The sequence below is a fragment of the Dietzia sp. PP-33 genome (assembly GCF_033790845.1).
Taxonomy (GTDB): Bacteria; Actinomycetota; Actinomycetes; order Mycobacteriales; family Mycobacteriaceae; genus Dietzia.
Window position 1 is genome coordinate 340,175 of record NZ_JAMYEI010000003.1, and the last position, 56,836, is coordinate 397,010.

The 56,836-nt window shown below is 71.2% G+C and carries 53 protein-coding genes, 1 tRNA gene and 1 riboswitch (2 of these 55 cut by a window edge); of the genes, 22 read left to right on the forward strand and 32 right to left on the reverse strand.

Features of this window, described 5'->3' with window-relative positions; genetic code table 11:
• The 7 genes in view from rimI to glmS are tightly spaced (at most 53 nt apart) and all read right to left on the reverse strand, a layout consistent with a single transcriptional unit that may run on beyond the window.
• Positions 1-100: the beginning of a ribosomal protein S18-alanine N-acetyltransferase gene (rimI, locus tag NJE57_RS07800; RefSeq protein ID WP_319027891.1), read on the reverse strand. 353 nt of this gene lie to the left of the window's left edge; 100 of the gene's 453 nt are visible here — the first part of the coding sequence; its start codon is at positions 98-100; its stop codon lies beyond the left edge, outside the window.
• Positions 101-153: 53 nt separating this feature from the next.
• A complete protein-coding gene (gene tsaB, locus NJE57_RS07805) occupies positions 154-897 on the reverse strand; it encodes a tRNA (adenosine(37)-N6)-threonylcarbamoyltransferase complex dimerization subunit type 1 TsaB (protein ID WP_319027817.1) in 744 nt (247 codons plus the stop codon).
• Between the two features lie 5 nt (positions 898-902).
• Positions 903-1,463 (reverse strand): tRNA (adenosine(37)-N6)-threonylcarbamoyltransferase complex ATPase subunit type 1 TsaE, encoded by a 561-nt coding sequence (gene tsaE, locus NJE57_RS07810; protein ID WP_319027818.1) that lies wholly within the window; start codon positions 1,461-1,463, stop codon positions 903-905.
• Positions 1,412-2,641: an alpha/beta hydrolase gene (locus tag NJE57_RS07815; RefSeq protein ID WP_319027819.1), complete on the reverse strand. Its 1,230-nt coding sequence runs from the start codon at positions 2,639-2,641 to the stop codon at positions 1,412-1,414. Before NJE57_RS07815 ends, tsaE begins: the two co-directional genes overlap by 52 nt.
• Complete coding sequence (gene alr / locus NJE57_RS07820) at positions 2,638-3,816, reverse strand: alanine racemase (protein WP_319027820.1); 1,179 nt, start codon at positions 3,814-3,816, stop codon at positions 2,638-2,640. Before alr ends, NJE57_RS07815 begins: the two co-directional genes overlap by 4 nt.
• 38 nt (positions 3,817-3,854) lie before the next feature.
• The gene (locus NJE57_RS07825) at positions 3,855-5,351 is read right to left on the reverse strand and encodes a bifunctional ADP-dependent NAD(P)H-hydrate dehydratase/NAD(P)H-hydrate epimerase (RefSeq protein WP_319027821.1); all 1,497 of its coding nucleotides are present in this window, start codon (positions 5,349-5,351) and stop codon (positions 3,855-3,857) included.
• A gap of 39 nt (positions 5,352-5,390) precedes the next feature.
• The gene (gene glmS, locus NJE57_RS07830; RefSeq protein WP_319027822.1) at positions 5,391-7,247 is read right to left on the reverse strand and encodes a glutamine--fructose-6-phosphate transaminase (isomerizing); all 1,857 of its coding nucleotides are present in this window, start codon (positions 7,245-7,247) and stop codon (positions 5,391-5,393) included.
• A gap of 73 nt (positions 7,248-7,320) precedes the next feature.
• Between glmS and NJE57_RS07835 the strand changes: the two genes are divergently transcribed.
• Entirely contained in the window at positions 7,321-8,193 is an 873-nt protein-coding gene (locus NJE57_RS07835; protein ID WP_319027823.1) for a dienelactone hydrolase family protein, read from the forward strand.
• Positions 8,194-8,209: 16 nt separating this feature from the next.
• Here NJE57_RS07835 and glmM read toward each other — a convergent pair whose 3' ends face one another.
• The 3 genes from glmM to rplM form a co-directional block, all read right to left on the reverse strand.
• Positions 8,210-9,571, reverse strand: coding sequence for a phosphoglucosamine mutase (gene glmM, locus NJE57_RS07840; RefSeq protein ID WP_319027824.1), 1,362 nt, complete (start codon positions 9,569-9,571; stop codon positions 8,210-8,212).
• Positions 9,572-9,728: 157 nt separating this feature from the next.
• Entirely contained in the window at positions 9,729-10,271 is a 543-nt protein-coding gene (gene rpsI, locus NJE57_RS07845; RefSeq protein WP_319027825.1) for a 30S ribosomal protein S9, read from the reverse strand.
• Entirely contained in the window at positions 10,268-10,711 is a 444-nt protein-coding gene (rplM, locus tag NJE57_RS07850; RefSeq protein ID WP_319027826.1) for a 50S ribosomal protein L13, read from the reverse strand. Before rplM ends, rpsI begins: the two co-directional genes overlap by 4 nt.
• A 215-nt stretch (positions 10,712-10,926) precedes the next feature.
• On the opposite strand from rplM, the gene NJE57_RS07855 reads away from it, so the two are divergent.
• A tRNA-Arg gene (locus NJE57_RS07855) sits at positions 10,927-11,002 on the forward strand.
• A 157-nt stretch (positions 11,003-11,159) separates the two neighbouring features.
• Here NJE57_RS07855 and NJE57_RS07860 read toward each other — a convergent pair.
• The 6 genes from NJE57_RS07860 to NJE57_RS07885 form a co-directional block, all read right to left on the reverse strand.
• The gene (locus NJE57_RS07860) at positions 11,160-11,330 is read right to left on the reverse strand and encodes a hypothetical protein (protein ID WP_319027827.1); all 171 of its coding nucleotides are present in this window, start codon (positions 11,328-11,330) and stop codon (positions 11,160-11,162) included.
• A gap of 83 nt (positions 11,331-11,413) precedes the next feature.
• Complete coding sequence (locus tag NJE57_RS07865) at positions 11,414-11,953, reverse strand: hypothetical protein (protein WP_319027828.1); 540 nt, start codon at positions 11,951-11,953, stop codon at positions 11,414-11,416.
• A 146-nt stretch (positions 11,954-12,099) separates the two neighbouring features.
• Positions 12,100-13,722 (reverse strand): cation acetate symporter, encoded by a 1,623-nt coding sequence (locus NJE57_RS07870; protein ID WP_319027829.1) that lies wholly within the window; start codon positions 13,720-13,722, stop codon positions 12,100-12,102.
• The gene (locus tag NJE57_RS07875) at positions 13,722-14,012 is read right to left on the reverse strand and encodes a DUF485 domain-containing protein (protein WP_319027892.1); all 291 of its coding nucleotides are present in this window, start codon (positions 14,010-14,012) and stop codon (positions 13,722-13,724) included. The genes NJE57_RS07870 and NJE57_RS07875 overlap by 1 nt, the downstream gene beginning before the upstream one ends.
• A 280-nt stretch (positions 14,013-14,292) precedes the next feature.
• The gene (locus NJE57_RS07880) at positions 14,293-15,930 is read right to left on the reverse strand and encodes a substrate-binding domain-containing protein (protein ID WP_319027830.1); all 1,638 of its coding nucleotides are present in this window, start codon (positions 15,928-15,930) and stop codon (positions 14,293-14,295) included.
• Between the two features lie 110 nt (positions 15,931-16,040).
• The gene (locus tag NJE57_RS07885; RefSeq protein WP_319027831.1) at positions 16,041-16,787 is read right to left on the reverse strand and encodes an enoyl-CoA hydratase; all 747 of its coding nucleotides are present in this window, start codon (positions 16,785-16,787) and stop codon (positions 16,041-16,043) included.
• A gap of 95 nt (positions 16,788-16,882) precedes the next feature.
• Between NJE57_RS07885 and NJE57_RS07890 the strand changes: the two genes are divergently transcribed.
• Together NJE57_RS07890 and NJE57_RS07895 are read left to right on the forward strand one after the other, a co-directional pair.
• Entirely contained in the window at positions 16,883-18,409 is a 1,527-nt protein-coding gene (locus NJE57_RS07890) for a carboxyl transferase domain-containing protein (RefSeq protein WP_319027832.1), read from the forward strand.
• 63 nt (positions 18,410-18,472) lie between these two features.
• Entirely contained in the window at positions 18,473-20,392 is a 1,920-nt protein-coding gene (locus NJE57_RS07895) for a propionyl-CoA synthetase (RefSeq protein ID WP_319027833.1), read from the forward strand.
• A 150-nt stretch (positions 20,393-20,542) separates the two neighbouring features.
• On the opposite strand, the gene NJE57_RS07900 is transcribed toward NJE57_RS07895, so the two are convergent.
• The 3 genes from NJE57_RS07900 to pdxH all read right to left on the reverse strand — a co-directional run bounded on the left by NJE57_RS07900 (position 20,543) and on the right by pdxH (position 23,034).
• Positions 20,543-20,899, reverse strand: a complete 357-nt coding sequence (locus tag NJE57_RS07900; protein ID WP_319027834.1) for an FKBP-type peptidyl-prolyl cis-trans isomerase — start codon at positions 20,897-20,899, stop codon at positions 20,543-20,545.
• 16 nt (positions 20,900-20,915) lie between these two features.
• Positions 20,916-22,205 (reverse strand): citrate synthase, encoded by a 1,290-nt coding sequence (locus NJE57_RS07905; protein ID WP_319027835.1) that lies wholly within the window; start codon positions 22,203-22,205, stop codon positions 20,916-20,918.
• 163 nt (positions 22,206-22,368) lie between these two features.
• Positions 22,369-23,034 (reverse strand): pyridoxamine 5'-phosphate oxidase, encoded by a 666-nt coding sequence (gene pdxH / locus NJE57_RS07910; RefSeq protein ID WP_319027836.1) that lies wholly within the window; start codon positions 23,032-23,034, stop codon positions 22,369-22,371.
• 88 nt (positions 23,035-23,122) lie between these two features.
• Between pdxH and serC the strand changes: the two genes are divergently transcribed.
• The 4 genes from serC (at position 23,123) to NJE57_RS07930 (ending at position 26,589) form a co-directional block, all read left to right on the forward strand.
• A complete protein-coding gene (serC, locus tag NJE57_RS07915; protein WP_319027893.1) occupies positions 23,123-24,247 on the forward strand; it encodes a phosphoserine transaminase in 1,125 nt (374 codons plus the stop codon).
• A gap of 172 nt (positions 24,248-24,419) precedes the next feature.
• Positions 24,420-25,289, forward strand: coding sequence for a septation protein SepH (gene sepH / locus NJE57_RS07920; protein WP_319027837.1), 870 nt, complete (start codon positions 24,420-24,422; stop codon positions 25,287-25,289).
• A gap of 9 nt (positions 25,290-25,298) precedes the next feature.
• A complete protein-coding gene (locus NJE57_RS07925) occupies positions 25,299-26,201 on the forward strand; it encodes a DUF6928 family protein (RefSeq protein ID WP_319027838.1) in 903 nt (300 codons plus the stop codon).
• 58 nt (positions 26,202-26,259) lie between these two features.
• Positions 26,260-26,589, forward strand: a complete 330-nt coding sequence (locus tag NJE57_RS07930; protein WP_319027839.1) for a YnfA family protein — start codon at positions 26,260-26,262, stop codon at positions 26,587-26,589.
• A gap of 57 nt (positions 26,590-26,646) precedes the next feature.
• On the opposite strand, the gene NJE57_RS07935 is transcribed toward NJE57_RS07930, so the two are convergent.
• A complete protein-coding gene (locus NJE57_RS07935; RefSeq protein ID WP_319027840.1) occupies positions 26,647-27,483 on the reverse strand; it encodes an RNA methyltransferase in 837 nt (278 codons plus the stop codon).
• 14 nt (positions 27,484-27,497) lie between these two features.
• Positions 27,498-28,967: an NCS2 family permease gene (locus NJE57_RS07940; RefSeq protein ID WP_319027841.1), complete on the reverse strand. Its 1,470-nt coding sequence runs from the start codon at positions 28,965-28,967 to the stop codon at positions 27,498-27,500.
• A gap of 75 nt (positions 28,968-29,042) precedes the next feature.
• On the opposite strand from NJE57_RS07940, the gene NJE57_RS07945 reads away from it, so the two are divergent.
• Complete coding sequence (locus tag NJE57_RS07945) at positions 29,043-29,312, forward strand: DUF2530 domain-containing protein (RefSeq protein WP_319027842.1); 270 nt, start codon at positions 29,043-29,045, stop codon at positions 29,310-29,312.
• A gap of 22 nt (positions 29,313-29,334) precedes the next feature.
• On the opposite strand, the gene NJE57_RS07950 is transcribed toward NJE57_RS07945, so the two are convergent.
• Positions 29,335-30,288: a DUF3027 domain-containing protein gene (locus tag NJE57_RS07950; protein WP_319027843.1), complete on the reverse strand. Its 954-nt coding sequence runs from the start codon at positions 30,286-30,288 to the stop codon at positions 29,335-29,337.
• Between the two features lie 57 nt (positions 30,289-30,345).
• Between NJE57_RS07950 and NJE57_RS07955 the strand changes: the two genes are divergently transcribed.
• The 3 genes from NJE57_RS07955 to NJE57_RS07965 are packed head-to-tail and all read left to right on the forward strand — an operon-like array spanning position 30,346 to position 33,138.
• Positions 30,346-31,248 (forward strand): glutaminyl-peptide cyclotransferase, encoded by a 903-nt coding sequence (locus NJE57_RS07955; protein WP_319027844.1) that lies wholly within the window; start codon positions 30,346-30,348, stop codon positions 31,246-31,248.
• Entirely contained in the window at positions 31,241-32,632 is a 1,392-nt protein-coding gene (locus tag NJE57_RS07960; protein ID WP_319027845.1) for an MFS transporter, read from the forward strand. The genes NJE57_RS07955 and NJE57_RS07960 overlap by 8 nt, the downstream gene beginning before the upstream one ends.
• Entirely contained in the window at positions 32,629-33,138 is a 510-nt protein-coding gene (locus tag NJE57_RS07965) for a DUF2771 family protein (protein WP_319027846.1), read from the forward strand. Before NJE57_RS07960 ends, NJE57_RS07965 begins: the two co-directional genes overlap by 4 nt.
• Before the next feature lie 9 nt (positions 33,139-33,147).
• Here NJE57_RS07965 and NJE57_RS07970 read toward each other — a convergent pair whose 3' ends face one another.
• The gene (locus NJE57_RS07970) at positions 33,148-33,549 is read right to left on the reverse strand and encodes a cold-shock protein (RefSeq protein ID WP_319027894.1); all 402 of its coding nucleotides are present in this window, start codon (positions 33,547-33,549) and stop codon (positions 33,148-33,150) included.
• Between the two features lie 119 nt (positions 33,550-33,668).
• Between NJE57_RS07970 and NJE57_RS07975 the strand changes: the two genes are divergently transcribed.
• Entirely contained in the window at positions 33,669-33,950 is a 282-nt protein-coding gene (locus NJE57_RS07975; protein WP_319027847.1) for a hypothetical protein, read from the forward strand.
• Between the two features lie 177 nt (positions 33,951-34,127).
• A riboswitch (cyclic di-AMP (ydaO/yuaA leader) is annotated at positions 34,128-34,284 on the forward strand.
• A gap of 11 nt (positions 34,285-34,295) precedes the next feature.
• On the forward strand, positions 34,296-34,925 hold the full coding sequence (locus tag NJE57_RS07980) for a transglycosylase family protein (protein ID WP_319027848.1): 630 nt from the start codon (positions 34,296-34,298) through the stop codon (positions 34,923-34,925).
• 85 nt (positions 34,926-35,010) lie between these two features.
• Here the strand turns inward: NJE57_RS07980 and NJE57_RS07985 are convergent, their stop codons facing one another.
• A complete protein-coding gene (locus NJE57_RS07985; protein WP_319027849.1) occupies positions 35,011-35,211 on the reverse strand; it encodes a hypothetical protein in 201 nt (66 codons plus the stop codon).
• A gap of 102 nt (positions 35,212-35,313) precedes the next feature.
• Between NJE57_RS07985 and NJE57_RS07990 the strand changes: the two genes are divergently transcribed.
• The 5 genes from NJE57_RS07990 (at position 35,314) to nirD (ending at position 43,350) form a co-directional block, all read left to right on the forward strand.
• Entirely contained in the window at positions 35,314-37,683 is a 2,370-nt protein-coding gene (locus NJE57_RS07990) for a helicase-associated domain-containing protein (protein ID WP_319027850.1), read from the forward strand.
• A 90-nt stretch (positions 37,684-37,773) separates the two neighbouring features.
• Positions 37,774-39,441, forward strand: coding sequence for a DNA repair helicase XPB (locus NJE57_RS07995; protein WP_319027851.1), 1,668 nt, complete (start codon positions 37,774-37,776; stop codon positions 39,439-39,441).
• A gap of 75 nt (positions 39,442-39,516) precedes the next feature.
• The gene (locus NJE57_RS08000) at positions 39,517-40,203 is read left to right on the forward strand and encodes a DUF3239 domain-containing protein (protein WP_319027852.1); all 687 of its coding nucleotides are present in this window, start codon (positions 39,517-39,519) and stop codon (positions 40,201-40,203) included.
• A gap of 210 nt (positions 40,204-40,413) precedes the next feature.
• Positions 40,414-42,939 carry a nitrite reductase large subunit NirB gene (nirB, locus tag NJE57_RS08005; protein ID WP_319027853.1) on the forward strand — a complete coding sequence of 842 codons (2,526 nt, stop codon included), beginning with the start codon at positions 40,414-40,416 and terminating at the stop codon, positions 42,937-42,939.
• A gap of 30 nt (positions 42,940-42,969) precedes the next feature.
• Entirely contained in the window at positions 42,970-43,350 is a 381-nt protein-coding gene (nirD, locus tag NJE57_RS08010) for a nitrite reductase small subunit NirD (protein ID WP_319027854.1), read from the forward strand.
• 89 nt (positions 43,351-43,439) lie between these two features.
• Here nirD and NJE57_RS08015 read toward each other — a convergent pair whose 3' ends face one another.
• The 4 genes from NJE57_RS08015 to NJE57_RS08030 form a co-directional block, all read right to left on the reverse strand.
• A complete protein-coding gene (locus NJE57_RS08015) occupies positions 43,440-44,570 on the reverse strand; it encodes a uroporphyrinogen-III synthase (protein WP_319027855.1) in 1,131 nt (376 codons plus the stop codon).
• Positions 44,571-44,643: 73 nt separating this feature from the next.
• On the reverse strand, positions 44,644-46,104 hold the full coding sequence (locus NJE57_RS08020) for an FAD-dependent oxidoreductase (protein WP_319027856.1): 1,461 nt from the start codon (positions 46,102-46,104) through the stop codon (positions 44,644-44,646).
• On the reverse strand, positions 46,074-48,191 hold the full coding sequence (locus tag NJE57_RS08025; RefSeq protein WP_319027857.1) for a molybdopterin oxidoreductase family protein: 2,118 nt from the start codon (positions 48,189-48,191) through the stop codon (positions 46,074-46,076). The genes NJE57_RS08020 and NJE57_RS08025 overlap by 31 nt, the downstream gene beginning before the upstream one ends.
• Before the next feature lie 29 nt (positions 48,192-48,220).
• Positions 48,221-49,633: a nitrate/nitrite transporter gene (locus tag NJE57_RS08030; RefSeq protein WP_319027895.1), complete on the reverse strand. Its 1,413-nt coding sequence runs from the start codon at positions 49,631-49,633 to the stop codon at positions 48,221-48,223.
• A 195-nt stretch (positions 49,634-49,828) separates the two neighbouring features.
• Here NJE57_RS08030 and NJE57_RS08035 point away from each other — a divergent pair, with 195 nt between their 5' ends.
• Both NJE57_RS08035 and NJE57_RS08040 read left to right on the forward strand, forming a co-directional pair.
• A complete protein-coding gene (locus NJE57_RS08035; RefSeq protein ID WP_319027858.1) occupies positions 49,829-50,362 on the forward strand; it encodes a hypothetical protein in 534 nt (177 codons plus the stop codon).
• A gap of 63 nt (positions 50,363-50,425) precedes the next feature.
• On the forward strand, positions 50,426-51,577 hold the full coding sequence (locus NJE57_RS08040; protein WP_319027859.1) for a MalY/PatB family protein: 1,152 nt from the start codon (positions 50,426-50,428) through the stop codon (positions 51,575-51,577).
• Positions 51,578-51,583: 6 nt separating this feature from the next.
• Here NJE57_RS08040 and NJE57_RS08045 read toward each other — a convergent pair whose 3' ends face one another.
• On the reverse strand, positions 51,584-52,099 hold the full coding sequence (locus NJE57_RS08045) for a MaoC/PaaZ C-terminal domain-containing protein (protein WP_319027860.1): 516 nt from the start codon (positions 52,097-52,099) through the stop codon (positions 51,584-51,586).
• A 133-nt stretch (positions 52,100-52,232) separates the two neighbouring features.
• Between NJE57_RS08045 and NJE57_RS08050 the strand changes: the two genes are divergently transcribed.
• On the forward strand, positions 52,233-52,871 hold the full coding sequence (locus NJE57_RS08050; protein ID WP_319027861.1) for a biliverdin-producing heme oxygenase: 639 nt from the start codon (positions 52,233-52,235) through the stop codon (positions 52,869-52,871).
• Positions 52,872-52,953: 82 nt separating this feature from the next.
• Here the strand turns inward: NJE57_RS08050 and NJE57_RS08055 are convergent, their stop codons facing one another.
• The 3 genes in view from NJE57_RS08055 to NJE57_RS08065 are tightly spaced (at most 1 nt apart) and all read right to left on the reverse strand, a layout consistent with a single transcriptional unit that may run on beyond the window.
• Entirely contained in the window at positions 52,954-54,342 is a 1,389-nt protein-coding gene (locus NJE57_RS08055) for a hypothetical protein (protein WP_319027862.1), read from the reverse strand.
• A 1-nt stretch (position 54,343) separates the two neighbouring features.
• On the reverse strand, positions 54,344-55,825 hold the full coding sequence (locus NJE57_RS08060; protein ID WP_319027863.1) for a hypothetical protein: 1,482 nt from the start codon (positions 55,823-55,825) through the stop codon (positions 54,344-54,346).
• On the reverse strand, positions 55,822-56,836 hold the 3' portion of the coding sequence (locus NJE57_RS08065; protein WP_319027864.1) for a hypothetical protein. It continues 443 nt past the right edge of the window; 1,015 of the gene's 1,458 nt are visible here — the last part of the coding sequence; its start codon lies off the right edge, out of view; its stop codon occupies positions 55,822-55,824. Before NJE57_RS08065 ends, NJE57_RS08060 begins: the two co-directional genes overlap by 4 nt.

The window sequence follows — 56,836 nt, forward strand, 5'->3', positions numbered from 1 at the left end:
GACAGGTGGTGTGCCGGGCACTGATCTCAGAGAGGAATGCCGCCGCCGTCCACGGGCCGTCGTCGCGGAACATGACCAGTTCGAGCTCGGCGCACCGCATCGCGTCGTCGGGGACCAGCACGTCGTGGACCACGTCATCGGGTGCCCGATCGCTCACCGCGGCGGCCCTCCGCCGGTGGAGGGTGCCCGCAACGCCGCCGAGGGCTCCACCCTGCGGGGTGGAACCGCGTCCGGTCGCCGTAGGTACAGGGGCTCGAGCGGGGCGGGGTCCGCTCCCACGAGGAGGTCCGCGGCCGCGGCCATGACCAACCCGGCCGGGTCCGGTGCGGTCACCGGGTCCGGGCCGTCGTCACCGGGCCGGACGCCGGCGTTCCCGGCGGTGAGCTCCCCGAGCCGCACGGGATCCCCCACCACGTGGTCGACACCGTCGACGGGGATCCCGGCCGCGGGACCGACCGCGGGGCCGGAGACCCGGGTGCCGTCGGGTGCGTACCGCGCATGATAGGCCTCGCGGCGCCTGGCGTCCGTGACGACGAGGAGTTCCCCGGCGACCCCCGCGGCACGCGCACGTTCCGCGAGCCCGTCGAGCGAACAGACCCCGTACACGGGGCGGCCGACCGCGTCGGCGAACGCGGCCGCGGTGACCATCCCCACCCGCAGCCCGGTGAACGGGCCCGGGCCCACACCCACCACGACGGCGTCGAGATCGGCCGGGGTGAACCCCGCCTGCGCGAGGCTGTCCAGGATGTGCGGGGTGAGCAGTTCGGCGTGGGCGCGCGCGTCCTCGGTGACCCGCGTGGCCAGGGTCGTGACGACCGGTCCGCCGTCACCGGGGGCGAGCCGGCACACCCCCGCGGTGACGGAGGGGGTCGAGGTGTCTACGGCGAGGACCAGCACGCCGGTCAGGGTACCGCCGGCCCGGTGCCCGGACCGGTCCGGTGCCAGGTGGCCGAGCGCACGTCGGTGTCCGGGCGGCGCTCGAGGGTGACGACCAGCGGGGAGGTGACCAGGGAGTCCACGAACCCGGCGCCCCACTCCACCACCACCACGTCATGGTCCAGCGCGGAGTCCAGGTCGAGTGATTCCAGCTGATCGGCCAGGTCCGCGGAGGAGGGTTGTTCCGCGTCCGGCGTCTGGCCCCCCAGCAGCCGGTAGGCGTCCACGTGGACCAGTCCGGGACCGTCCGGGGACGCCGGGGCGTGCCGGCGGGCGATCACGAAGGTCGGGGAGGTGACCCGGCCCCGGACGCCGAGACCGGCGGCGATTCCGGCGGTGAGCGCCGTCTTGCCGGCGCCGAGCGGCCCGTCGAGCACCACCACGTCCCCGGCCCCCAGCAGAGCCGACAACTCGGCGCCGAGCCCGCGGGTGTCCTCCACCGTGGGCAGCAGGCGCTCCCCCGGCACCCCGATCGTCACGACGCCCTGCTGTGGCCCGTCGATGGTCCACGGGTGCGCGAACGCCATTCGACGATCGCGTCCGCGATGAGGTCGCCGAGGACCTCCGACACGTGCGCCGGCTCCTCGAGCATCACCATGTGGCCGGCGCCCGGGACCACCACGAACTCGGCGTCCGGCAGCGCCTCGGCGATGTCCACAGACCGGTCGAGCGGGGTCAACAGGTCGCGGTCGCCACACAGCACCGTCGTACGCACGTCCCTCAGCACGGGTATGGCGGCGGTCTCGTCGTGCCGGGTGAGGGTCTCGAAGAAGTTCGAGATGGTCAGCACGTCTGTCGACGCGATGAGCTCATCCACGAACCTGGCGACGGTCGGGCTCATCCGGGCCGGGTCCCCGAACGAGCCTCCGTAGATGAACGGCGACATGATCGCGCCGAAGGCCTTCCGTCCGCTGGTGAACACGCCGGGGGTACGACCTGCGAGCCCGGCGACCCGGCTGACGGCCTTGCTCTCGAGCACCGCGCCCAGACCCGACTCGGACAGCTCGGCCATCGCGGTGGCGACCAGTCCCACCCCGAGGACCCGCTCTCGGACGGTCGCCTCGTGACGGGCGGCGTAGCCCATGACCGACATCCCGCCCATCGAGTGACCGATCACCACGATCGGACCTGTGGGCGCGGTCGCCGAGACGACGGTGTCCAGGTCCGCGGCGATCTGCGCGATGGTCGAGTTGGCGCGCGAGCCCTTACCGCTGAGCCCGTGACCGCGCTGGTCGTAGAAGACCATCCGGATCTCGGATCCGAAGCGGTCCTGCAGGTGACGGCGCTGGAAGTGCCACGAGTCCATGGACAGCGTGTATCCGTGGGCGAACACCACGGTCATCGGAGCGTCGGTCGGCCCGGCCTCACGGACCGCGAGCGGGACACCGTCGGAGGCGGCGACCATCGAACCGCGGTCCACCCCGAGCTCCCACATGTCTTCGCCCGCCCACGGGTCCCTGGCCTTCCGTCCCGGCAGGATCGTGGCCACCGATCCGATCGTGGCGGCGCCGAGGGCACTGAGACCCGCGGCGAGTCCACCGGGCGTCCGGATGTGCTCCGCTACGGCCTCGACGTCCTCCGGCGCTCCGCCGACGAGTTCGGGCGGCCTGATCTCGACCGGCTCCTCCGCCGGGGACCGGGAGGGCCGCCGGGGTAGCCGGATCCGCGGAACCGACCTCCGGGGCGACGCGTCCTCTCCGCTCATCGTGAACCCTTCCTCTGACCACCGGGCGCGCGGCGGCCGGTGAGAACGTGGTGTCGGGTCGCCCGACCCCGGACGGCCGTGACCACCTCGTAGTGGATGGTCCCCAGCGTCCGGGCCCACTCGGCGGCGGTGGGGTCTCCGTCGGAGCCCGTGCCGAACAGGACGGCGGTGTCACCCGCCCGTACCGCCTCACCCGGATCCGGGCCCAGGTCGACGACGAACTGGTCCATGCAGACACGGCCGACGTTCGGGTACCGGCGGCCACCGATCGACACGTCGAGCCGACCCGAGAGCAGTCGCCACACCCCGTCCGCGTACCCCGCCGCCACGAGCGCGACGGTGGTGTCCCGCGGGGCGAACCAGGTGTGCCCGTAGCTCACCCCCTGGCCTGCGGCGAGACGCTTGACCATCAGGACCTCGGCGGTGAACGTCATCGCCGGCACCAGGTCCGCGTCGAGCCCCTCGACGGGGTTCAGCCCGTACAGGGCGATCCCGGGGCGGACCATCTCGAAGCCGTCGTCCGGCCGGGTCAGGGTGGCAGCCGAGTTCGCGTGGTGGTTGACCGGGCAGTCCAGGCCACGGGCGCGGGCGTCGGCCACGCAGGCGTGCAACCGGTCCACCTGTTGGTCGATCACCGGGTTGCCCGGATCGTCGGCGTGGGCGAAGTGGGCCATCAACCCGGTGACCTCGACGAGCCCCCGGTCCGACGCGCTCACGAGCCGCTCGAGTAGTGCGGACCACTCGTCCAGGGTGATGCCGGAGCGCGCGAGTCCGGTGTCCAACTTGGGGGTCACCCGGGCGCGGAGACCCGTACGGCGTGCGGCCTCGAGCACGGTGTCGAGGTGGCCGGGGCTGGGGACGGCCAGGTCGACCCCGGCCTCGAGCGCCGCCGTGACGTCGTCGCCGACCCCGTACAGCCAGGCCAGGATCTCTGTGTCGATCCCCGCCGAACGCAGCTCCAGGGCCTCACCGATCGTGGTGACGCCCAGCGCGTCCGCGCCTCCGCGCAGGGCGGCGAGGGACACGGGGACTGCCCCGTGTCCGTAGGCGTCGGCCTTGACCACGGCCATGACCCGCGCCCCGCTCGCGGAGCGGACGAGGACGCGGGAGTTGTGCTCGATCGCGTCCAGGTCTATCTCGGCGCGGCACGGCGACGGGGGGACAATTGGACCCATTTCGTCCATTCTGCCAAACAACGGCCCCCGGCAGCGAGTCACGCACCGCGCAGCGCGGAGATCGCCGACGGCAGGGCTGCCAGCAGATCGCTCGCCCCGATGGGTGCGCCCGCCCCACCCGTACGCAGCGCCGCGATGCGCGAGGCCTCGCCGTGGGCGGTCGCCGCGGCGACCGCCGGCCACGCGGCCGCCCCCCCGGCCCCCATGCCGTTCGCGAGCAACGCCCCGACCATTCCGGACAGCACGTCCCCGGAACCGGCTGTCGCGGCCCAGGAGGAACCGGCGTCGACCGACCAGGTGGTCTCGCCGTCGTCGACGAGCGTCACCCGGCCCTTGAGCAGCACCGTCGCCTCCACACCCCGGTCCCGCAGACCCGCGACGTAGCGACGCAACGCACCGGGACGGTCCGCCCGGTCCCACCCGCCGGTGAGCCGGTCGAACTCGCCGGCGTGGGGGGTGAGCAGCACCGGCGCGGTCGCGCTCCGGAACAGCACGGGATGGGCGGCGAGACAGGTCAGGGCGTCCGCGTCGAGCACCGTGGGCCGACCTGCGGACAGGACCGCGTCGATGTCGGACACCGTGGCGGTCCCGTTCCCGGCGCCGGGACCCACCACCCAGGCCTGGGCCCGGCCCGCGTCGGCGACGGTCGGGTGACACACCACCTCGGGCCGGGCGGCGAGCACGGCGTCCCCTCCCGACCCGACGTACCGCACCATTCCCGACGTCGCGGCCACCGCCGCCGACGCGCACAACACGGCGGCTCCCGGATACCGGTCGGAGCCGGCGCGAATCGCCACCACGCCCTGGGAATACTTGTCGTCGTCGGGACCCGGCACCGGCCACGACCGGCCCACCTCCGGTCGACTCGGTCCGACAAGGGTTCCCGGTCCCGCCGGCTGCCCGGGCAACCCGATGTCCACCACCTCGACGCGGCCGCAGACCGGGGAGGCGAGCAGGTGCGCCCGGCGCAAGAGCCCGAAGGTGACGGTGACAGCGGCCGGGACATGCGGCTCGTGAACGGTTCCGGTGTCGGCGTCGACCCCGCTCGGAAGGTCCACGGCCACCCACGGCACCCCGGCCGTGGCCAGGCTCTCGACGATCCCCGCCGCGGGAGCGCGCAGTGGCCCGGCGCCCGCGAGCCCCACCACGCCGTCGACGGCGACATCGGGAACGGGGACGGGAGAGCCCAGCGCCTCCGCGTGGTGGATCCGCCCGCCGGCGCGGCGAAGGGCGGCCAGACCACGATCGTGCACGCGGTCCGGGGCCAGCACCACGGCGTCCACCCGGCAGCCGCGGCCCCTCAGTACCGCACCGGCGTAGAGCGCGTCGCCACCGTTGTCCCCACTGCCCACGATCAGCAGGACCGAGCGCCCGTAGACCCCACCGGTCCGACTCCGCAGGAGCTCGGCGGTGTGGTGCGCGACCCCCGCGGCCGCGCGACGCATCACGGCGTCCGGGTCCCCGGCCGCCGTCGCCGCCTCGATGAGCGGACGCTCGGCGGCCCGGATCGCCTCGACGTGGTACGCGCGTGACATGACTATCAGCCCCTGATCGGTGTCAGACCCGGGGCCGGGTCACTCCACCGTGACGGACTTGGCGAGGTTGCGGGGCTTGTCCACGTCGTACCCACGCGCGGCGGCGACCTCCGCGGCGAACGCCTGGTACGGGATCGTCGCCAACAGCGGCTGCAGCAGCGTGGTCGAGGCCGGGATGGGGATGAAGTGGTCCGCCAGCGGCCGCACCACCTCGTCGCCCTCCTCGGCGATCACGATGGTCAGCGCTCCCCGGGCCCTGATCTCCTGGATGTTGCTCACCAGCTTGGAGTGCAGGACCCCGCGTCCCTCGACCGGCGGCATCACGATGAAGACCGGCAGACCGTCCTCGATGAGCGCGATCGGCCCGTGCTTGAGCTCGCCCGCCGGGAAGCCCTCGGCGTGCATGTACGCCAGCTCCTTGAGCTTGAGAGCGCCCTCGAGAGCCGTCGGATAGCCGACGTGGCGGCCGAGGAACAGCACCGACTTCGAGTCGGCCAGCTCCCGCGCGATCTGACGGACCGGGTCGAGGGAGTCGACCACCTTCTGGATGTCCTCGGGCATCTTCTCGAGCTGACGGAACTCGGCGGCCACCTCATCGGGGAACTTGGTGCCGCGGGCCTGGGCGAGCGCCAGACCGACCAGATAGTTGGCGGTGATCTGCGCCAGGTACGCCTTGGTGGAGGCCACCCCGATCTCGGGGCCGGCGTGGGTGTACAGGACGGCGTCGGCCTCGCGCGGGATCTGCGAACCGTTCGTGTTGCAGACCGCCAGGACGCGGGCCTTCTGCGTCTTGGCGTGCCGCACCGCCTCCAGGGTGTCGGCGGTCTCGCCGGACTGGGAGATGGCCACCACGAGGGTGGACCGGTCCAGGACAGGGTCGCGGTAGCGGAACTCCGAGGCGATCTCCACCTCGCAGGGCAGGCGGGTCCAGTGCTCGATCGCGTACTTGGCCACCATGCCGGAGTGGTAAGCGCTGCCGCAGGCCACGATGAACACCTTGTCGATGTCCCGAAGGTCCTGGTCGCTCATCCGCTGCTCGTCCAGCACGATGCGACCGTCCTGGAAGTGGCCGAGCAGCGTGTCGGCGACCGCCTGCGGCTGCTCCGCGATCTCCTTGAGCATGAAGTAGTCGTAGCCGCCCTTCTCCGCGGCGGCCAGATCCCAGTCGATGTGGAACGGGCGCCCCTCGGCGGGCTCGCCTGCGAGGTCGGTGATCTCGTAACCGTCGGCCCGCAGCACCACCACGTTGTCCTGGCCGAGCTCCACCGCCTCGCGGGTGTGCTCGATGAAGGCGGCGACATCCGAGCCGAGGAACATCTCGCCCTCTCCCACGCCCAGGACCAACGGGGTGGACCGGCGGGCCGCGACGAGGGTGTCCGGGTGGGCGGCGTGGCTGAACACGAGGGTGAACGCGCCCTCGAGGCGGTTCAACACGGCACGGCACGAGGCGACGAAGTCCCCCTCGTTCGGCCCGGCGGCCATCTCGCACGCGAGCAGGTGCGCGGCGACCTCGGAGTCGGTGTCGGACTCCAATTCGATTCCCGCGGCCTCCAGCTCGGTTCGCAGGGGCGCGAAGTTCTCGATGATCCCGTTGTGGACGATCGCGACGTCGCCCGACACGTGCGGGTGGGCGTTGCGATCGACCGGGCGCCCGTGGGTGGCCCACCGCGTGTGGCCGATACCGGTGGTCCCGGGGAAGCCGTCCCGCCCTGCGGAGTCGAGCGCAGCCTCGAGATTGGCGAGCTTGCCCTCCTTCTTCTCGACGCGGGACGAGCCCGCCCCGTCGAGAACGGCGACACCGGACGAGTCGTACCCGCGGTACTCCATCCGTCGCAGGGCCTCGACCACAACCGGGAGGGCAGCCTGATGCCCCACATAACCGACGATTCCGCACATGGCCGCTAAGTGTAGCCAGGCCGTCCCGACGCCCCGGCACCGTCGGTCCCCCGGAGGCGATACTGTGGCCCCCGTGGCCACCAAGACCAAGGATCTACTCAGCAAGGTGAATCGCCGGGGCCCCTACGGGGTCGACACCGGCGATCTCGGGTTCACCGGGACCCCCGGCGCGGTGTTCGTCCCACGTGACGCGCCGTCGCCCGCGCCCCTGGTGGGCTTCGCCCATGACTGGACCAAGGGGCCGCGCGACTACCTCGACACGTGCAAGCACCTCGCGTCCTGGGGCTTCGTCGTGGTGGTACCGGCGACCGACAGGTCCCCCCGACCGAACCACCAGCACTTCGCCGACCACCTGTCGGCCGCGATCGAGGACGTCCTGCAGGCCACGCTCGGCCGGGGGACCGTCCGCGCGGATCCGCGCCGGATCGGCCTCGCCGGTCACGGCCTCGGCGGCGGGGTCTGCGCCCTGCTCGCCTCCCAGCGCACCGATATCGACGCGGTGGCCATGATCTTCCCCACCGAGACCGTTCCCGACGCCGCCGACCGCGCGATCACCATCGACGCCCCGGCGCTGCTGCTGTCGGCGTCCGGTGGAGTGCACGCCGAGGACGCACGGGCGCTCCACCTGGGCTGGCGCGGCCCGATCGTGCACCGCCGACTGGAGAAGGCCATCGAGACAGGCCTGGTCGAGGCCGCGCCGCTGCTCAAGTACGTCGGCCTCGCGGACCCGGACCGCCGCACACAGCGCGCCGTGCGCCCGCTTCTCGCGGGGTATCTCCTGACCGCGCTCGCGGGTGATGACACCTACTCGGCGTTCGCCGATCCGGAGGAGAAGTTCAAGGACACCGTCACGGTGACCGACCAGGTGCTGGACGAGGAGGACGACGACCTCATGGCCGGCCGCCCGCCGCTACTGAAGCTCGTCAAGCGCTTCACCGGAAGCTGAGCAGGCCCCGGCCTCGTCAGACCGCGGCGACGAGCCCCGCGAGGCGGTCGGCCACCTGACGGGCGAAGTCCGCGTCCTCGGCCTCGACCATCACGCGGACCAGCTGCTCGGTCCCCGACGGGCGCAGGAGCACCCTGCCACCCGATCCGAGTCGCGCCTCCTCGGTGGCCACGGCGTCACCCAGGACCGACGACGCCACGACGGCGGCCTTGTCGTTCACCGGCACGTTGACGAGGACCTGGGGAAGCACCGTCATGACCCCGGCGAGCTCTGCCAGGGACTCACCCGTCTCCGCCATCCGCGCCATGATGCGCAGGCCGGTCAGGACGCCGTCGCCGGTGGTCGCATGTGCTGGCAGGACCAGGTGCCCGGACTGCTCACCGCCGAGGCTGTACCCGCCCTCGCGGAGGCGTTCCAGGACGTACCGGTCCCCCACCTTGGTCTCCGTCACCTCGATCCCCGCGGCCCGCATGGCCACCTTGAGACCCAGGTTGCTCATGATCGTCGCCACGAGGGTGTCCCCGGCGAGCTCCCCGGCGTCCCGCATCGCCAGCGCGAGTATCGCCATGATCTGGTCGCCGTCCACGACCTCGCCCGAGGCGTCGACGGCAAGGCAGCGGTCGGCGTCACCGTCGTGCGCCAGACCGAGGTCGGCGCCGTGTTCGCGCACGGCCGCGCGGACGTCGTCGAGGTGTGTCGATCCGCAACGGTCGTTGATGTTGTAGCCGTCGGGGTCGGCGTGGATCTCGATCACCGTCGCCCCCGCCTCGCGGTAGGCCCGTGGCGCCGCGACGCTGGCCGCGCCGTTCGCGCAGTCGACCACCACGACGAGACCGTCCAGCCGTCCCGGGGTCGCGGCGAGCAGATGCGCGACGTAGCCGTCCACCGCGTCCTCGGACGACGCACGTGAGATCCGGCCGACCGCCGCCCCGGTGGGTCCGGTGATGGCGCCGTCGGTCAGGGCGGCCTCGATCCGGTCCTCCACGTGGTCTCCGAGCTTGTGCCCGCCGGCGGCGAAGAACTTGATCCCGTTGTCGGGCATCGCGTTGTGGGAGGCCGAGATGACCGCACCGAGCTCGGCACCGTGCTGGGCCGTCAGGTGGGCGATGGCCGGGGTCGGCAGTTCCCCCACGCACAGCACGTCCACGCCCTGGCTGGCCAGGCCCGCCGAGAGGGCCGCCTCGAGCATCTCCCCCGACACCCGGGGGTCCCGGCCGATCACGGCCAGGGGGCGGGGCGAACCGGTCCGCGCGCCGGACCCGTCGGTCTCGGCGGCCAGGACGGCGGCCGCAGCCGCACCGAGACGGACCGCGAGGTCCACGGTGAGCGTGCGGTTCGCGAGCCCGCGCACCCCGTCGGTGCCGAACAGTCGGGTCATGGTGCGTGATCCTTCTGGGGTAGTGGGCCGCCGCCGCACCAGGGGTGGGCGTCGTGGACCGGGTAAGGGTACCCCCGGTCGGGAGGTCCCTCGGTAAACGAAGCAGAGCAGGCCCCCGCGACTGCGGGCGCCTGCTCTGGGGTACCGGTCGCGCCGATCAGCGCTTCGAGTACTGCGGCGCCTTACGGGCCTTCTTGAGGCCTGCCTTCTTGCGCTCGACGGCGCGGGCGTCCCGGGTGAGGTAACCGGCCTTCTTGAGAGCCGGGCGATCGTCCGGGGCGTACTCGATGAGCGCCCGGGCGATGGCCAGGCGCAGGGCGCCGGCCTGGCCGGACGGGCCGCCACCGTGCAGCAGGCTCACGATGTCGAACTGCTCCTCGCGCTCCACGAGGACCAGCGGCGACTTGACGAGCTGCTGGTGCACCTTGTTCGGGAAGTACTCCTCGAGGGTGCGGCCGTTGAGGGTGAACTGACCGGAACCCGGCACGAGGCGGACGCGGGCGACGGCCTCCTTGCGACGGCCGACGGCCTGGATCGGACCGGAGGAGACCACCGGCGCCAGCTGGGTCTCGGCGTCGGCGACGTAGTCGGTCCCACCGGCGTAGTCGGCCTCGCTGTAGTCCTCGGCGACCTCGGCGGCGAGATCCGCCACCGTGTCATCGGCGAGCTCGGCCTCGGGGGTGATGTTCTCGTCGGTCACTGGGCCACCTGCTTGATCTCGTAGGGCACGGGCTGCTGGGCGGCGTGCGGGTGATCGGGACCCGCGTACACCTTCAGCTTGGAGGCGACGGCACGGCCCAGCTTGTTGCTCGGGAGCATGCCCTTGACTGCCTTCTCGACGACGCGGTCCGGGCGGGAGTCCATGGCCTTGCCGAGGGACTGCGTCTTGAGCCCACCCGGGAAACCGGAGTGGCGGTGATGGAGGACGCGCTCGCGCTTGTTGGACGAGATCGCGACCTTGTCGGCGTTGATGATGATGACGAAGTCGCCGGTGTCGGCGTTCGGGGCGAACTGCGGCTTGTGCTTGCCACGGAGGATGTTGGCGACCTGTACGGCGAGTCGACCGAGAACCACATCAGTGGCGTCGATGACGTACCAGGCGCGCGTCACGTCCCCGGGCTTGGGGGTGTACGTGGACACAGGCGATACCTCTGTCTGTCTGTTGGGCTGCCGGCCAGTCGGACGCCCTCCCCCTCGCGCGGCGGCCGGTGGTGACCCGCGGAGGCGGTCCGCCGGTCCCCGACTACGAGGACGACACGGACGCCAACCGCCGAGACTACCGCCCGTGGGGTCGACACTCCAACTCGCCGATCACGGGCGACCGGCGTCCATCAGTTAGACTCTCTCCGGTTCCCGCCCTCGTAGCTCAGTGGATAGAGCACGGCTCTCCTAAAGCCGGTGTCGGAGGTTCGATTCCTCTCGGGGGCACCACGGGTGCGTCGGGCCCGTCTGCCGCACCTCCGGAGCGCGATCTCCGCCTCCGCGAAAAACCCCCACCCCCTCTCGCGCCCCTCCCCCGGCGTCCGCATACTCCACGCGCCCGACACCTTGAGCACGACGGCCACCTCCACCGGGAGCACGACGGCCACTACGACGAGTGCACGACCTGTTCGTGCGACAACTGCACCGACAGCTGTGCCGTGTGCACGTGCCCCGACTGCACCTGCGAGACCTGCAACCACAACGTGTGCTCGTGCAGCAACTGCGGGGAGCGCCACGAGTGTGCGAACTGCGTCTGCGACGACTGCAGCTGCTCCACCTGCAACCACGCCGCCTGACTCCCCCCCCGACACGTCTCGAGCCCGCTGACCACACGTCAGCGGGCTCGGGTCATCGCCGGGGTCAGCGTCGCAGGGTGGCGGCGAACGCCCCGGTCAGCGCGAGGATCGGCAGACCGATGAACAGGTGCACGATCGCCGCCGCGAGACCATCGAGGAACGGGACCGTGACCAACAGCGGCAGGGCCACCGCGGCGAGGATCAGCAGACCGACGGTCCAGGAGAAGAACTGCTGCGGGTTCGCCGTTCCCACCAGGAGCAGGTACCAGAGGATCCCGGCCAGGATCGCGGCCACCGCTCCGTACACGGCGTACATGGTGGGGGTGTTGCCCCCGTTCGCCCACTGGTGCCCGAATCGGTTGAACACCGCGTCGACCACCCAGGAGATCAGCCAACCGGCGATCGCGGCCACGAGCGCCGTGGCGGCGACGCTGCCCATGAACTTGCCCACGTCGAGCGCGGGACCGCGGGGCTCACGTCGCTCCGCGTACGCGGGTTCGTTGGCGTAGGGCTCGTCGTAGCCGGGGTCACCGCTCATCTGCGAGTAGGCGCGCGAGTCGTGCTGCCCCATCCGCCGCGTCTCATCGTCTTGTCCGGGATACATCGTGAACCGCCTTCGAATCGCGTGTGATGGTCACCGAGGGTAGTCGCTTTCCGTCGTGCCGACGTCACACCTCGACGACACCGGCCCGCCCGACCGTGACGAACGGTCGGGCGGGCCGGTGTGCAGCTCCTCCGGGGCGGCAGGAGTCAGTGGTTGATCGTCTTCTCCACACCGACGCCGGTGAGAGAGCGGACCTCCATCTCCACGCGCTTCTGCGGGAACTCGTCCTTCTTCCCCATGAAGGTGCCGATGATGCCGAGCAGGAACGCCAGCGGAATCGACACGATGCCGGGATTGGACAGGGGGAACAGGGAGAAGTCGACGCTGGTGATCATCGACTTCTCGCCGCCCGATACCGCCGGCGACAACGCGATCAGCACGAGCGTGCTGATCAGCCCGCCGTACATGGACATCAGCGCACCGGTGGTGTTGAACCGCTTCCAGAACAGCGAGTACAGAATCGTCGGCAGGTTCGCCGAGGCCGCGATCGCGAAGGCGAGGGCGACGAGGAACGCGATGTTCTGCCCCATCGCACCGATGCCCATGACGATGGAGGCGAGGCCGATCACGACCACGGTGATCCGTGAGACGCGCAGCTGGGCCTGTTCGGTGGCCTTACCGTGCTTGATCACGCCGTTGTAGATGTCGTGCGCGAACGATGCCGACGCGGTGATCGCCAGACCCGCGACCACCGCGAGGATCGTCGCGAAGGCCACCGCCGAGATGATGCCGAGGAAGATCTCGCCGCCCAGCGCGAAGGCCAGCAACGGAGCTGCCGAGTTCACGCCCCCGGGTGCCGCCTCGATGACGTCCGACCCGACCATCGCCGCGGCACCGAAGCCGAGGACGAGGGTGAACAGGTAGAAGGAGCCGATGAGCGCGATCGCCCAGGTGACCGAGCGGCGGGCCTCCTTGGCCGTGGGGACCGTGTAGAAGCGCATCAGCACGTGCGGCAGGCCGGCGGTGCCGAAGACCAGGGCGATCGACAAGGAGATGAAGTCGAGCTTGCTGGTCTCGGTGGCGCCGTACTGCAGCCCCGGCTGGAGGAGGTCCCTACCGGAGTTCGTGACCGCCTGCCCGAGGAGCTCCGAGAAGTTGCCCCGCACCGCGACCAGGACGAACAGACACATGATCAGCACGCCGCCGACGAGCAGGACGGCCTTGACCATCTGGACGTACGTGGTGCCCTTCATCCCGCCGACGAGGACGTAGACGATCATCAGGAGTCCGACGGCCGCGACGACGATCGCCTGACCGGTCGAGTCGTTGATGTTGAGCAGCAGGGCGACCAGTCCGCCCGCTCCCGCCATCTGGGCGATGAGGTAGAACAGGCAGACCGCCAGGGTCGCCAGCGCGGCGGCCATGCGGACGGGCCGCTGGTTGAGTCGGAAACTGAGCACATCGGCCATGGTGAACCGACCGGTGTTCCGCATCAGCTCTGCGACGAGCAACAATGCGACCAACCAGGCCACCAGGAAGCCGATGGAGTAGAGGAAGCCGTCATAGCCGTTGATGGCGATGGCGCCGGCGATGCCGAGGAACGAGGCCGCCGAGAGATAGTCGCCGGCGATCGCGAATCCGTTCTGCGGCCCCGTGAAGGTCGACCCACCGGTGTAGAAGTCCTTGGTGGATTTGGTCGACTTGGAGGCGCGCAACACGAGGGTCATGGTGATGACGATGAAGACGCCGAACACGACCATGTTGAGCAGCGTGCTTCCGACCTGCTCCCCCGGTGTGAGTTCGTTGATGTTGATCAGCCAGTCGTCCATCAGGCCACCTCACCTTCCAGCTCGTGGCGGATCGCTTCCGCGCGGGGGTCGATCACGCGGTTGGCGAACCGGATGTACAGGAACGTGATGAGGAACGTGGTGACGAACTGCGCCAGCCCGATGATCAGTCCCCAGGTGATGTTCCCGAAGACCTTGGTCCCCATGAAGTCGGTCGCGTAGACCGCCAGGAGGACGTACAGGAAGTACCAGATGAGGAAGGCGATCGTCATGGGGAAGACGAACGCCCGGAACTTGGTGCGCAAATCCTGGAATTCCGGGCTGGAGTGCATCGCCTCGAAGTCAGCCGCTTCCGGGCTGCGTCGTGACGATCCTCCCACCGGGGGATCAGCTGGTTGGGACACGGAGGTCCTCCGTTTCAGATCTTTCGAGACACACCTCGGTAGTGATGCGCCTCACAGACTAGGACGCCAGAAGTGTGACACGTGACACAGGGGTTTGCAGGTGCGACCATGCCATCCCGGGCTGAGGTGCAGAAAATGGTGGTCGCAGCACCCCCATCCGTGGGCTATCGCTACCTCATCCGGGGGGGATCGGTCGCTCGCCGGCCGGTTACGCGCTGCCCCGCTGTCCGACGGCGGCGGCGAACACCCGGACGATCTCCTCGGACGTACGCGCCACGTGACTGCTGCCCCCGGTCGTCCGTGAGACCTCGGCGAGCGTCTCCGGATCGGCATCGTCGAGCAGTCCGACGGTCACCACGACCACCGGCTCGGACGGGTCGACCATCTCCCGGAGCCTGAGGAGGAAATCTTCCCTGGTCAGGTCCGACACCGTGTCGTTGGCGCCGTCGGAGATCACGATGATGGAGTTGATCATGTCGGGGTCATAACCCGACCGGACCGCGGCGTAGGCGTCGAGCACGGTCCGGTACAGGTCCGTGCCACCGCCCACCAGGCCGGGGAGCGACCCGAGGGCGCCCGCGAGCGAGTCACGGTGGACCCCGTCGGCGGTCGGGGCGTCGAGGCGCTCGAGCGGGGCCACCTCGAGGTACGGACTCTCGCCCCCGCCCGCATCCCCACCGAACGCCCACAGGCCGAGCGCCGCGTCGTCGGGGAACTGCCCGAGGCCCGTCGTCGCGGTCTCGACGAGCGTCCGGATCCGGGTGACGCCGGTGTCCTCCATGGCGAAACCCATGGAGCCCGAGGTGTCCACCAGGACGAGGGACCGGCCGGGCATGGCGAGCAGGCGCCATTTCTGCAGCGTGGCATGCACCCTGTTCGGGTCGCGGACCACGAGCGCATCGACCTCGCCGACCCCTGCCCCTCCGGCCAGTGGTGACCGGTCCGCTGGGCGGAATCCGTCCTCGGCGAGACCGGCGACGAAATCGGACGAGCCGGTGGCGGCACGGAGTTCGGCGGCGGCGTCGGCCACCTCCTCCCTACGGGCGGGGTCCTGGGTGGTCACGGCGAGGGGATACGCGAGGAACACGGCACCGGTGCGCGGAGCCCCCAGGACCAGCTCCGACCCCGGGGAGTCACGGTCGGCCAGTACGGCCTGTTGTTCGGTCACGATCGCCGCCCCGCCCGCACCCCTCACCCGGTCGAGCAGCTCGCGCGCGGTGGGCGACGCGTCCTGGCGGCCCGCCTGCCCCTGTGCGAGCGCGGCCATGGCGGTGCCGAGCGCCTCCGAGGTCGAGCGCATGGTCTCGGTCTCCGAGGTCGCCGCGAGGATCGGCGCGTCCGCGATACCGGAGCGGACCGGGTCCCCCATCGCCAGTCGGGGCGTCGCGAGCACCGCCGTCCACGTGGACATGTCGAGCGCGCCCCCATCCGAGGCGATGATCACCGGGGTGGACGCGAGGGAGTTGAGGACGGTCTCGAAGGGGATCTGCACCTCCTGGGACACCTGCGCGAGCCGGACCGTCGAATCGGGTACCCAGATGTCTGGTGGCTCCTGCCGGGACGCGACCCGGGTCGCCATGTCCGCGGACGTGACCGCCGAGACCTCGTAGGAATAGCACCCCTCCGCCCCGTCCGCGAGGGTCTCCACGTGGGCGACGATGCCGGGCTCGGCGGCCACGGAGACCTCGGCCGCGTCGACGCAGAGCCCGCCCAGCCCAGCCCTGGACAACCCCGAGACGACGAGCCCTACGACGAGGACGGACGCGAGGAGCGCCAGCCCTGCCAGGACGACCCTGCGTGCCGACTGATTCCCACTCCGCGACGACGCACTGTGCCTGGCGGCCATCGGTGGCATTCCCCCTGCTGTCTCCGGTCCCCCCGGGGCGTGTACCGGGCGCCGCGTCGGGCGGATCCGGGCGCTGGAATGTTACCCGGCGGACCTCGCGGACGGGGCGGTCATCTCCCGCGGAACACTGGAGGTCGTCTCTGCTCGCGCGCCGCACGTGCCTCCGCCATGTCCTCGCTGTGCCAGGCCAGTTGTTGGAGCTCGGTGTGCTCGTCACGGGGTAGCAGCCGGGCGTCATCGTCGTTGATCACGGACTTGATGTGCCTCAGGCTCAGCGGGGCGAACCGCGAGATCTCGGCCGCGAGCTCCATCGCCGTGTCGAGTCCACCGATCTCGTTGGCCAGCCCTATCCGGGCCGCCTCCTCCGCCCCGACCGGGCGTGCGGTCATCAGGACCGACCGCGCGTGCCCCCCACCGACGACATTGGCCAGCCGCTTGATGGTCCAGTTGTCCAGGGCCAGGCCCACCTTGACGACCGGAACGGCGAACACCGCTCCGGGCGCCACCACACGCAGGTCCGCGGCCAGGGCCAGCTGGACCCCCGCGCCCACCGCGGGTCCGTTGACCGCCGCGATGACGGGCACCGGCACCGACTCGACCGCACGCAGCATGCCGGCGTGGGCGTCATAGAAGGTCGTGCTGTAGACGCCACCGGACAGATCGGCGCCCGCACAGAAGGCCGTACCGGCCCCGGTCACGACGATGGCGCGGACCGGGTCCTCGGCCTCGGCCGCCTCACCGGCGGACTCGATCGCCTCGCGCAGCGCCGTACAGACCTCGGTGTCGAGGGCGTTGCGGGTGGCGTGCCGGTCGATGGTGACGACGGCGACGGCACCGTCCCTGCGTGTGGCGATCATGGTGGCGGGGCCTCCTCGTACGTCGCGGGGGTACTGCTGACCACCCTGCGTCCGACGATACCCGCTGGTGAGCGTGCCCACCGTACGATGCGGACATGGCGCGAACCGGAGCTCTGCAGATCCTCGACATGGTCCTCGACGACAGCTCGTTCCGGTCCTGGGACGGAGCTCCGCTGCGGTCACCACAGGTCGACTCGGTCCCCGGCTACGAGGCCGCCCTCGAGCGTGCGACGCAGGCCTCCGGGGTGGACGAGTCGGTCATCACCGGAGAGGGGACCCTCCTGGGCAGGCGAGTTGTGTTCATCGCCTGCGAGTTCGACTTCCTGGCCGGATCGATCGGCATCGCGGCGGCCGAGAGGATCGTGTCGGCGATCGAACGCGCCACCGCGGAGCGTCTGCCGATCCTCGCCTCGCCGACCTCCGGTGGCACCCGGATGCAGGAGGGCACGATCGCCTTCCTCCAGATGGTCAAGATCTCCGCGGCGGTCGCCGGCCACAAGTCCGCGGGCCTGCCCTACCTGGTCTATCTGCGACACCCCACCACCGGTGGCGTGTTCGCCTCTTGGGGTTCGTTGGGCCACGTGTCTGTCGCCGAACCGCGGGCGCTCATCGGGTTCCTCGGCCCGCGCGTCTACGAGGCCCTGTACGAGGCCCCCTTCCCCGACGGTGTCCAGGTCTCGGAGAACCTCGCGCGCCGCGGGATGATCGACGGCGTGCTCCCACCGGAGGGGGTCCGGGACCTCACCGCACGGGCCCTGCGCGTGCTCTGTGAGGACCCGCCGTCCGCGGACGAGCCGGCGCCCCCGCCCGGACCCGTCCCCGACCCCGAGACCGATGACGCCGGCCCGCCGGACGCGTGGGACGCCATCACCCGCTCCCGCCGCCGCGACCGCCCCGGTGCGCGCGCATTCCTCGCCCGGGTCGCCCCGGACCGGGTACCGCTGTCCGGGACCGGTCAGGGCGAGGACAGCGGTTCGCTGCAACTCTGCCTGGCACGCTTTCGCGGCCAGTCGGCCGTGGTCCTGGCGCAGGACCGTGACGCCGAGACCGAGACCAGCCCGCTCGGTCCGTCCGCGCTGCGGTCGGCGCGGCGCGGCATGCGGATCGCCGCCGAGGTGGGGGTCCCGTTGGTCCTGCTCATCGACACCCGGGGGGCCGCGTTGTCCCGCGAGGCCGAGGAGGGGGGTCTGGCGGGCGAGATCGCACGCAGCCTGGCGGACCTGGCGACCCTGCCCACCCCGACGGTCTCGGTGATCCTCGGGCAGGGCACCGGAGGCGCCGCGCTGGCCATGCTCCCGGCCGACCGGGTGTTGTGCGCGCGCCACGGCTGGCTCGCCCCACTCCCACCCGAGGGGGCGAGCGCGATCCTGTACCACGAGACCTCGCGGGCACCCGAGGTCGCCCGATCGCAGGGAATCACCTCGGCCGACCTCCTCCGCGCGGGGATCGTGGACGTCGTCGTCCCCGAGCGGCCCGACGCCGCGGATGAGCCGGACGCCTTCTGCGACCGGCTGGCGGACGCCGTCGCCTCGGCCCTGGTCGAGGTCCGGAGGCGTCCCCCCGAGCGGAGGTACGCGGAGCGGATGTCCCGCTATCGGGACCTCGGCCTGAGACTAGAGTGAAACACGTCACAGGCCACCGGCGCTGATCGGGGGCTTCACTCCCGCACGAGAGGGGCTCACCCGATGTCGGACTCCACGACCTCGTCGACCTACGCCGAGGCCCACCGGCTCTCGATCACCGATCCCGACGCCTTCTGGCTGGAGGCGGCCGGGGCGATCGACTGGACCACGCCCCCCACCACGGCCGTCGACTCCTCGCGCCCGCCCTTCTACCGTTGGTTCCCCGACGGGGAGCTCAACACCTCCTACAACTGCCTCGACCGCCACGTCGAGGCGGGACGCGGGGGTCAGGCCGCGTTCATCTACGACTCGGCGGTCACCGGGGTCAAGGAGACCATCACCTATGCCCAGCTGCTCGACCAGGTCGAGGCCTTCGCCGGTGCGCTCGCGGCCGAGGGTGTGGGCCGCGGGGACCGGGTCGTCATCTACATGCCGATGGTGCCCCGCGCCGCGGTGGCCATGCTCGCGTGCGCCCGGCTCGGGGCGGTGCACTCCGTGGTCTTCGGCGGTTTCGCGGCCCCGGAGTTGGCCATCCGGATCGACGATGCCAGGCCGAAGGTGGTCGTCACCTCGCCCGGCGGCATCGAACCCACCCGGAAGGTCCCGTACTTCCCGATGGTCACCAAGGCACTCGACCTCACCCGACACGCCCCGGGCGCGGTGATCGTGGCGGGCCGCCCGGACCAGTTCCCGGACGCGACCTTCCCCGAGACCCCCGGAACCACGTGGACCGACTGGGACGCGGCGGTCGCAGACTCGGAGCCCGCCGCCCCGGTTCCCGTCGCGGCGACCGACCCGCTGTACATCCTCTACACCTCGGGCACCACGGGCCTGCCCAAGGGTGTGGTCCGCGACAACGGCGGCCACGCGGTCGCGCTGGCGTGGTCGATGTGGAACGTCTACGGGGTACGGCCGGGCGACGTCTGGTGGACCGCCTCGGACGTCGGCTGGGTGGTCGGCCACTCCTACATCGTCTACGCGCCACTGCTGGTGGGGGCGACGTCGATCATCTACGAGGGCAAACCCGTCGGCACCCCGGACGCCGGCGCCTTCTGGCGGGTCCTGTCCGAGCACAGGGCCACCGCCCTGTTCACCGCTCCCACCGCTGTCCGCGCCATCCGCAAGGAGGACCCGGAGGGCGTGGAGATCGGCAGATACGACCTGTCCGCCCTGCGCACCCTGTTCTGCGCGGGGGAGCGCCTGGACCCGGACACCTACCAGTGGGCGACGGACAAACTGGGCACCCCCGTCGTGGACAACTGGTGGCAGACCGAGACCGGCTGGCCCATCGCCTCAAATCTGCGCGGCCTCGAACCCATGCCCATCAAGGCCGGCTCCCCCACGGTCCCGGTGCCCGGGTATGACCTGCACGTCCTGGACGCCGAGGGCATCCCCCTGCCCGCGGGTCGGGAGGGGAACCTCGCCATCAAGCTGCCCATGGCGCCGGGGACCCTCACGGGATTGTGGGACGACGACGAGAGGTTCGTCTCCTCGTACATGTCCGTGTTCGAGGGGTACTACTCGACCGGGGACGGCGGGTACGTGGACTCCGACGGGTACGTCTACGTGATGGGCCGGACCGACGACGTCATCAACGTGGCCGGACACCGCCTGTCGACGGGTTCGATGGAGGCGGTGATCGCCACTCACCCCGCCGTGGCCGAGGCCGCGGTGATCGGGGTGAGGGACGAGCTCAAGGGCCAGCGCCCGGTCGGCTATGTGGTCCTCAAATCCGGGCAGGTCCGGGACCCGGAGGAATTGCGGGCCGAGCTGGTCGCGATGGTCCGCGAGGAGATCGGCGCGGTGGCCACGTTCCGGGACTGCACCGTGGTCCAGGGTCTGCCCAAGACCAGGTCGGGCAAGATCCTGCGCAAGACCATGAGGCAGATCGCCGATGGTCAGGAGGACGTCCGGGTCCCGTCGACGATCGAGGATCCCGGGGTGCTCGACGCCCTGACTCCCTTCCTGCGGCAGCAGGGGTAGAGCTCGAGCCTGCGGCAGCAGGGGTAGGGCTCGAGCCTGCGGCAGCAGGGGTAGGGCTCGAGCCTGTGGCAGCTGGACGGTTCCAGACGACGCACGCCCCGACCTCCCTGGTGGGTGGTCGGGGCGTGCGCGCGTCGTGCGACTAACTGGTCAGGCGTCGAGCAGGTCGATCACAAAGACGAGGGTCTTCCCGCCGAGCGGATGCAGGGCCGCGGAGGTGCCGTAGGCCTTGTCCGGCGGGATGACCAACTGGCGGCGACCGCCGACCTTCATGCCCGGGATCCCCTCCTGCCAGCCCTGGATGAGCCCGTTGAGCGGGAAGGTGATGGACTCGCCACGGTCCCACGAGGAGTCGAACTGCTCGCCGGTCTCGTAGTCGACGCCGACGTAGTGGACGGTGACGTTGCCACCGGCCACCGCCTCTGCGCCGTCCCCCACCGTGAGGTCCTCGGTGACGAGGTCCGTGGGCGCGGGGCCCGTCGGCCTGTCGATCTCGGGCTTGTCCATGGTCTCTCCTAGGTGGTCAACGCTGACCGATCGGCGTGAACGTCCGCTCGGCCGGGCCGGTGTAGACCTGGCGCGGGCGGTTGATCTTGGTGGACGGATCCTCGCGCATCTCGCGCCAGTGTGCGATCCAACCGGGCATCCGGCCGAGCGCGAACAGCACGGTGAACATCTCGGTCGGGAAGCCCATCGCGCGGTAGATGAGACCGGTGTAGAAGTCCACGTTGGGGTAGAGCTTGCGCTCGACGAAGTAGTCGTCGGCCAGTGCTGTCTCCTCGAGCTTGAGCGCGATCTCCAGGAGCGGATCGTTGCTCTGCGACAGCAGCGCGTGCGCGTGCTTCTTGGCGATCTGGGCGCGCGGGTCGTAGCTCTTGTAGACGCGGTGGCCGAAGCCCATGAGCTTGACGCCGTCGACCTTGTTCTTGACGCGGTCCATGTAGTCGGTCGCGTCGCCGCCCTCGGCGTCGATCCGCTCGAGCATCTCCAGCACAGCCTGATTCGCGCCGCCGTGCAGTGGCCCGTACAGCGCGTTGATGCCGCCGGTGATGGAGGCGTACAGCGGGGCCTCGGAGGAGCCGACCATGCGGACGGTCGAGGTGGAGCAGTTCTGCTCGTGATCGGCGTGGAGCACCAGCAACATGTCGAGTGCGTCGGCGACCTCGTCGGTGACCTCGTAGTCCGGCCCGAACGTCATCCGGAGGAAGTTGCGGACGTAACCGAGAGAGGGATCCGGGTCGACGGCGTCGTGGCCCGAGCGGATGCGCTCGATGGCACCGGCGAGCGTCGGGCCGCGGCCCAGCAGCCTGGCGGTCGCCAGGTCGACGGCCTTGGGGTCGTCGATGTCCAGGTCGTCGCCATGCGTACCGAACAGGCTCACGCCGGCGGAGAAGACCGGCATGGGGTGGGTGTCCCGCGGGAAGGCCTGCAGCAGCGGCATCATCTGGCCGGGCAACGTGGTCTCGCCGAGCACCTTGTCGGTGAACTCGGCGAGCTGCGCCTCGGTGGGGTCCTCACCGTAGATGAGCAGATAGGAGACCTCGAGGAACGAGGCGCCTGCCGCGAGTTGGTCGATCGGGTACCCGCGGTGACGCAGGATCCCCTCGCCACCGTCGATGTAGGTGATCGAGGAGGTGCACGCGGAGGTGTTGACGAACCCCACGTCGAGCGTGGTCATCCCCGTCTTGGCCAACAGCGGACCGAGCTGCACCGCATCGCTCCCGACGCTGGCGTCGACGACGTCTAGTTCGAGTTCACCGCCGGGGTAGGACAGTGTTGCCTTGCGGTCCGAACCGTTCGAGCCTGCGGTCACGCGATTCCCTCTCCGACGACTGGTCCCGGCGGCCAAGTCCCGCCACGAATGTGCTGTGCCACACCCTACCGTGAGGCCTGCCGTGGTTCCGAAGCGTGCTCCGGCCCACTCCCCCCGGGCCCGTATCCACGGGCGGACCACCACCGGGCGGTGACGACGCTCATCAGGGCTGCAGTCGCCGAACCGTCCACCCGTCCTCCCGGCGGAGGCACTCGACCCGGTCGTGGAAGCGGTCCCGGCCCCCCTGCCAGAACTCCACTCGGTCCGGGCGGAGCCTGTAGCCACCCCACCGGTCGGGCATCGGGACCTCGTCGACGTCCGCCAGCCTCTCCTGCGCCACCGCGTAGAGCGACTCCAACTCCTCGACCGTCGCCGCCGGCTGGGACTGTTCCGAGGCCCAGGCCGCCACCTGCGAGCCCCTGGGGCGCGTGCGCCAGTACGCGAGGCTGTCCGCCCGGTCCAGCGGATGGCAGGGGCCCTCCACGTGGACCTGCCGCTCCACCACCAACCAGGGAAAGGTGGCGGATGCGTAGCCGGACTCGGCCAGCTGGGTGCCCTTGCGCGAGCTCGTCGTCGTGAAGAAGGTCAGGCCCTGCTCGTCGGCACCCTTGCACAGCACCGTCCGGGTCGACGGCCGACGGTCGGTACCGACGGTGCCGAGCACCATCGCGTTGGGCTCACGCACCCCCCGACGCCCGGCCTCGTCGAGCCACGCCGCGAACAGCGGCAACCAGTCGCCCTGCAGATCGGCCACATCCAACCGGGGGTGCAGGCCGTAGCCGACCCGCATCGTGTCGAAGTCGGCCGGTTCGAGTACTGGATCCTCCATGTCCCAGACGCTACTCCGGGCCCGGGACGGCCCGGACTACGATGGAGACGATCCGACATCCCACGACAAGGAACGGCACCCCAAGAGCATGAGCGATCAGCTGCCCACCATCCCCGCCGACCTCAAGCCCGCCGACGGACGGTTCGGGTGCGGCCCGTCCAAGGTCCGTCCCGAGCAGATCGCGGCCGTGTCCGACGCCGCCACCACCGTGATGGGCACGAGCCACCGGCAGGCGCCGGTCAAGAACGTGGTCGGCCGGGTGCGCGAGGGCCTGTCGTCCCTGTTCTCCCTGCCCGAGGGATACGAAGTGGTGCTGGGCAACGGCGGGACCACGGCGTTCTGGGACGCCGCGGCGTTCGGCCTGGTCAGGGAGAAGTCCCTGCACCTGACCTACGGGGAGTTCTCGTCCAAGTTCGCCAAGGTCACCGGTGGCGCGCCGTTCCTGCAGGACCCCGTCGTCATCTCCGCCGAGCCCGGGTCGGCCCCGGAACCGACCTCGGACCCGTCCGTGGACCTGATCGGCTGGGCCCACAACGAGACCTCCACCGGGGTGATGGTCCCCGTGTCCCGCCCGGCGGGTTCGGAGAACGCCCTGGTCGCCATCGACGCCACGTCCGGCGCGGGCGGCCTCCCGGTCGACATGAACGACGCCGACGTCTACTACTTCGCGCCGCAGAAGTGCTTCGCCTCCGACGGCGGCATCTGGGTGTCCATCATGAGCCCGGCCGCCCTCGAGCGGGTCGCCGAGATCGCGGCCACCGATCGTTGGTGCCCGGACTTCCTGTCGCTGCCCACCGCGGTGGACAACTCGGCCAAGAACCAGACCTACAACACGCCGGCGGTGGCGACCCTGCTGATGTTCGCCGACCAGATCGAGTGGATGAACACCCAGGGCGGCCTGGACTGGTGCGTGGCCCGGACCAGGGACTCGTCGTCGCGGCTCTACGACTGGGCCGAGGCCAGCGAGTACGCCACGCCGTTCGTCACGGAGCCCGGGCACCGCTCGCAGGTGGTCGGCACGATCGACCTCGACGAGAAGATCGACGCGGCCACGGTGGCCAAGGCGCTGCGCGCGGGCGGCATCCTCGACACCGAGCCCTACCGCAAGCTCGGCCGCAACCAGTTGCGCGTGGGCATGTTCCCGGCCATCGACCCCGAGGACGTCACGCGGCTGACCCGCTGCATCGACCACGTGGTGGGCCAGCTCGCCTGACCCGACGTCCCCGCGTCGCCCACGGACGCACCCGCACGGTTTTTCCGCAGCCCACCCGGCCCGTCACCGCGCCGGGTGGGCTGCGCTGCCCTACCATGTGCAGCAGCGCCCAGGACCCGGGTGCGCGCCACATCGAGCCGCCCACGGGACCACGAGGAGTTCAGGAGGCGGCATGCGGAAGCTGAGGATCATCGGGGTGGATGCCGACTCGTCGGTGGTCGAGTGTGAGGCCCCGGACTCCGATGAGAAGTTCACCCTCCCCCTCGACGACCGGTTCCGCGCCGCCGCGCGAGGCGAGGCGGTGCCCTCGGTCGACGCCCGGCGCGTGCCCGTCACCGGCACACTGCGCCCGCGCGAGATCCAGGACCGTATCCGGCACGGCGCGGCACCCGAGGACGTCGCCGCCGACGCCGGGGTGCCGATGTCCCGGATCGAGGGGTTCGCCGTCCCGGTCCTGCTCGAACGTGCGAACGCCGCCGACCTGGCCCGCTCGTCGCATCCGGTGCTGCCGGACGGACCCGCGCTCGACACCCTCGCCGAACGGGTCGAGTCCGCTCTCGACCACCGCGGCATCGATCCCGACGTCGTCGCCTGGGACGCCTGGCGCGACCGGGCCGGCGGGTGGATCGTGCGTACCTCCTGGCCCGCCGGGTTGTCCGACGACGCCTCCGCCACCTGGTCCTTCGTCCCCGACTCCCACGGGGGCTCGGCCCGGGCGCTCGACGGCGAGGCCGAGCACATCCTCGACCCCTCCCGGGCCACCGCCCTGCGCACCGTCTCCTCCCCTCCCCCTCTCCCGCCGGGCCCCCCGCCGATCCGTGCGGTGCCCGCGCCCGGCGCCTCCCCGCGGCGGGAGCCCGCGGCCGATCCGGAGGAGCAGTCCCGGCCCGCCGCCGAGCACTCCCCCGGGTCGACGACGCCCGTCGACGACCACTTCCTGCAGCACCCGCCGGCCGAACCCGAGCGTCGCACCACCCGTCGGCACCCCACCATGCCGTCGTGGGAGGACGTCCTGCTCGGGGTCCGCGGTAAGGACGACTGAGTCACCGTCATGAGCCACCACGTCGCGACCTTCTGGTACCTGGGCACGGACGACCCCGCCGCGCCCATCAGGTCGGGCCACCCCTCGGACCCCGGGTTCGCCCGGCGACTGCTCTCCCGCCTCTTCCCGACCGTCACCGTCGCCTCGCTGGGGGCGTTCCCGCTCAACCGTTCGGCCTCGACCGGACCCGGGGAGGTCTACGTGGGGTCGTTTCCCGGGCTGACCGTCCTCCAGATCCAGCTCGAGGAGGCAGGGCCGCCGTCGGCGACCGAGGACAGGTGGTTGAGCCTCGTCGAGGCCCCCACCGTCCTGCTGTTCTCGCACGACCCCGACACCGGGGTGAGCGGGTTCGCGCGCTGGGAGTCGGGCCGGCTCGTCCGCTCGTTCGCCGGGGCCGATGACCGGATCGTCGAGGACGAGGGCATGCCCCTGCCGTTCGAACGGCCGTACTGGGCGGGTGAGTTCCCGCTGGAGGGGGCCGACCACACCCCGCTCGCGCTGCCCTTCTCGCCGTCGTCGCTACTCCACGCAGCACACCGCGCCTGGCTGGGTTTCGACCTCGACCCGGGCGGCCTCGACGTCCCCGTGCACGGGTTCGCCACCGACGGCCGCCGCGAGGTCCGCCAACGCGCCGCGCCGACCGGGGCCGCACTGCACGTCGTGGGTGCGCCCGGACGCGCCGAACTCCATGCCGCCAACCAGAGGGGCGGCCGCGGGGACGACGCCGCGGCCGGCGGGAACCCGTCCACCCCGTACGCCGACGACGACTACGAGCAGGCACCGTTCACCCGGGCGGTGGCCCGGGTGTCGAATCCGGCCGGCGGAGCCGCCCGCAGAGCCGCCGGGCTGCTCGGGGGCACCGTGCGCGGACTGGCGGCCGCGGTGTCCCGCACGCTCTCGAACCGGCGGTAGCCCAGGTGCCGGTCCCCCGGGTCGACGCGAGGCGAGCGGTGGCCGCCCGGTGGTCCCCATGATCGTCGCGAAATCGGTACTGCTCTTCGGCCTGGCGGCACTGTTGGAGATCGGCGGTGCGTGGCTGGTGTGGCAGGGCGTCCGCGAGCACCGCGGGTGGCTCTGGATGGGCCTGGGCGTGGCGGCCCTCGGCGCGTACGGGTTCGTCGCCACCCTCCAACCCGATGCCCACTTCGGCCGGATCCTGGCCGCCTACGGCGGGGTCTTCGTCGCCGGTTCGCTCCTCTGGGGGATGGCGGTGGACGGCTTCCGCCCGGACCGCTGGGACGTCACCGGGGCGCTGTTGTGCCTGGCCGGGGTCGGGATCATCATGTACACCCCGCGCTGACCGACCCGGGCGACCGTCCTCACGAGCCCGCGCGGGATGCCGGGTCAATGCTCGCGATCAGTGCTCCCGCGAGCGCTCGTAGAACGCCACCGCCGCGGCCGTCGCCACGTTGAGCGAGTCCGTCCCCGCCGCCATGGGGATCGAGGCCCTGACGTCACACGCCCGCATGGCGTGCTCGGTGAGTCCGGGCCCCTCCGCCCCCAGGACGAACGCCACCTTGTCGGCCGCGACCGCGCGCGCGAGGGGAATATCGGCCGAGGGGGTCAGTGCCACGCTCCGGAAGCCCCGCGCGCGCAGGTCGTCGAGGGAGTGCTGCCACGTGGTGGGGGTCCCCGGCAGGTGCGCGAACGGCAACCGCAGGACGTGTCCCATGGACACGCGCACGACCCGCCGGTAGAGCGGGTCCCCGGTCGAGGCGCCGAAGAGCACCCCGTCGACCCCCAGTGCAGCGCAGTTGCGGAAGATGGCCCCGAGGTTCTCCGGGTCGTTGACGCCCTCGAGCACCACGAGGGTGCGGGCGCCGTCCACCACGGAGCCGACCCCCAGTGGTGCCGGTCGTTCGGCCGCCGCCAGGATGTCGCGGCTGGACCGGAACCCGATCACCTCACTCAGCACGTCCTTGGTGGTGCGGAGGTAGACGGCGCCGGAGGCCCGCTCGTCGGCGTCCCACCCCTCCGCCGCGGCCTCGCGCCGCAGTTGCTGCAGGCGCGTGTCCGTGCCGAGCAGGACGTGTGGCCGGAACCGCGACACCAGCATGCGGCCCACCACGTAGGTGCCCTCCGCGATCACCAGACCCCGGCCACCGGGCAGATCGGGTCGGCGGTCGGAGTGGTTGAGGTCGCGGAGATCGTCCAACCGGGGATCGGCGGGATCGGAGACGTCGACGACGAGCACGGGGCGGGACCCGGTCAGTTCAGCGCGTCGGTGATGGGCCCGATGCCGAAGTAGACGACGAACGCGACCGCGACGATCCACAGGATCGGGTGCACGGTGCGCCCCCTGCCGGTGGCGGTGGCCATGACGACCCAGGCGATGAACCCGATGCCGATGCCGTTGGCGATGGAGTAGGTGAACGGCATCGCCACGATCGTGAGGAACGCCGGCAGCGCGACCGCGAAGTTGCTGAGGTCGATGGCCCTGATCTGGGCGATCATCAGCGCACCGACGATCACCAGGGCGGGCGCCGCGGCCTCCACCGGGACGACCTCGTACAGCGGCGTGAAGAACATCGCCAACAGGAACAGGCCACCGGTGACGATATTGGCCAGGCCGGTCCGGGCACCCTCCGCGATGCCGGAGGCCGACTCGAGGAACACCGTGTTCGACGACGACGAGGTCAGACCGCCGGCGACGGCACCGAACCCCTCGACCACCAGAGCGGCCTTCATGTTGGGCAGGTTGCCCTTGGCGTCCATGAGCTCGGCTTCCTTGCCGAGGCCGGTGAAGGTGCCCATGGCGTCGAAGAAGTTGGCGAGCAGCAGGGTGAAGACGAACAGTCCAGCGGCCAGCGGCCCGATGCGGATGAACGCGCCGATGAGGTCGACCTGTCCGATCAGGGACAGGTTGGGCAGTCCGCCGAGTGAGTCGGGGATGCCGGGCACCGCGAGACCCCACCCGGTCGGGTTGGGCTCACCGTCGACGAAGGAGGGCCCGGCGTTCGTGATCGCCTCGACGATGACCGAGAAGATCGCGGTGACCACGATGCCGATGAACAGACCGCCCCGGACCTGACGCGCCACGAGGACGCCACAGAGCAGGAGGCCGACCACGAAGACGAAGGTCGGCCACGAGGCGATCGATCCCTCGATGCCCAGTCCGACCGGGACCGTGGTGCCGGCGGCGTCGGGGATGCGCCGCACGAAGCCCGAGTCGACCACACCGACCATGGCGATGAACAGGCCGATACCGACGGCGATGGCCGCCTTGAGTTCCGCGGGCACCGCGTTGAACACGGCGGTGCGGAAACCGGTCACCGCCAGGATGACGATGATGACGCCCTCGATGACCACCAGACCCATCGCCTCGGCCCAGGTGACCTGCTGGGCGATGGTGACGGCGACCAGCGAGTTGATGCCGAGGCCGGTGGCGAAGGCGAACGGGTACCGGGCGATCGCACCGAACGCGACGGTCATCACGCCGGCGGTGAACGCCGTGACCGCGGCGATCTCGACGATCGACAGTTGGTTGCCCTCGACGTCGACACCCGAGCCGAGGATCAGCGGGTTGAGGATGATGATGTAGGCCATCGCGAAGAAGCTGACGAGCCCGCCGCGCACCTCGCGAGCGACCGTCGAGCCGCGCTCGCTGATCTTGAAGTACCGGTCGACCGCCCCGAGCCGGGCTGGGGGCTGCGACGGGGCCTCGGTGCTCTGCGACATCTGGAGACCTTCCTGGCGGTGGGTGAGGAACCGTCATAGAGTAACCGGCCCCCCGCCTGCGGTAGCGTCGCGGTCATGACGGACCAGTCGACCGACCCGCGGGTGCCGGGGATCCCGGCCTACCTGCTGGATCCGCGGCCCGTCGTCATCATCGGGACACTCGCGTGGACCATCGCCCTCCTGGCCGCGATGCTCGTGGACGAGGTCGACATGCGGACGGTCGTCCTGTGCGCGGTGGGCGTGGGCGTGGGCGCGCTCGGCACCCTCGTCTACGCCCTCCAGCGACGCGCGGTCCTCCGGGGCAGCGCGGGCGCACAGAGCGGTCTCGACTTCGACCAGGTCTGAGGGCCCGGCCCGGTTCCCGGGGTCAGGTCCGGTCGGCCCCGTCAGACCCGGCGCCACTGTCCGGCCGGCCGGTCTCTCCCGCGTCGTCCTGGTCCGCGTCGCCCTGCGCGGCGGTGTCCTGTCCCGCTGTGTCCTGTCCGATGTCGCCCCGCGCTCGTGCGGCGGAGGCCGCCAGTTGCTGGGGCAGGACCACCACGTCCACGGCGGCGTCGTCGTACGCCTCGGCCACCGGGGCCGCGGAGTCCGCACTCACCTGCACCTCGCTGTGGGCACCGCAGCCGTACTCGAGGTGGACCACCTGTCCGTCAGCCGAGTACTCGTTGGCACACACACCGAACATCGCCCCCAGCGCTCCGGCGACGGGGACCAGGAAACCGCACGTGCCGCAGTGGTGCTTGGCGCCCCGCGCGATCTCGGTGTCCGGCCCGCGCTCGGCGGCCCACCGGGCGGCGGCCGCCGATCGGCCCTCCCTGCTCAGGTGCCGGGGCCGACCGAGTCCCACGGGTCCCGCGACCTCGTCGACGTCGACGTCTCCGGTGAGGAACTGACCGGGGACCAGCCGCTCGTCGTCCTCCGCGGGCGGCAGGAGATCGCCCGCGCCGAGATCACCCGGGCGGATCCTCTTCTCCCACGGCACCCACTCGGGGGCCACCACGGAGTCGGGACCGGGCAGGAGCGAGATCTCGTCGACCGTCAACTCGCCTCCGGGGACCAGGGCGAGCACACAGGCCCAGTACCACCCGCGGTACCCGGCGAGGTCCGAGGCGAACCGGTGGGTGGTGGTGAAGGGCGCCTCGACGACGATCCCGAGGTGGCCTCCCACCCCGTCGGCGGCGAATTCCTCGACAGCCGCCCGTGCCACGTCGACGCCCGAGGCCAGACGGGCACGCAGTGCCTCGTCGAAGCCGGACGCCTGATCGGTGCTCACGGGGACCGCCTCCTGATCCGTGCCTACCTCGGTGTTCACCCGACCCATTATGCGCATGATGGCGTCGACGTCGCGGCCCGGCCCGTCGTACGGCATCCTTGGGGCATGCGCAGCGTCTCCGGCCCCGTCGGCCCTCTCGCCGTCTCACTCCTCCTCGTCGGCGCCGTCGCGGCCTGCTCCGCGACCGGTTCCGACGACGCCGGCGGAACGACGTCCACCGGCGCCTCACTCGCGTCGTCGAGCCTTCCGGTCGATTCCGGCTCCGGTTCCGGCGGCTCGGCCCGCGCGCAGGTCCCGGTGGGCCCGTCGGACCCCCGGCCCGCACGGGGTTCCGTCGAGGTCGTCCGGACCCTGGAGCACGATCCCCGGTTGTTCACCCAGGGCCTGCAGGTGGTGGACGACCGGGTCTACGAGTCGACGGGCCGGCTCGGGGGCTCGGTGGTGCAGCGCCGCCCCCTCGACGGTGAGGGGCCCGTCGTGACCGTGCCGATGGCCGACGACGAGTTCGGAGAGGGCCTGGCCGTCACGCCGGACACCCTCTGGACCCTGACCTGGACCAACGGGACCGCACACAACCGCGACCCGGAGACACTGGAGGTCCGCTCCGAGGCGTCGTACGAGGGCGAGGGATGGGGCCTGTGCAGTGACGGCTCGCGGCTGATCATGAGTGACGGTTCCGACGAACTGACCTTCCGGGACCCCGTCACCTTCGAGCCCACCGGGTCGGTCAGGGTGACGTCCGGCGGGACACCCGTGGAGCGCATCAACGAGCTCGAGTGCGCGGACGGCACCGTTCTCGCCAACGTGTGGATGACCGACGAGATCATCCGCATCGACCCGGCCACCGGAGCGGTCACCTCCATCTACGACGCCTCCGGACTCGAGCAGCCCCGACCAGCCGACCCGGACGGGGTGCTCAACGGGATCGCCGCGCTGCCCGGGTCCGAGAACGTCCTGCTCACCGGGAAGCTCTGGACGTCGATGTACGAGGTGCGCCTCATTGGGTGACCGTTCCCCCGGGCCGGCACGACGGGCCGCCGCCACGACGGGTCGGGGTGTGCGGCGGGTCTTTCACGCCGACGGAGCGGACCGCTCGGGGCTCTCGCAGCTCAGCTACGTCACCGTCGCCAACTTCGCGTGCGACGCCATCCTCGCCGTCGCCCTGGCCAACACACTGTTCTTCTCCGCCGCCACCGCCGAGTCCCGCGGCAACGTGGCCCTCTACCTCCTGGTGACGGTGGCGCCGTTCGCACTGATCGCCCCGGTGATCGGGCCGGCTCTGGACCGCCTGCGCGGAGGGCGGCGCCTCACCGTGTCGCTGACGTTCACCCTCCGGGCGGTGCTCGCGGTGGTCCTCGCGCTCAACTTCGACTCCTGGCTGCTGTACCCGTTGGCGCTGGGGATGCTCGTGTTGTCCAAGACGTTCGGCGTGGTCAAGGCATCGATCACCCCTCACGTCCTGCCACCCGCTCTCGACCTGGTCAGGACGAACTCCCGCCTGACGGTGCTCGGTCACATCTGCGGGTCGCTGATCGCCGGCGGCGTGGCCGGGGCCGTGGCGTGGGTGTGGGACTCCCACGCCGCCCTGTGGTTGCTCGCGGGGGTCGCGCTCGTGGCGGCGTACGTCGCGATGACCATCCCCGCGCACGCCGAGGCCTCCCTGGACGAGGAGTCCGCGACCTTGCGCGTGGACGGCGGCCATCCCCTCACCAGCGGACTCAAGGCTGTCCTCACCAGGCCCCTCGGCCGGAACGTGCTCGCCGACCTGTGGGCCGTGTCCATGGTCCGTTTCATGACCGGTTTCCTCACCCTGTTCCTGGCCTTCGTGGCCAAGGCCCAGGAGAACGCCTCGGCCGCGGAGCAGGCCGGGATCCTCGCGATCGCGGGAGCGGCCGGCGGACTCGGTACCTTCGCGGGCAACGCGGTGGGCGCCCGCCTCCCCCTGGGCCGACCGGGCCGGATCACCTCGACCGCGGCGGGGGCGGCACTGGCGGCGGCGGTGGTCGCCGCGCTGCTCGGCACGATCTGGGCGGCCGCGGGTCTCGCGCTGATCGCGGCGGTGTGCAGCGCCCTCGGCAAGGTGGCCCTCGACGCGTCGATCCAGACCGACATCCCGGACTCCGCACGCTCCTCGGCGTTCGGACGCTCCGAGACGGCCCTGCAGTTGGCCTGGGTCTCCGGGGGCGCCCTCGGCGTCCTGCTGCCGCCGGACTTCGCGATCGGGTTCTCCGCGATAGCGGCCGTGGGCGCCCTGCTGTTCGGTCAGTCGCTGCTCACCGCGCACGGGTCCACCCTGGTCCCCGGTCTCGGCGGCAACCGACCGAGGTTCCCGGGTGTCCCACGCGACCCCCGTGCGTTGGGCGCCCGACTGCTCGGCAGAATGGAGGAGTGAGCTCCCCCAGCGATGCCCCCTCTTCCGGCCCCCGCGTCCGTCCCGTCACCTGGGCGATCCTGGCGTGGATGATCATCATGGTCGCCGCGATCGTCGGTGCGTGGCAGGGATCCGTCTCCCGCCACGGGGCGCTGCCCGCGATCACCGTCGCCACCGATCGCGACCACGTCGAGGTGCTCCCGTTCACCGCCACGGACCTCGACGGCACCAGCTACAGCAACCCGGTGGGCGAGTTCACCGTACGGGGTGAACACACCCTCACCGTCCGGCTCCCGGTGGAATTGCGCCGGGCCACCCTCGACGTCTACGAGATCCGCGCCGACGGGGTGCGCGAGTACACCGTCGGACCGGACGGGCCGGGCGAGCTCCTCATCCCGGTCACCCTCCCTGACGAGGGCCGGATCGAGGGCCTGGCGATCCGCGCGGTCGCGATCGTCTACGCGGCCGACGGCTCCGAGACCATCCTCAACGGCGAGTGGTCGGTCGGCGTCACCTACGAGGGGTGAGCAGGCCGGTCACGCGTCCAGTTCGCGGGCGACCGCACGGAGCACGGACGCCACGCGCCCCGACACCTTGTGGTCGGGACGGTGGCCGCGACGCAGCTCCGGCTGGACGGTCGTCTCGAGCACCTTGATCATGTCCTCGACCATCCCGTGCAGCTCGTCGGCCGAGTGCCTGGGGCCGCCACGAGGCGCGCGGTCCTGGACGACGGAGGGCTCCTCGTGGACGACCACGCGCAGGGCCTGCGGGCCGCGCCGGCCCGAGACCATGTCGAACTCCACGCGCTGGCGGGGCCGGAGGGTGTCCACCCCTTCCGGGAGCACGTCCGAGCGGACGTAGACGTCCTCCCCGCCCTCGTGGGACAGGAAGCCGAAGCCCTTCTCCGCGTCGTACCACTTGACCCTGCCACTGGGCACCGCGAACCACCTCTCCACACGGGCGTGCGCACGCACGCCCGGCAACCTCGACCAACCTCAGAGACTACCCTCGCCCACGCGTTGGTCCGCCGCCCCCGCGGGGCCGGTAGCCTCCCCGTGTGACCTCAGACGCTCGACGACCCGCCGACGACCCCGATCCCTGGGCACCCCGCACGGCCGAGCCCGCCCCGACCCGCCCGCGACGCCGCGGCCTGTTCGTCGCGGCGCTGGCCATCTTCGCGGTCGGAGTGGTGTTCACGGTTCTCGCCGCGGCCACCCCGCTCGTCCTCGGTCGGGACGCACCCACCGTCCTCTACGTGGGTGCGATGGTCTTCACCCCGGTCGGATTCCTCCTGGGCCTGCTGTACGCGATCCTGGGCTCGCGGCCTCCCAGGGTGTGACCAGACCCACCACTTCTCGAACTCGCTGGTAACGAGCAGATAACGCCGAGGCCGTCGACCTCTGCGACCTGGTTTTATCTCAGAATGGTGACGATCCGGCATCAAGCCGCTACAGTTCGATGCAGACTCGTCAGCGAGTTGGCATCGGACGCACCACCTAACCCCGCCCTGCGGCCGATGCGACACTGACCGTTACCGGGCGGGGACGGGGGACCCGATCAGGGCCCACCACGGGCCGGCGACCTCAGGTCGCCTGGGGGTGAAGCCGCCGCAGGCGGCCGGGCGCACTCGTCCGAACCCGACAGCTCACCCCGTAGGCACAGAGTGAAAAGGACTGACGCGTATATGACCTCGAACACCGGACGCCACCGCGCTGCCACCCCCGCCTCCGCGCCCAGGACGGCGGTGAAGGTCGTCCTCGCGGGCACCGCGTTCTCCGCCGCCGGGCTCGCCCTCGCACCGGCCGCGAGCGCCGCCCCGGACTCCGACTGGGACCGTCTGGCCCAGTGTGAGGCCGGCGGCAACTGGGGCATCAACACCGGCAACGGCTACCACGGTGGCCTGCAGTTCTCGCCGAGCACCTGGGCGGCCTACGGCGGCACGCAGTACGCGCCGACCGCCAACCAGGCCACCCGCGAGCAGCAGATCGCGATCGCCGAGAAGACCCTCGCCGGCCAGGGCTGGGGAGCGTGGCCCGCCTGCTCGGCCAAGCTCGGACTGAACTCCGCCCCGACGCCCCGTGACGTCGCCCAGGCGGCCCCCGCCCCCGCTCCCGCGGCCCCGGCCGCCCCCGCGGCACCGGAGGCCGTCACCGCCGCCGACCATGTGGCGACGCTCTCCGCGTTCGCCGAGGGGCGCGGCATCGCGCTCCCGATCACGGACGGTTACCAGGCCAACAAGGATCTCGTGGACGCCGCGTACGCCGACAACCAGTCGGCCGTGGACGGCTTCTTCTCCACTTACCTGGCCAACTGATACCGCTCGACCAGACCGCGACGACAGGGCCGCCACTCCCTACGGGGAGGGCGGCCCTGTCGTCGTGTCCCGCGCGTGCCGGGGGTCAGCGGGGCTGGTACACGGTCCTGTGGACCACGGGGTCCGGGTGGACGTAGTCCAGGCGCCGCTGCGGCAACGGGAAGATCTCCTGTCCGAAGGGGGACAGTCCCCCCGCCACGAGCGCAGCTAGTTCGGTCACGGGGTGCTCGCCGAACGAGTCGTCGGGCCATCCCGGGTTGTCGTAGGTCAGTTTCTTGGCAGCCACGTGTTCATTCTCTCACCTCGGGCCCGATCCGTCAGCAACCGGGTCTGATCCCACCGTCACCGGTACTCGCCGGCCGCCGGACCTCACTAGGCTGGTGCGGACATGTCCCCCTCGCGCGTCACGACCCGACACCCCACCAGCGGCGAACCCGATTTTCCCGCCTGGTTGGCCGGCCTGTCCGATGACACCCTCGTCCGCCTGTGCGAGCTGCGCGCGGACGTGGCCACCCCTCCCCCGGCCTCGCTCGACGTGCTCGCCTCCCGGCTGCGGCTGCCGGCGTCGACGGCGCGCGCGATGAACACCCTGACGTGGCCCGAGCTACTGGTGCTGTCCACCGCTGCGGCGCTCGGCGCCGATTCCGGCCCCGTTCCACTCGGCGCGGTGTCGGGACGGCTGGGTGTCGACGACGACGAGCCGGCTCTCCGCGCGGCAGTGGGCACCCTCCGGGATCTCGCGCTGTTCTGGGGCGACCCGGCGCACGCCCGGATCGTCCCCGTCACCGGCGCGGCGGTCGAGGCGGCTCCGGTGGCCGCTCCCCGTCCCGGAGAGCCAGTCGGGGCCGGGCTCGACACCGCGTGGAGCGGCCTGTCGGACCGGGCACTGGGAGTTCTCGAGGCCATCGCCCGCGGCCGGACACCGGTCGGGGCCCTCGGTCCGGGCGCCTCGGACGCGGTCCGCGCCGCGGCGGCCGAACTCGCCGATGCCGGACTCGCCGAGCTCACCGGAACCGAGGACGGCGAGGTTGTCGTACCCCGGGCCCACTCACTGGACCGGGCCCGGCACGGAGCCCGCCCCGGCGGCTCCTCGCTGCTCGACGTGCCCGCCTGGGCGGGGCCCGACACGAGGAACGGCGGCACCGCGAAGACCGGGTCCACCAGGAAGAGCACCTCCGCCACCAGGGTCGACGCCTCCGGGGGCGTGGCCGCCCTCGACCTCCTGCACCGATGCGACGCTCTCCTCGCGACGCTGTCCGTCCACCCGGCCGCCACCCTGAAGGCCGGAGGAGTGGGTGTCCGCGAGCTCCGCCGTGTCGCCCGGGCCGCCGGGGTCACCGAACACGAGCTCCCCCTGCTGCTCGAGGTCCTCGCGGCCGCCGGCCTCATCGGGGTGGGCGACGCCGACGTCGGCGACACCGCCTTCGACTCGGTGTGGGCGCCCACGGAGGCCGCTGATATCTGGGCCGCCCGGGATCGCGCGCGGCGCTGGGCGGAGCTCGTCCTGGCCTGGTGGTCGATGCCGCGCGCGGCGTGGCGGGTCGGTGCCGAGCTCGAGGGAGGGGGCACGGTCCCTGCGCTCGGCGACCCGATCGGCCCGCCCGCGGCGGGCGAACGAGAGAGGGTCCTGCGCGCGCTCTCCCGGCTCGACCCGGCGTCCGACCCGGGCGACGCCCTGCTGCCGGAGGTGGTGCGCTGGTTCTCGCCGGTGTGGTTCTCGAGAGCCGGGTCCCGGCCGTGCACGCAGACGGTCGCCGAGGCGAGACGGCTCGGCCTCGTCGTCGGGACCACCGCCACCAGCGCGGCCAGGCTCCTGGTCGCCGGTTCCACCACCCCCGACAGCCCGACGGTCGAGGACCTCGAGCCCGTCCTGACGGCCGCACTCCCCGACCCCGTTTCCGAGGTGATCGTCCAGGCCGACCTCACCATCCTCGCCCCCGGACCGCTGGTCCCGGAGCTCGCCGCGGACTTCGCGCTGCTCGCCGACGTCGAGTCCGCGGGGGCGGCCACCACCTACCGGGTGACCGAGGCCTCGATGCGCAGGGCCCTCGACTCGGGCCGTACGGCCGCCGGGATCCGCGACCTGTTGGAACGGACCTCGATCACCCCGGTGCCCCAGTCCCTGGACTACCTCATCGAGGACGTGGCCCGCAGACACGGCCGACTCCGGGTCGGGGCCGCGCTGTCGTTCATCCGCTGTGACGATCCGACGCTCGTGGCCCAGGTCCTGGTGTCACCGGTGGCCGAGAGCTGCGCACTGCGGTCGGTCGCCCCGACCGTGCTCATCTCCCAGGCACGTCCCCTGGATCTCGTGGAGGCTCTCCGCGACCACGGATACGCACCGGTCGTCGAGGACACCTCCGGCGCCGTCGTCGCCCTCACCCGTCCGGCCGCCCGCGTGCGCGCCACCCCCTCTCCCCGCGCTCCCCGCGTCCCGACGCGGACCGCGACCCCCACCGAGCTCCGCGCCGCGATCACGGCGATGCGCTCGGCGGACCGCGTGCGTTCGGCCCGGGGCGGCACGGGGAGCGGGTACACGGGTGAAGCCGCGATCGCCCGTCTGCACGAGGCCGCGGGCTCCGGCACCGCGGTGACGGTGTCCGTCGTCGACGCACAGGGCCGCTCGACGTCGCGACTCGTCATCCCCGCCTCCGTCACCGGGGGCCGGATCGAGGGGATCGAGCCCGATTCCGCCGAGGCCGTGACACTGCCGTTGCACCGCGTCATCTCGGTGGCCGACCTGGACCCCACCCGCTGACCCCACCCGCCGACCCGACCCGCTGAGGAGATTTCCGGGACACTGGAGGGTCGGGTCCGGGCGGACCCGCGAGAACCGAGGAGAACCGTAGTGAGTGGTGGACCGCTGATCGTCCAGTCGGACAAGACAGTACTGCTGGAGATCGACCACGCGCAGGCGGGCGACGCCCGCCAGGCGCTGGCCCCGTTCGCCGAGCTCGAGCGCGCTCCCGAACACGTCCACACCTACCGGGTCACCCCGCTGGCACTGTGGAACGCACGGGCCGCCGGCCACGACGCCGAGCAGGTCGTGGACGTCCTGGTGACCTACTCCCGATTCCCCGTCCCCCAGCCGTTGTTGGTCGACATCGCCGACACGATGGCCCGGTACGGTCGGCTCCAACTGGTCAAGAGCCCGGTCCACGGACTGGTCCTGGTCTCGTTGGACGCCGCCGTGCTCGCCGAGGTCAAGCGTCACAAGAAGATCGCCCCGATGCTCGGGGCCGAGATCGACGCCGACACGGTGATCGTCCACGCCTCCGAGCGCGGCCGGCTCAAGCAGGAGTTGTTGAAGGTGGGCTGGCCCGCCGAGGACCTGGCGGGCTACGTCGACGGCGAGGCCCACGAGATCGCCCTGTCCTCGGAGGAGGAGCCGTGGGAACTTCGCGACTATCAGCAGATGGCCGCGGACTCCTTCTGGGCGGGCGGGTCCGGCGTGGTGGTGCTGCCCTGTGGGGCCGGCAAGACCATGGTCGGAGCCGCCGCGATGGCGCGCGCCAAGGCCACCACGCTCATCCTCGTCACCAACACCGTCGCCGGGCGGCAGTGGAAGCGCGAACTCCTCGCCCGCACCACGCTCACCGAGGACGAGATCGGGGAGTACTCCGGCGAACGCAAGGAGATCCGCCCGGTCACCATCGCCACCTATCAGGTCGTCACCCGCAAGACGAAGGGCGTGCACCGGGCACTGGAGTTGTTCGACTCCCGCGACTGGGGACTGATGATCTACGACGAGGTGCACCTGCTCCCGGCACCGGTGTTCCGGATGACCGCGGACCTGCAGTCCCGTCGCCGTCTCGGGCTCACCGCCACGCTGGTCCGTGAGGACGGCCGGGAGGGCGACGTCTTCTCCCTCATCGGCCCCAAGCGCTACGACGCCCCGTGGAAGGACATCGAGGCGCAGGGGTGGATCGCCCCGGCCGACTGCGTGGAGGTCCGCGTGACCCTCACCGAGAACGAGCGGATGATCTACGCGACCGCCGAGGCGGAGGACAAGTACAAGCTGTGCTCGACCGCCCGGACCAAGATCGCGGTGGTCAAGAGCATCCTCGCCCGGCACGCCGGCGCCCCGACGCTGGTGATCGGCGCCTACCTGGACCAGCTGGAGGAGCTGGGGGACGAGCTCGATGCGCCGGTGATCCAGGGTTCCACCTCCAACAAGGAGCGCGAGAAGCTCTTCGACGCCTTCCGTTCGGGGGAGATCTCCACGCTCGTCGTGTCGAAGGTGGCCAACTTCTCCATCGACCTGCCCGAGGCGAGTGTGGCCGTCCAGGTCTCGGGGACGTTCGGTTCCCGACAGGAGGAGGCCCAGCGGCTCGGACGCCTGCTGCGGCCCAAGCAGGACGGCGGACAGGCGCACTTCTACTCCGTGGTCTCCCGGGACACCCTCGACGCCGAGTACGCGGCCCACCGCCAGCGGTTCCTCGCCGAGCAGGGGTACGCCTACCGGATCATGGACGCCGACGACCTGCTCGGCCCGGAGCTCCCCGAGGTCGGCTGAGCGCACACGCGCCCCGGACGACACCGGCCGCCCGGGACGTACCACCCACACCAGGGGGCCTGGGATACTGGGGTCATGGCCACCGATCGCACGCCCCGAGCACCGCACGAGCAGTACCGCCTCGCCGACGTCCCCGTGGACGACGCCTGGGTGCGCAAGAACAACGAGAGCCTGGCCGAGGTACGTCGCCTGCAGTGGTCCGCCGGGATCCTCGGCGCCGTCGTACTCGCCGCCGGGATCGGTGTACTCCTGTACTCGGACCTCGCCGCCTGGGGGTGGTTCGTCGCCGGAATGGCCGGCGTCTTCGCAGTCGGTTGCCTCGCGATGATCGGGTACATCCCGCGCAAGATGGGGTCCATGGCGCACACCTACGCCACCTCGGAACTGGTGCCGGCGATCGTGGCCGAGGTACGTCCGCGCGGGCTCACGCTCCTGGCGCTGGTCGACCGCGCCGTCGACCGCTCCGCCGGCTCGCTCCCGACCCTGGCGGTCCGCAGCTGCGAGAAGATCCCGGGGCACGACGTCCGCGTCGGTGAACGTGTCCCCTGCGTCGCGGTGGTGGGCAACCGCAGCGCCCGTGGCGGGGACAACCTCTACCAGTTCATCTCCCCCATGCCCGTCGCCTGGGCCACCCCGGACACCGACGTCCTCCGTCGCCTGGTCAAGGAGATCCCCGCCGGCGAGTGGGAGACGCTGCGCCAGAACCGCGACCGAGTCGAGGAGGTCTCGACGTCGCCGGCGAACCTCCTGCCCCTGGACTGAGGCCGCCCAGCCCGGGTCGATCCGCCACACCACCCGATCGACACCCGTCCTTTCCGACGACTCCTCCCTCCACGCCCGCGCCCGGGCCGGTACCTCACCCTGCCGTCCCACGCCTGTGAGCGAGGTGTCACGGAGCCGTGATCCACCGCCACGAGGGCGCAACACGCGCGCCCTAGCGTGGTCGGCATCGGCTCGAAGGAAGGACCCCACATGACCGAGCACATCGTCGTCGTCGGACACGGAATGGTCGCGCACCGGTTCGTCTCCACCCTCGGTACCCGTTGGGCCACTGCCGACCTCGCCGTCACGGTGATCGGTGAGGAGACGGACCCGGCATACGACCGCGTCGGACTCTCCTCCTACGTGGGTGCGTGGGACCGCGAGTCGCTCCACCTCGAGGACGCGCTGCACGGCGCCGACCCGCGCGTGACCGTCCGGTCGGGCCACCTCGTCACCGGGATCGACCGCGAAGCCAAGGAGGTCGAACTCTCGTCGGGCGAGCGGATCTCCTACGACACGCTGGTCCTCGCGACCGGCTCGCGGGCGTTCGTGCCCCCGGTCCCCGGGCATGATCTCCCGGGATGCCACGTCTACCGCACGCTCGACGACCTCGACGGGATCCGTACGGCCGCCGAGAGTGCCGGGTCGGGCGCCCACGGTGTCGTCATCGGCGGCGGGCTCCTCGGGCTCGAGGCCGCCAATGCGGTGAGCCTGCTCGGGCTCACTCCGCACGTGGTCGAGCGCAACGAACGACTCATGCCGCTCCAGGTCGACTCCGGCGGTGGCCACGTCCTCGCCTCGCTCATCCGTGAGCTCGGGATCGACATCCACCTCTCGGTGACCGGCACCGAGATCGTCCAGACGGAGGACGGCCTCACCGTCCGACTCACCGACGACGCCGGCGAGACGACGGTCATCGACTCGGCGTTCGTGGTGTTCTCCGCGGGAGTGCGACCGAGGGACGAGCTAGCGAAGCTCTCCGGTCTGGACACCGCCGAGCGGGGCGGCATCCTGACCGACCTCGGGTGCCAGACCTCCGACCCGGACATCTACGCCATCGGGGAATGCGCGGCCATCGACGGCACCTGCTACGGCCTCGTCGGCCCCGGGTACACCTCCGCCGAGGTCGCGGCGGCCAAGATCCTCAGCGGCGAGGGCGAGTTCACCGGAGCCGACCTGTCCACCAAGCTCAAGCTCCTCGGGGTGGACATGGCGAGCTTCGGTGACGCGCACGGCGTCACTCCCGGTTGCCTCGAGGTCGTGGTCAACGATCCCGTCGCCGGAACGTATTCGAAACTGGTCATGAGCGATGACGCCAAGACCCTCCTGGGTGGCGTGTTCGTGGGCGATTCCGAGCCGTACTCACTGCTCAAACCCCTCGTCGGCCGCACACTGCCGTCGGACGACCCGATCTCACTGATCTCTCGCTCCTCCAGCGGCGACAGCGGGGTCGGGGTGGAGGCGCTCCCCGATGAGGCGCAGATCTGTTCGTGCAACGCGGTCTCCAAGGGCGACCTCCGCGAGGCGATCTGCGGGGGCGCGTGCGACGTGGCCGAACTCAAGTCGTGCACCCGGGCCGGCACCTCGTGTGGCTCGTGTATCCCCCTGCTCAAGCAGGTTCTCGAGGCCGAGGGCGTCGAGCAGTCGACGGCGCTGTGCGAGCACTTCGACCAGTCCCGGTCGGAGCTGTTCGAGATCGTCACGGTCTCCGACATCCGGACGTTCTCCGGGCTGATCGAGCGCTTCGGCCGTGGGAGCGGTTGCGACATCTGCAAGCCCACGGTCGCGTCCATCCTCGCCTCCACCAGCTCCGACCACGTCCTCGACGGTGAACAGGCGGCGTTGCAGGACACCAACGACCACTTCCTCGCCAACATCCAGAAGAACGGCACCTACTCGGTGGTGCCGCGGATGGCCGGTGGGGAGGTGACGGCGGAGCAACTCATCGTGATCGGCGAGATCGCCCGCGATCACGACCTCTACGTCAAGGTGACCGGGGGCCAACGCATCGACATGTTCGGCGCACGGGTCGAGGAGCTGCCGAAGATCTGGAAACGGCTCGTCGACGCCGGTATGGAGTCCGGTCACGCCTACGGCAAGTCACTGCGGACCGTCAAGAGCTGCGTGGGCACCTCGTGGTGCCGCTACGGCCAGCAGGATTCGGTCGGGATGGCCGTGCAGATGGAGAACCGGTACCGCGGACTGCGCGCGCCGCACAAGATCAAGATGGCGGTCTCCGGCTGCGCTCGCGAATGCGCCGAGGCCCGCGGCAAGGACGTCGGCGTGATCGCCACCGAGACCGGGTGGAACCTGTACGTCGGCGGCAACGGCGGCGCCACACCCCGGCACGCCCAGCTCCTCATCGGTGACCTCACGGACGAGCAGCTGATCCGCTACGTCGACCGCACGGTGATGTTCTACGTCCGTACCGCCGAACGGCTGCAGCGCATGGCGCCGTGGCTCGAGGAACTCGATGGCGGGATCGACCACCTCCGTGAGGTGGTGATCGACGACTCGCTGGGGCTGGCCGCCGAGCTCGAGAGCCGCATGGAGACCCACGTGGCCGGCTATGTGGACGAGTGGTCCGCCGTCCTGGACGATCCCGACAAGCTCGCCCGTTTCGTCTCCTTCGTCAACGCCCCCGAGGCCCCGGACCCGACCGTCGAGTTCGAGGAGCAGGACGGCCGCAAGGTCCCCGTCCTCCTCGGCTCTCCCGAGATGCCCGCACGAGTCTGAATCACCAGCCCTCCCCGAAAGGACACCGTCATGACCGCAACACTGTCCCCCGCCGAGATCGTCGTCTGCCCACTCGACCGCCTCATCCCGGGGCGGGGCGTCGCCGCCCTGTTGCCCGATGGCCGGCAGATCGCCGTCTACCTCCTCGCCGACGGCAGCGTCCACGCCCTGTGCAACATCGACCCGATCGCCCGGGCGGCGGTGATGAGCCGCGGCCTCGTCGGCGACCGCGCAGGAGTGCCCGTGGCGATCTCCCCCATCGGCAAACAGGCCTACTCGCTGGAGGACGGGCGCGGGATCGACGACGACACGCACGGGCTCTCCGTCTTCCCGGCCCGGGTCGTCGACGGCACCGTCCTGGTCTCCACCGAGGCCGCGATCCGCCACCAGCGTCGCCAGGTCGCCGCGTAGCGCGGCGCTCCCCCGCTCGGACGGGGGATACACAGTCAGGCGCCACCGCGGGTATCCGCGCGGTGGCGCCTGCCTTTCGTGACGTGCGCCTACACCGAGAGCCGATACCCCCGCTTGACCACTGTGGTGATCAGACCGGGGTCGCCGAGCGAACGCCGAAGCCGGCCCATGGCCGTCTCCACGGCGTGTGCGTCGGCGCCGTCGCCGGGCAGCACCGCGAGGAGCTCCTCGCGGCTCACGCACTTGCCGGGCCGGTCCGCCATCGCGCGCAGGAGTGCCAGCGGCGCCGGCGAAAGTTCGATGGGCCGACCGTCCATCAGGACGCCGGCCGCACAGACCGTGAGCTCGTGTCCGCTCACCACGACGGGCCGGGACCGGGCGGACAGTTCCTCGGTGACGTGCCTCATGAGCGCGCCCAGTCTCATCCGGTCGGGCATGGTCACGGGCACCCCGAGTTCGACGAGTGGCTCCGCGGTCACCGGCCCCACGCAGAGCGCGGCGACCGGACCGGACAGGGCATCCACGACGTCGTCGTAGATCCCCAACACATCGGCGCGCTCGAGCATCGACATCACCGCCGGCGCGGCGGTGAACGTCACTCCGTCGACTCCCGCGCGGGCGATGGTGCGCACGAGGTCATCGAATGCCTCCAGGTCCTCGGGCAGCTCCCATCGGTAGATGGGCACGACGATCACCTCGGCTCCCGCCTGGCGGAGGCCCTCCACCAGGGGGGCCATGGGATTCCAGTCGGAGCTCGCCCCCTGGAGCTGCACGGCCACGGTGAGACCGTCGACCCCTCGCTCCAGCAGCATCTCCAGCAGTTCGGGGGTCGCCTCGCTCGCCGCCGACGCGTGTTCGCGCAGCCCGGCGGCCCGGAGCGCCCCGGTGACCTTGGGTCCGCGCGAATACAGCGGTACCCGATCCATGAGTGCGTGCAGGTCCCGGGAGAGACCCCACTCCTCGCACACTTGTGTCCACCACCGGACGCCGGTCGCCGTGGTGAGCACCATCAGGTCCGCGGGAGCAGAGAGCACCTGGTCGGTGGCCGACCGGACGAGTTCGTCCTCGGCCACGGGGATCATCCGGATCGCCGGTGCGTGGATGACCGTCGCGCCACGACGTTCGAGCAGAACCTTCTGCTCCGACGCCCGGCGTGCAGCGGTCACCGCGACCGTGCGGCCCAGAAGAGGGAAATCCTCGGTGGTGGTCACAGTATCCATCCTGCCGCAGTCGTGTGTCGTTCGTGTTTCCCCGCCCTCATCGCAGGGCGCTCGGGATGTGGGGACCGGGCCGTCACGCGCATTCACGCAGCCATCCGCAGATCCCGTCCACCGCCGCCGCGCAGCCCCCGCAGCCGGTACCAGCGCGGGTGCGGGAGGCCATCGCCGCGGCGTCCCGGTCACCCTCGGACCACGCATGGACGAGGTCTGCCTTGCTCACCCCGTTGCAGCGGCACACCACGGCCGCGGCGGGCATGGTCGACGGGGTGTCGGTGGTCGCGGCGGACGCCCGCCCGAGCACCACGGACAGCACGTCGTCGGGCACGGGAAGTGCGTGTTCGTAGAGCTGGGTGAGAAAGCCGACGGGTTCGGGATGGCCGACGAGAACGGCACCGGTCACCCGAGCGTCCACCACGTCCACCCGCGCATACCGGCCGCGGGAGGGCTCGCACACCACGGTCACCTCCACCTCCGGGTCGTGGACATCCCCCGCGAGTTCACCGAGGGAGACCACGTCGACCCCGAACGCTTTCAACCTGGTGACCGCGACGCCCCCGGGGTAGCGCGCCCCGGGGTCCGCGCCCGTGATCCGCGCCGACACCACCCCGGCCTGGTCCCAGGCGGGTCCGACCAGGCCGGTCACGCACCCGCGGTGTTCGGCGCAGTCGCCGATCGCGCTGATGGCCGGGTCGCTGGTCGCGAGCGTGTCGTCGACGACGACCCCCCGGCCGACCTCCAGTCCCGCGGACTCCGCCACCGACGTGCGCGGGCGGGTGCCCGCCGAGAGCACGACGGTCCGGCACCCGATCTCGGTCCCGTCTTCCAGTCCCAGCGCCGTGCCGTCCCACCGCGCGGCGCGCGCGCCGGTGACGACCCGGACGCCGAGTTCGTCCAGCGCACGGATGAGCACGCGCCCGCCGCCGGAGTCCAGGTGCGAGTCCATGGGCCACGCGCGAGGGTGGACGACGACGACGTCGCGCCCCGACTTCGCCAGTGCGCAGGCCACCTCGAGACCGATGAACCCGCCTCCCACCAGTGCGACCCGACCGGGGTTCTCCTCGAGGTGGCCGGTGAGCCCTCGGCAGTCGGCCGCGTCCCGCAGCGGGAACACACCCGCGGCGAGCGTCCCGTCCGGTCCACGGACCCCGTCGATCGGCGGGATGGTGGGCTCCGATCCGGTCGCCAGCACCAGGTGGTCGTAGGGCACGCGCTCCCCGTCGGCGAGCTCCACCTCCCGGGTCGCGCGGTCGATCCCCCGCACTGAGGCGTCCGTGCGCATCTCGATGCCGTTGCGTCCCCACCACCCGGAGGGTTTGAGCCGGGTGGCACTCGGGTCGCCCATCCCGCCCGCCACGACGTGCGAGAGCATGATCCGGTTGTACGGTGCCTCCGGTTCGGCGCCGAGGACGGTCACCGCCACCCGCTCGGGATCCGGCTCGGCGCGCCGAAGCTCCTCGGCGAGGCGCGCACCGGACATTCCGGCCCCCACCACCACGACCCGCATCACGCCGCCGACTCCAGCCGGACGGCGCACGCCTTGAACTGCGGCATGCGGCTGTAGGGGTCGAGCTCGGGCAGGGTCATCAGATTCGCGCGGGCGGCCCCGGCGTAGTGGAACGGCAGGAAGAGTGTGTCGGTCCGCATGTCCTCGTCGCATCGCACGAGCGCCTCGACGGCGCCCCTGCGGGACACGACCCGGGCACGCGCACCGTCGTCGAGTCCCGCGGCCCTCGCCACCACCGGGTGGACCTGGACCCACATCTCGGGATCGGCGGCGGCCAGCTCCGGAACGCGTCGGGTCTGCGCGCCGGACTGGTAGTGCGAGAGCACGCGGCCGGTGGTGCCCACCAGCGGGTAGTCCGCACAGGTGTCCTCCGCGGGTGGGTCCACGGCGGCGACGGCGAAGCGGGCGCGACCGTCCCCGGTCGCGAAGCCGTCGAGGAACATGCGCGGCGTCCCCGTGGGCGAATCCGCGCCGCACGGCCAGTACAGCGCCTCTCCGGCGTCGAGGCGGTCCCAGTCCACAGCCGAGTAGTCCGCCTTGCCCCCGGCGGACGCGCGGGCCAACTCGTCGAAGACCACGCGAGGGTCGGTGGGGAAACGCTCCGGACCGCGACCGAGCCGGCGTGCGAGCTCGTTCCAGATCCATAGTTCGTCGCGGGCGCCGTCCGGCGGAGTCACCGAGCGGCGACGGCGCAGCACCCGGCCCTCCAGGTTGGTCAGGGTGCCCTCCTCCTCGGCCCACTGCGGGACCGGGAGCACCACGTCGGCGATCTCCGCCGTCTCGGAGAGCACGAAGTCCGCCACCACGAGCGTGTCCAGCGATCGGAGCCGGGCCGTGACCCGGTCAGCGTCGGGCGCGGACACGACGGGGTTCGACGCGTGGAGCAGCATCGCCGAGGGTCCGCCGGGCTCTCCGAGTGCGTCCAGGAGCTCGAAGGCGGAGAGCCCGGGGCCGGGGATCTCCTCGGGATCCACGCCCCAGACCGAGGCCACGTGCGCGCGGGCGGCCGGATCCGTGATCATCCGGTACCCGGGCAGCTGGTCGGCCTTCTGCCCGTGCTCCCGGCCGCCCTGGCCGTTGCCCTGGCCGGTGAGAGTGCCGTAGCCGGTGCCGCGACGGCCGGGCAGTCCCAGCGCGAGGGCGAGCGCGATCACGGCCCCGACGGTGTCCGTGCCCCGTGAGTGCTGCTCGGCGCCGCGGGCAGTGAGGATGTAGGCGCCGGTCCCCGCGTCGCGCGAGCGCGCGAGCAGTTCCACGGTGCGTTCGAGTTGCGCGGCGGAGACCCCCGTGACCCGTTCGGTGCGGTCGGGCATCCAGTCCGCCGCGATCGCCCACGCGTCGTCGAAACCCGATGTGCGGGCGGCCACGTAGTCGGTGTCCAGATGCCCGCTCACCACGGCCACGTGGAGCAGTCCCAGCGCCAGCGCCGCGTCGGTGCCCGGCCGGAGCCGGAGGTGGATCCCGCCACCGTCGACGGCCCGGTGCGCGGTGGCACTCAGTCGCGGATCCGCCACCACCATGCCGCCGACCGCCGCGGCCGTGTCGAGGTGCTGGACGAACGGCGGCATGGTGTCGGACGGGTTCGCACCGATCAGCAGCACCGCGCGGGCGTCGTCGAGATCGGTCACGGGGAAGGGCAGGCCCCGGTCCAGACCGAAGCTGCGGTTCGCACCGGCCGCCGCACTCGACATGCACCAGCGTCCGTTGTAGTCCACGAGCCTGCTCCCCAGCGCGAGCCTGGTGAACTTTCCCAGCGTGTAGGCCTTCTCGTTGGTCAGGCCGCCCCCGCCGAACACCGCGACGGCGTCGGGGCCCCCCGATTCCTGTGCACGCAGGATCCCCTCGGTGACCCGGGTCAGCGCCGTGTCCCAGTCGGTCGGACGCAGCTGCCCGTCCACCCGGATCAGCGGCGTGGTGATCCGATCCGGGTGGTCGAGCAACGCCGCCGACGTCCAGCCCTTCCGGCACAGCCCGCCCCGGTTGGTGGGGAACTGCTCCGGGGTGATCGTCGCCGGTGCCTCGCCGGCGGACGGGGTCACCGTCATCGCGCACTGGAGTGCGCAGTACGGGCAGTGGGTGTGTGTCTGGGAGCCGATCGTCGGCGACGCGTGCACCATATGTCCTCTTCGTCGTCTGGCGTGCTCGGTCAGGTCCTGGTGCCCACGGGCACCCGGGGCTCGGGGGGAGTCGCGGCGACGGCGTCGACACCCGCGGTCGCCCGCATGTAGACGACGCGGGTGACGAGTGCGGCCACCACGTAGAACACCATGAACACCACGAACGCCGATGTCGCCGAACCCGACGACTGGTACGAGGTGCGCAGGGTCATGTTGATGAGGAAACCGCCGAACGCGCCGACCGCACCGGCGACCCCGATGAGTGCTCCCGCGTGGGCACGCGACCACGACATCCGCGCGGCCTCTCCGAGCCCGAGATCGTGGCTGCGAGCCTCGAAGACCGACGGGATCATCTTGTACACCGAGGCGTTGCCCACCCCGGTGAGGCCGAAGAGCGTCAGGAAGGCCACGAAGAACAGGACGAGCGCGCCACCTGCGAGCCGCCCGTCGTTCGTCGCCTGGATGTTCGAGGTGACCACGAGGGCCACCGTGGTGACCGCCATCGCACAGAACGTCACAAAGGTGACCCGGGCGCCCCCGAAGCGGTCCGAGACCCGACCACCCACCATGCGGGTGAGCGAGCCCAGCAGCGGACCGAGGAACGTGATCTGGGCGGCGTGCAGCGCCGCCTGGGCGGGCTCCTGCCCATTTCCGGTGAAGGTCATGGTGAGCATCTGACCGAACGCGAAACTGAAGCCGATGAACGAACCGAAGGTACCGATGTAGAGCAGTGAGAGCACCCACCCGTCCTTGTCGCGGACCATGTCCTTCATGCTCTGCACGTCCACCGTCTGGTGGGCGAGGTTGTCCATCTTCAGAGCCGCGCCGATCCCCGCGACGACGAGCAACACGATGTACACGCCGATCACCCAGTGCGGCGAGCGGTTGCCCGCGAGGGCGATGACGACCAGACCCACCACCTGGATCGTGGCCACGCCGAGGTTGCCCCCACCTGCGTTGAGGCCCAGGGCCCACCCCTTCTCACGCTGCGGGAAGAAGGCGTTGATGTTGGTCATCGAGGACGCGAAGTTGGCGCCACCGAGGCCGGCGATCGCTCCCACGATCAGGTACATCCACAGCGGCTGACCCGGGTTCGCCATGATCCACAGCATCGCCACCGCCGGGATGAGCAGGACGAACGCCGAGAACATGGTCCAGTTCCGGCCGCCGAAGGTGGCGGTGGCCATGGTGTACGGGACCCGCAGGAACGCGCCCGTGAGCGTGACCACCGCGGAGACGAGGAACTTGTCGGGCGCGTCCAGTCCGTAGACGTCCTGGGGCATGAACAGCACCATGACGGCGAACAGCGTCCACACCGAGAAACCGACGTGTTCCGCGAAGACGGACCAGTAGAGATTGCGCATGGCGGTCTTTCTCCCGCCTGATTCCCACTGCGCGTCATCCTCCGGATCCCAGTTCTCTATGACGTGTGAGCGTGGCATGAGGTCGACCCCCTCTGATGACGTGGGCACCCCCTCGGTGCTCCTGCGGACCGACCGTAGGCAGGCCCTGTTTCCCCGGCGCTACTTGGGATGACGTGGCGGTCACGGTGTCCTCACGTCAGCGCGTTCCGGCCGTGAGGGGTCGGCCGGCATGGTGGGATGACTCCCATGTCACACCTGTTCTCATCTCGCCGAGTGGCCACCGCACTGTCCGCTCTGGCTCTCGTCGCAGGGCTGGCGCCCTCGGCATCCGCACAGCCCGCCGAAACGTGGCGGGCCCCATTTCCGCCCCCGGCACCGATCCCGGCCGATGCGTGGTTCGTCGACTCACAGTCCACGAAAGGCCCCGGCGAGCCCGGGTTCTGGGAGCCTGGTCCGAATGCGCTACGGGTCATCTCGCAGGCCCCCGTCGACTCCCCCACCTGGTGCGACGGGTATTGGAACCGAGCCGGAGTGCGGTGCTGGCAGGTCGGCCCGGGAGGAGGGGTCGCCGAACTCCGGAGGATCTCTCTTCTCAGTGACCTGTGGAACGGCTCCTCGGCGCCCTGGGGCCAGGCCGCTTACCGGGGTGGATACCGCATAGCGGTGGATATGGGCTGGGACTTCAACTCGGGCGGGATCTTCATCCCCACCGGATCCGGGACCACGTACTCCACCATGATGCCCCTGGGTTCAGACTCCCCGGACGCGAACGTATGGGTGGCCCCGGGGGCTCTCCCCGGAAGCTGACGCGGTTGACGGCGCGAACTAGCCTGAGGGTCCAGCTCGCCCCGGTCGAAAGGATCCCCCGCCGTGCCGTTTCCCCTGGATGTCCCCGAATGCGACCTGCGTAGGCGCCACAGCCAGAAGTGGGTGGCCTACCCGGAGGACGTCCTGCCACTGTTCGTCGCGGAGACCGACGTCCTGCTGGCCCCGGCGATCCGGGAGCGTCTCGCCGCCGCCGTGGCCGACGGCGACACCGGGTACTTCGCCGAGATCGAGCGACTCGCCAGCGTGTGCGCCCGCTACTACTCCCGGTTCGGCTACTACGTCCCCGACGGATCGGTGGTGCCGGTCAACGACGTCGGCGTGGGCGTGCGCGAATCGCTCGCTCGGGTCCTGCCGGCCGGCAGCGGCGTGGTCTACACACCGCCGGTGTACATGCCGTTCGCCCCGTGGATCCGGCGCGTGGGGATGTCGCCGGTCGCGGTGCCGCTGGTCGACCACGACGGCGAGGACCCGCGCCTGGACCTGGCGGGCGTCGAGCGCGCGCTCGTCGACGGAGCGCGTGGCGTGCTCCTCAGCCACCCGCACAATCCCACCGGTGTACTGCACTCCGACGAGGATCTGGCCGCGCTCGCCGACCTGGCCGCGCGGTACGACGCCGTGGTGGTCTCCGACGAGATCTGGGCGCCCCTGACCATGCCGGGGGTCGGGTTCCGGTCCTTCCTCGCCGTCTCCGAGACCGCCCGCGAGGTGGGGCTTGCCATCTCGTCGGCCTCCAAGGCCTTCAATCTGGCCGGCCTCAAGTGCGCGTTCGTCGTCAACGGCAACCCGCAGCGGTTCGAGGTCCGGCGCTCCGCGCTGTCGGGGGCGGTGGGGCACTTCGGCGCACTCGCTGCCGAGGCCGCACTGACGGAGTCCCTCGACTGGTTGGACGAGCTCCGCGCCGCCCTGGCCTCCAATCTCGACCTGATGGAGCGGCTCATGGCCGAGCACCTGCCCCGCGCGCGCTGGCGCCGCCCCGACGCCGGTTTCGTGGCGTGGCTCGACCTGCGCGCGTACCCGGGTCTCGGGGAGGATCCCGCCGCGGCGTTCCTGGAGCACGGCCGGGTCGCCCTGAGCAACGGGCCCGCCTTCGGCTCCCAGGGAAAGGGGTTCGCGCGCGTGAACTTCGCGTGCTCGGAGGAACTCCTGACAGAGGCGTTCACCCGGATGGGGAGGGTCGCCGCCGCCGGGGGCTGACCGCCTTCACACCGGTCCACCCGTCCCGCTCCCGTCCCCGGCGGCCGTCCGGGCGGCGGGGACGGTGGGAGCGGCGGGGCCGTGGCCGCGGCGCCACAAATACACGGTCATGGAGGCCGTGAGTACCGTCCCGCCGTCACGGCACCGCATCTCCATCTCCAGCTGCACCCGGCCCCTGGTCTCGTCGAGGCTCACGTCGGAGATCTGCACCGAGCCGGTCAGGGTGTCCCCCGGACGCACCGGTGCGGTGAAGCGCAGCCGGTCGAAACCGCGACCCGCGATCACCGCCCACCTCGTGTAGATCGCCTCCACGCAGAGTCGCTGGAGCACGGCCAGTGTGTGGATCCCGCTGGCGATCACGCCACCGTGGTGCCCGCCCGCGGCGGCCACCGGATCGGTGTGGAACCACTGTGGGTCCCACTGTTCGGCGAACCGGACGATCTCCTCCTCCGTCAGCGTGAGGAATCCGAGTTCGACGCGGTGGCCCGGAGACAATTCGTCAGCGGTGACGAGATCATTCATTCCGCGTTCCCTCCGCTATGTTCCGCCTTCGTTGTCGGCCTTTCGGGACTCCGTGAATTGTTGCCCTCGGTATGGCTATCCCTTAATGGTTGCCGTACTCTCATTAGGCAACCCTAACTAGCCCGGAGGATCAATGGAGACGACCATTTCCGCCCCTCTGTCGAGAGCATTACACGACTCGACGATGGTGGCGCACGAACAGGCCGAGAACGCCCCGTTCATCACCCGCCTGATGTCCGGCGAGGGCACCCCGGACGGTCTCGTCGCCCTTCTCCGGCAGTCCCTTCCCGTCTACGAGGCACTCGAGGACGCGTGCCGCCGGGTCGGTTCGGACCCACGCCTGGCAGCGATCCTCGACCCGCGGCTGGAGCGGACCGCCGCCCTGCACGCCGACCTCGAGGCGCACCGCGTGCAGGGTCGCTCCTGCGACGTCCTGGTCCCCGCCGCCGAGATGTACGCGGCGGAGCTCCGCGCGTGCGCCTCGGACCCCGCGGCCCTCATCGGTCACCATTACGTCCGTTACCTGGGCGATCTCTCCGGCGGGCAGATCATCAAGACCATGGTGCGCCGCCACTACGGTCTCGAGGAGGGCTTGAGCTTCTACGAGTTCGACATCGCCAAGCCGAAGGTCTACAAGGACGGCTACCGGGCCGCGCTCGACGCGCTCGCGCTGAGCGAGGCCGACCGCGCGTCCGCCCTCGCTGCCGCCACCCGGGCTTTCGAGCTGAACCACCGGATCTTCGTCGACCTGGAGGCCGCGGGCATCCGCTGACCGACGCCCTGAACTGCCACGACGGGGACGGCCCCGACGCCCGTGAGGGGCGTCGGGGCCGTCCCCGTGAGTCGCGCGGTTGCTACATGAGGCTTCCGAACAGGTTCGTCATGCCGGCGAGCGACCCGCCACCGATGGTGCCGGAGTCGTCGTCATCATCATCGCCGTCGTCGGTCGGCGTGAAGGTGATCGGAACGGACTGCTCATACGAGGCCTTGGTGGCGCCACCGGCCGGGTACGTGTAGATGCCGTAGTTGCCCACCGCGTCCGCCTGGGCCTTCGAAACCGTCAGGACAGCGGTGAAGCTGCCGTCGGCGGCGATCTCGATGTAGGGCAGCTCGCCCCCCTGCGCCGTGAAGCTCGGCTCGGGCAGGGCCCAGCGCTGATCGATCACCTTTCGAGCGGTCGACGCCGCGCCGGCCGAGGGCTTCCACTGGTCGGCGAACTTGCCGAAGACCACGTACGCGCCGGACGGCTGGCCTGCAAGCGGCGGGCGCGTGCCCACGACGGACGGGTCGTTGAACCCGGTGCCGGTGACGGTCACCTGGTGCTCCCCATCCTCCGGGAGGGTCGTCTGCGAGACCTGGATCTGCGGGTCGCCGATCGGGTTCTGGGTCTCGTCCTCGGTCAGGTCATAGGCGATCTGCACAGGCAGTGGCGCCTTGGCGTTGTTCAGGCCACCGCAGCCGGTGCTGTAGTAGTGCGGACGAACCGACTGGCCGATGGCGCTGATGAACTCGGAGGGCCATGCGCCCCACACGTCCGGAGCGGCGCAGTCGCGCGCCTGCCCGCCATCACCGTCGTACTCGACTCCCGCGTACTGCGGCGCGAGGGTGACGGTGCCGTCCTCGGCGACACTCGCCGCCCCCTGGCCGAACGTCACGACGTTCTTGCGGCCGGCGTTGACCTCCGGCGTCGGGTTGCCGTCCATGTCCTGGGCCGCGCCGATGATGACCTCGAACGCGAGGGATCCGGAACCGTCGGCGTTGACGGTCAGCGTCGGGTCCGAGAGCTTCTCGTCGGGTGCGTTGAAACTCGCCGGGTACCCGTTGAACGTGAAGTCACCGTCCCAGTCGATGGTGACGGTGCCGCTCTCATCACGTGCACCCTCCCCGTCGGTGAACTTGACCGCGTTCGGGGTCTTCCCGTTCAGACTCGTCGGTAGCGAGGTCGCCGGGAAGGGTGCGGGCGCATATTCGGTCTGCGTACCGCCGGACACGGAACCCTGGAGGACCTCCGCGTCTCCGACCGCGTCGAAGATGCGCCACGGTCCGAAGAACGAGGTGGCGCCGACCTGGGCGTATCCGCTGATCCCCCACACCAGCGAGGCGTCGGAGACGGTTGCCGTCGGGGTGGTGGGTTCAGCGTGGGCCGCCGGGGCGGCGACGACTCCGGCGAGCAGCGCGATCGCTGCCCCCATCACCGTGCCCCGTCGACCGGCGAGCGCGAGCCGGGATCGAGATGACTTCACATCAGTCCTTTCGTCGAACTGTCTGGTAGAACAGCACTGCCGCGAGCGCGAGCAATGCGGCCCCCACCCACCACTGCCATTGGTGGGTGGGGTTTCCCGCCTCTCGGGAGGCGGAAGTCTGTGCGTAGACCACGTCGGAGCCCTGGAGCGGCGCGTTCGCCGCCACCGGGATCGTCGACTGGTCCGAGAGCGGGGCGGGTGCCGGGGCCCCGGACCCGGAACCACCTGGGGAGGAACCGCCTGGCGCCGTACCGGTGGACATCGCCGGGATCGATGCGACCGTCCCACCGACGGTGCCGGCCGTCATCGGCGCACCCGCTGTGTAGGACTCGGCGTGGTGCTGGCCGAACACCTCGTCGACCTGTCCACCGGCGGAGGAGTCGGGAGCGGGCGCCCGGTCGGGGACCGCCGCGTCCCGGGACGCCTGCCCAGCACCGGGCTGGGCGGGTTTCCACGCCTCGTCCATCCACGCTGCGGCGGTATCGCTGATGTCGGTGCCCGCCGCCCGGAGGATGTCCTCGACGGTCCGGTCGATGACCTGACCGAGCATTCCCTGTGAATTCCCGGAATCCGGCATCTCCTCGGGTTCGGAGGAATTCCAACTCACCGCAATCGGGAGGGCCGGCTTCGACTCATCGGATGTACCGGTGGAATACCAGAAAGCTCCGGAGCCGGCGTCCGTGGCAAAGTCCACGAATTCTTCGGGGAATGATCCCCAGTGAGTGCCATTCCTGGCCTGAGGGGTTTCGCCGGCTTCGGCGGAGTATGACACCCCGAGGTATTCCGGGGTCACGGAGAACCCCTTTTCCCCATCCAACTCGACGCTATCGCGGGGCAGGTTCGCGATGACAGCCGTGTGGGACGGGATCGGAACCGACACCTCCGGGTTGTCCTGCGAGCTCCGGTGCCCGCCCAGGGTCGCGGTGACGACCGCCCTCGTGGGCGTGACGGTGAGGACGGGGTCGGTGATGCTGAGGAAGACCAGACCCGAGTAGTACAGGACCGAAACGGTCCCCTCCCACTCGATCTCGGCGGTCCCCGCCTCGGCGTCGACGGTTCCGGTGCCCTCGTCGAAGACCGCCTCGAGACCGCTGTACCTGCTGGACGAGGCGTCGCGGATCGGCCTGCCGGACTGGTCGGTCTGCGTGCCCGCCCAGGTGGCGGTCGTCGCGGCGCCCCCGGCCGATCGCTTCTCGATCGTCACGTCGCCCGACGTGGCATTCCAGGTCTGCTCGGTGATCGTCGCCCCGGATCCGGCGAGCGCCGACGAGCTGTCCCCTGCCGAGAGGAAGTTCAGCCCGGGACCGTGGCTGGGCCCGGAGCTCTGCTTGGTGAGCCCCCACCGGAACTGGGCGTCGGTCAGCTCGAGGACCGAGCCCTGCGCACGAGCCGCGGGAGCACCCATCAGCGCCGCCAGCACGAGGGCGAGCACCAGGGCCAATGCCGTAACCGGGCGGGAGGTCGGGTACAACTGCCTGTTCATCGGGGGTCCCTCTGCTCGAGAACGGTCGTGGTCTGATCGGAGTGCCCGGCCATGGCCGGGTGGGGGTACGGCGTGAGCGGGTGGTCGTCCCGCTCGGTCGGGCCGAGGGGATCCCCCTCCCCGGCCTCGGCGGTGTCGGCCTCCGCTGTATCGCCCTCCGCGGCACCGGCGTCCGCTGTGTCGGCTTCCGCGGTGACGCGCTCACCCGACTTCGCGAGGATCCGGCGATTCACCGCGACCGCGGCGACGGCGAGCAGCGCCAGGGCGGCGAGGGCGAGGAAGACCCACCCCGCGGAGCGACTGAGACCAGAGGACCCGGCGGTCGGGGAGATATCCGTCCGCACCGCGAACCTCTCGGTCGCCTCCAGGCCGGAACCGGCACCGGCAGCCCGGATCTCGTGGGTGCCCGGCTCCATCTCCCCGGGCAGCGAGAGCACCCCGGCCACCTCGCCGTCGACTCCCGCGAGCACCGGGCCCACGGCCGCGTCCCCGTCGCCGAGCACCACGTACACCTGCTCACCCGGCCAGAACCCCGCTGCAGCGAAGCCCATCGCGCCACCCGGCCGGGCGGCCTTCCTGTCGACCTCGATCACCGCGGACGTGGTCCCCCCGGGCGCCGCGGCGGGGACGCCGTCGGTCGTGGCACCGTCTGCGGCGTTCCCGCCTCCCGTCCCGGTGTCCGCGCCGCCCACCCCGGCCTCGGAACCGGCCTGCTGCTGCGGGGATCCCGCGCCGGGAGCCGAGGCGGCCTGCGCCGGAGCGCCGGCGCGGGAGCGGACGGCGGCACGACCGGCGGTGGCGGGACGCCCCGCCGGCGCGTTCGCTTCCGGCGCCTCGGCAGCCGGGGTCTCGGCTGCCGGCGTCGACGCACCGCCGCGGAAGGTGACGGGGGTGAAGGTCTCGTTCGCGCCGTTCCGCACGCCGTGCGCGCCCCAGGTGAGGAATCCGCAGGTGACCTCGGTGCAGTCGATGCTCTTTCCGCCCGCTCCGGTGAACGTGGGGCCGGGGACG

Excerpts from the sequence above, each read along its gene's own strand:
- tsaE (WP_319027818.1), bottom strand. The coding sequence starts at position 1,463 with ATGGCGTTCGCGCACCCGTGGACCATCGACGGGCCACAGCAGGGCGTC.
- NJE57_RS07815 (WP_319027819.1), bottom strand. The coding sequence starts at position 2,641 with ATGAGCGGAGAGGACGCGTCGCCCCGGAGGTCGGTTCCGCGGATCCGG.
- alr (WP_319027820.1), bottom strand. The coding sequence starts at position 3,816 with ATGGGTCCAATTGTCCCCCCGTCGCCGTGCCGCGCCGAGATAGACCTG.
- NJE57_RS07825 (WP_319027821.1), bottom strand. The coding sequence starts at position 5,351 with ATGTCACGCGCGTACCACGTCGAGGCGATCCGGGCCGCCGAGCGTCCG.
- glmS (WP_319027822.1), bottom strand. The coding sequence starts at position 7,247 with ATGTGCGGAATCGTCGGTTATGTGGGGCATCAGGCTGCCCTCCCGGTT.
- glmM (WP_319027824.1), bottom strand. The coding sequence starts at position 9,571 with ATGACCCGACTGTTCGGCACCGACGGGGTGCGCGGGCTCGCGAACCGC.
- NJE57_RS07865 (WP_319027828.1), bottom strand. The coding sequence starts at position 11,953 with ATGTATCCCGGACAAGACGATGAGACGCGGCGGATGGGGCAGCACGAC.
- NJE57_RS07870 (WP_319027829.1), bottom strand. The coding sequence starts at position 13,722 with ATGGACGACTGGCTGATCAACATCAACGAACTCACACCGGGGGAGCAG.
- NJE57_RS07875 (WP_319027892.1), bottom strand. The coding sequence starts at position 14,012 with ATGCACTCCAGCCCGGAATTCCAGGATTTGCGCACCAAGTTCCGGGCG.
- NJE57_RS07880 (WP_319027830.1), bottom strand. The coding sequence starts at position 15,930 with ATGGCCGCCAGGCACAGTGCGTCGTCGCGGAGTGGGAATCAGTCGGCA.
- NJE57_RS07885 (WP_319027831.1), bottom strand. The coding sequence starts at position 16,787 with ATGATCGCCACACGCAGGGACGGTGCCGTCGCCGTCGTCACCATCGAC.
- NJE57_RS07890 (WP_319027832.1), top strand. The coding sequence starts at position 16,883 with ATGGCGCGAACCGGAGCTCTGCAGATCCTCGACATGGTCCTCGACGAC.
- NJE57_RS07895 (WP_319027833.1), top strand. The coding sequence starts at position 18,473 with ATGTCGGACTCCACGACCTCGTCGACCTACGCCGAGGCCCACCGGCTC.
- NJE57_RS07900 (WP_319027834.1), bottom strand. The coding sequence starts at position 20,899 with ATGGACAAGCCCGAGATCGACAGGCCGACGGGCCCCGCGCCCACGGAC.
- pdxH (WP_319027836.1), bottom strand. The coding sequence starts at position 23,034 with ATGGAGGATCCAGTACTCGAACCGGCCGACTTCGACACGATGCGGGTC.
- serC (WP_319027893.1), top strand. The coding sequence starts at position 23,123 with ATGAGCGATCAGCTGCCCACCATCCCCGCCGACCTCAAGCCCGCCGAC.
- sepH (WP_319027837.1), top strand. The coding sequence starts at position 24,420 with ATGCGGAAGCTGAGGATCATCGGGGTGGATGCCGACTCGTCGGTGGTC.
- NJE57_RS07925 (WP_319027838.1), top strand. The coding sequence starts at position 25,299 with ATGAGCCACCACGTCGCGACCTTCTGGTACCTGGGCACGGACGACCCC.
- NJE57_RS07930 (WP_319027839.1), top strand. The coding sequence starts at position 26,260 with ATGATCGTCGCGAAATCGGTACTGCTCTTCGGCCTGGCGGCACTGTTG.
- NJE57_RS07940 (WP_319027841.1), bottom strand. The coding sequence starts at position 28,967 with ATGTCGCAGAGCACCGAGGCCCCGTCGCAGCCCCCAGCCCGGCTCGGG.
- NJE57_RS07945 (WP_319027842.1), top strand. The coding sequence starts at position 29,043 with ATGACGGACCAGTCGACCGACCCGCGGGTGCCGGGGATCCCGGCCTAC.
- NJE57_RS07950 (WP_319027843.1), bottom strand. The coding sequence starts at position 30,288 with ATGGGTCGGGTGAACACCGAGGTAGGCACGGATCAGGAGGCGGTCCCC.
- NJE57_RS07955 (WP_319027844.1), top strand. The coding sequence starts at position 30,346 with ATGCGCAGCGTCTCCGGCCCCGTCGGCCCTCTCGCCGTCTCACTCCTC.
- NJE57_RS07980 (WP_319027848.1), top strand. The coding sequence starts at position 34,296 with ATGACCTCGAACACCGGACGCCACCGCGCTGCCACCCCCGCCTCCGCG.
- NJE57_RS07990 (WP_319027850.1), top strand. The coding sequence starts at position 35,314 with ATGTCCCCCTCGCGCGTCACGACCCGACACCCCACCAGCGGCGAACCC.
- NJE57_RS08000 (WP_319027852.1), top strand. The coding sequence starts at position 39,517 with ATGGCCACCGATCGCACGCCCCGAGCACCGCACGAGCAGTACCGCCTC.
- nirB (WP_319027853.1), top strand. The coding sequence starts at position 40,414 with ATGACCGAGCACATCGTCGTCGTCGGACACGGAATGGTCGCGCACCGG.
- nirD (WP_319027854.1), top strand. The coding sequence starts at position 42,970 with ATGACCGCAACACTGTCCCCCGCCGAGATCGTCGTCTGCCCACTCGAC.
- NJE57_RS08015 (WP_319027855.1), bottom strand. The coding sequence starts at position 44,570 with ATGGATACTGTGACCACCACCGAGGATTTCCCTCTTCTGGGCCGCACG.
- NJE57_RS08025 (WP_319027857.1), bottom strand. The coding sequence starts at position 48,191 with ATGGTGCACGCGTCGCCGACGATCGGCTCCCAGACACACACCCACTGC.
- NJE57_RS08030 (WP_319027895.1), bottom strand. The coding sequence starts at position 49,633 with ATGCCACGCTCACACGTCATAGAGAACTGGGATCCGGAGGATGACGCG.
- NJE57_RS08045 (WP_319027860.1), bottom strand. The coding sequence starts at position 52,099 with ATGAATGATCTCGTCACCGCTGACGAATTGTCTCCGGGCCACCGCGTC.
- NJE57_RS08050 (WP_319027861.1), top strand. The coding sequence starts at position 52,233 with ATGGAGACGACCATTTCCGCCCCTCTGTCGAGAGCATTACACGACTCG.
- NJE57_RS08060 (WP_319027863.1), bottom strand. The coding sequence starts at position 55,825 with ATGAACAGGCAGTTGTACCCGACCTCCCGCCCGGTTACGGCATTGGCC.